This window comes from Microcoleus sp. B4-C2 (assembly GCF_036705265.1).
GTDB lineage: Bacteria > Cyanobacteriota > Cyanobacteriia > Cyanobacteriales > Microcoleaceae > Microcoleus.
On sequence record NZ_JAUBUB010000015.1, the window covers coordinates 1 to 57,671 of the forward strand.

The window sequence follows — 57,671 nt, forward strand, 5'->3', positions numbered from 1 at the left end:
AGACTTATTATTTGTGGAACAGGCATCTTGCCTGTTCCTAATTTTCAATAACAGGCAGGATGCCTGTTCCACAAGAAGACTTATTATTTGTGGAACAGGCATCTTGCCTGTTGCTAATTTTCAATAACAGGCAGGATGCCTGTTCCACAAGAAGACTTATTATTTGTGGAACAGGCATCTTGCCTGTTCCTAATTTTCAATAACAGGCAGGATGCCTGTTCCACAAGAAAATGGATTATTTGTGGAACAGGCATCTTGCCTGTTCCTAACTATTCGGCAACTACAAACTGTTACCTGCTAGCGCCGGACGAGACTCTTTTTTGCGAAATTGCAAAGAGTTATTTTCACAGTCGATCGCAATTGTATCACCCTCCACAAACGCATTTTCCAGAATCTTGTTAGCCAGCGGGTTTTCCAACTCCCGCTGGATAGCGCGTTTCAAGGGACGAGCGCCGTAAACCGGGTCGTAACCGACATCTGTGATATGGTTTTTCGCCGCATCCGACAGTTCCAAAGTGATTTTTTGCTCGGCCAACAAACGCTCGATCCGCTTCACTTGGATACTGACAATTTGCCGCAGTTCGACCTTGCTCAAAGTGTGGAACAAAATTATCTCGTCCACCCGATTGAGAAATTCGGGCCGGAAGTGCGATCGCAGCGCTGCCATCACCCGTTTTAACATCTGTTCGTACTCTTGGTCTGTCTCCCGTTCTTGAGTCAATAAATTTTCATTTTCACTCTTCTCTGCAGTATCGACTCGCTCTGCCGACACCTCAACAGTACCATCGGCCGCCACTTTATAATCTGTCTTTTGACTTGACAAATCTTTCGTTTCCTGCTTCCGATTAGCAGGTTTTTTGACGGTTTTTTCCTTCTTAGTAAACACGTCTAAAATGTGGTCGCTGCCGATATTGCTAGTCATCACAATTACGGTATTTCTAAAGTCAACCACTCGACCTTGAGAATCGGTAATTCTGCCGTCATCCAACACTTGCAGCAAAATGTTAAATACGTCGGGGTGTGCTTTTTCCACTTCGTCAAACAGCACCACCGAATAAGGATGTCTCCGCACTGCTTCGGAAAGTTGTCCCCCTTCATCGTAACCGACATATCCGGGAGGAGCTCCTACCAACCGAGAAACGCTGTGCTTCTCCATGTATTCCGACATATCGATGCGGACGATCGCATCATCGCTGTCAAACAAAAACTCCGCCAACGCCCGCGCTAACTCAGTTTTTCCGACGCCTGTAGGCCCCATAAACAAGAAAGAGCCGATCGGCCTCCCCGGATCTTTCATCCCCGCCCTAGCGCGCCGAATTGCCGCCGCCACGGCTGTTACAGCTTCCTCTTGACCGATGACTTTTTGGTGCAAGTGTTTTTCCAATTGCAGCAATTTTTGGCGTTCGGATTCTAACAACCGGTTAACCGGAATGCCCGTCCATTTAGCGACAATTTCCGCAATATCGCCCTCAGTAACTTTTTCCCGCAGCAGGGAAGAACCTTGAGCTTGCTGTTTCAAAAGTTCCGCTTCTTTCGCTTCGCGATCGCGCACCGCAGTTTCCAACTTGCCATACTTTAACTGTGCGGCCTTATTCAAATCGTAAGCCCTTTCTGCTTGTTCGATTTGGACTCGCAGTTGGTCTTCTTCTGCTTTCAATTTATTGATTGCATCCAACAACTGCTTTTCGCCCAACCACTGAGAGGACAATTTTTCCTGCTTAACTTTTAAGATGTCAATCTCAGATGTGATGCGTTCGACGCGGAAGCCGAGCCCAGGGGCTAGAGTACCTTTTCCTTCCCCTTCGATCGACAATTTTTCCATTTCCAACTGCATCACCCGGCGGTCAATGCCTTCCAATTCCACAGGTTTAGAAGTAATCTCCATTTTCAAGTGGGCGGCTGCTTCATCTACCAGGTCGATCGCCTTGTCCGGCAAAAAGCGATCGGAAATATAGCGAAAAGACAGAGTTGCAGCAGCTACCAGGGCCGAATCAGTAATTTTTACCCCGTGGTGGCGTTCGTAACGGTCTTTCAATCCGCGCAAAATCGAAACAGTATCTTCTACGCTGGGTTCGCCGACAAATACTTGTTGAAAGCGGCGTTCTAGGGCTGGATCTTTTTCAATATTCTTGCGGAATTCGTCAAGAGTTGTGGCGCCGATGCAGCGCAATTCGCCTCTCGCCAACATTGGTTTTAACAAATTTCCCGCATCCATTCCCGAACCGGAACTGCCGCCGCCACCAGTCCCGACAACCGTGTGCAATTCGTCAATAAATAGGACAATTTGCCCGTCGGAATCGATGACTTCCCGCAGGACAGACCGCAATCGTTCTTCAAATTCGCCCCGGAATTTTGCCCCAGCAATTAAACTGCCCATGTCGAGGCTAAATAGCTGGCGATTTTTCAAAGATTCCGGTACGTCACCGTTGACAATTCGCTGGGCTAAACCTTCGGCGATCGCAGTTTTTCCGACTCCGGGATCGCCAATTAACACCGGATTGTTTTTTTGGCGACGGGAAAGAACTTGTACCACGCGGCGGATTTCCTCGTCGCGGCCGATTACTGGGTCGAGTTTGCCGGCTTTGGCGGCTTCTGTCAAATCGCGGCCGTACTTGCTGAGGGCGTCGGAGTTAGCTTCGCCATCTTGATCTTGGGCTTTAGCGTTGCTGCGGCTGCCTTTCCCCGTTTCGGAATTTTTTTCTTGGGTTTTAGCAGTGGCGCGGAAAGATTTGATGGCTTCTTCGAGTTTTGGTCGATCGAGTGTACCGGCTGGGGGTTTGCGATCGTAACCGGGGCGACCAGGCGGGCCGTCGCCTTTTGTCAGCAACCTGCGACCGACTCGTTCGTCTTCTACTAAACCAATTAATAAATGTTCAACGGCGATAAAATTATCTTGCCAAGTCGCCCTGGTGGCCTCGGCAACATCTAACATCACTTCTAAGCCGCGACCGAGGTATAGTTGGTCAGCGTTGGCAACTCTGGGCTGTCGTTTGGCAAAAGCATCTAACTGCTGGGCCAAGCGAGGGGCATCGACTCCAGCTTTGCTGAGAATGCTGTTGGCCTGACCTTGCTGTTCGAGAAGGGCGATGGCTAAATGTTCAACCTCTAGCTGCTGATTGGCAAAGCGGCGGGCTACATCCTGGGATTTGACAATGGCTTCCCAGGCTTGATCTGTAAATTTGCTAGGGTCTGTTGGCTGCACGTTGGTTCCTCGCAATCAAGGGGATTCCTGTTGTTATTCGTTAATACATCGTCTCACAACCATCATAATCTTTAAACAGGATTATGAATTTATGAGTGCGGTTAACTACGGCGCAAGTTATGACCTAATTGACGTGTTGCAAAAGCTTACAGTCCGCAATCCACCCCGAAATTTGGTGCGTTCAGACCGACTCTGGCGATTCCCTTCGGGATAGGTTCGCTGACCGTACTTATAAAAATATTGCCACAAACAAGATTTTTTATCGGCTGAGATTTATGCTATTTCCCACTTACCAATTTTTAGTATTTTTCCTAATTATTTTTAGCGCGATCGTCTCTGTGAAACCCCAAGTCGATTTGTATAAAATTGTCTTGTTAGTTTCGAGTTTATTATTTTATTCCTTTTGGAGTTTCGACTTTCTCTTAATCCTCGTTTTATGTACAGCCTACAATTATATCATTATCCGGGTTATCTGCAACGGTAAATATAAAAAACTTGCTTTAATCTCCGGTCTAATTTTCAACATTGGCAATCTCGGCATCTTTAAATATTCCAACTTCTTTGTAACTTCTTTATTTGAGGTACTGAACCAGCTACAAATTCCAGCCAACTTTCAAGTTTTGCAAATAATCGCCCCCGTCGGTGTGTCGTTCTACACTTTTAGAATGATTTCCCATTTAATCGACTGCTACCAGCAAAAAATCCCCTGTCCGAAATTTGTAGATTACGCCACCTACATTACCTACTTTCCCCAAATTGCCTCCGGGCCAATCTCGCGAGCTCGCGAATTTTACTGGCAGCTAAATTCACCGGAAAAATACGACTATAAAATTGAAGAAGTTATAGTTTTGATTTTGTCGGGACTCTTCAAAAAATATACTTTATCGAGCTTTTTGTTTAACTTCACTGACTTGCCATTCAAAGTCCCCCAGCAGTACAGCAGCATCGATTTAATCCTCGCGGCAATTTCCTATTCCTGTCTAATTTACGTAGATTTCAGCGGCTACTCGGATTTAGCTAACGGCATCTCCTGTTTGCTGGGTTTTAAACCCATTGCCAACTTTAATATGCCATACCGATCGCTCAGCCTGCAAGAATTTTGGAAAAGGTGGCACATCAGTCTTTCCGAGTGGCTGAGGGATTACGTTTACTTTCCCTTTGGCGGCAACAAATACGGCAAGTTGAGGAAGTACGTAAATTTACTGATGACAATGGCGATCGGTGGATTGTGGCACGGGGCAGGTTTAAACTTTGTTTTCTGGGGAGCCATTCACGGTTTAGGATTAATTATCAACCATTTATGTAAAGATATCCCCCAAGCTATCCACTTTAAATTAGACTATGCCTTTCCCAGAGTTGCTAAATTTTGCAGTTGGTTGTTAACATTTACTTTTGTTACTTGTAGCTGGGTATTTTTCGGCACTCCCAACTGGGAAACGGCGGTGAGCTTTTTTGAAGGAATTGTCCATCCTGCAGTCACAACTTTTCAATTTAACTTTTGGCAATTGTATTTAGTAATTGGAGTCATTGGCGCGATCAACTTGTGGGGCGATCGCATCTCCCAACTCTTGCAAACAGTATTGTCATTAAAAAACATTTTCTTTCGGGTTGTCTTAGTTTCGCTGCTCGTGTATACTATCTTGATGTTGGGCCCAAGTACCGTCGCGCCTTTTATTTACTTTAATTTCTAAGAAATATGAAAGACCGGGAATTTTTGCTGATTGTTACTTCTGTAATTCTCACTTTAATATTTTCAAACTTATCATTATTTCTAAAAAGCTTTGCTTCAACTCCTTTCGCCAGTCCAGAAATCAAACAAGCAGCGCGCCTGATCGAAATAGACGGTTTCCGAAAATCCGAACAAGATTTTTGGAGCAAAATTAAAGATATTAACTTCGATAGCCTCCCCGAAGAACCAGAAATTCCTCCTGTCCAAACCGAAACAAAAACCGAAATAAAAGCGGCAGTTGAACCCCCAAAGCCTGCTACTGCTAAAAAACCAACCCCAGCTAAAAAACCAACGCCAGCTAAACCTAAACTGACCAGACCATATCGCAGATTTTTATTTATTGGAGATTCCGTGATGTTCGACTTAGGAATTAAACTCCAGTACACTCTTAAGAAAAAATACAATATCGCCGATACTAAAATTGACTACAAGGTCTCGACAGGATTAAATCGGATAGATTATTATGACTGGTATGCCAGAACTAGACAAATTCTTAATAATTACCAGCCGGATGTAGTGATAGTTTTGTTTGGAGCCAATGACCGTCAAAATATTATAGATTCTCAAGGAAAAGCCCGGGCTGTTATGAGCAAAGAATGGCAAAAAACTTATCAAGAAAGAGTTGAAAAATATGCCAATTTACTGGATTCGTCATCCGTGAGAAAAGTGTATTGGGTCGGTCAATCGATGCCCAACAAATCTTCCTATCTCAAAGCTTTTCCCATCATGAACAATATTTATAAAACTGCTAGTAAATCTTCATCAAAAATCGAATTTATTTCTACTTGGGAGACATTTGGACAAGGCGGAAAATTTGTTCCAGTAGTTGCTAATAAATCGGGTAAGCGAGGCTATGTAAAAAATAATGACGGCTTGCACTTTACCTCCCACGGAGCTCAAATTATCAGCGACTTAATCGTTGACAAAATGGTGAGCGACAAAATCTTAAAAGCTCCGACCAAGAAATGACGAGAGTAGGTTGGTTTTTGTGACTCAACTCAACCAAATTTTTTGACATTTCACCGATTAATGCAAGATAATATATTTAGTTTGGGACGCACATTGGTCTCGATCAACTAGGTTTATAGGGAAAATCTAGGATTGAGTTATAATAAATTTACTCATGAAACCGGGTTTATAACTCCCTATGCGTCCAGGACTAATATTGACAAAAAGCCACAGTAAATGTAATGCTGAATTCAGCATCCAACAACGGCCTCCATATCTAGCAATTGTCATGGCGACAAATTATGACGAGCAATATGTGGAAACTCGATCGCACTAACATCCCTGAGTCAATGGGGTGCAGTGGCACAGCGCTAATCTTCACTCTCACTAAATATACTCAACCTTGGCAAAGAATAAACCTAGTTGAAAAAATCCTGCAACAGTGCGGCATCGAGCCTTTTGCTGAAGTTTTGGGCGTACCCAACAGCGGAATATTCAGAGAAAATATACCGGAATCCGTCAGAAAACCGCATCCGAATTTGCTGTTTCGCGCTTTGGCAATTCAAGCATTGGGGAAGGTGCGAGAGGGGCTGATATCAAGTGAGAGAACGGCTAGAGCAAGTAATTTTAGCAAAAATCTGCTGGCGGCGTTAGAACAGGAAGCACGAGGGGGCTCGACTCCTTTAATTCGGTGGTCTGCGGCTGTTAGTATTAAGTCAATGTGGTTGGATGAAGTAGGGCAACAACAAGGCAAGGAAGGTGCTGTCAATTCCACAATCAATGCAGGGGAAATTGAGCGGCTGGTTGTAGAAGAGCAAATTCAACTATTAGCAAGCAACAAATTTGCTTTGGACGACAGCCGCAGACATGACAGCGGTAAGGAATATGAGAATTGTCTCGATTTTTGGGTGTACGGCCCTAGCTGGCTGCTGCCGAGCCTGCCAATGGATTGCGAGGAATATCTGTTTTGGATCGATCGAGTATTTGCTGCGATCGCACTTAGGGATTCCTACAAATTTAATGCCGAAAACGATGCAGCAGTAACAAACTTTTTGGAAGTTGCGGAAAATAATTTTAATGACTTAGAATTCTCCAAAATACTTGCCAAAATTTTTGATTTCCTGCACCACCCGGAAGCGAAAGTCAAAAATCTAGCTGCCATTATTTTAGCACCCTACAAAGACAAGCTGGAGCAAAAATCGGCGCAGATTCTGACAGCGATCCTATATAAATTTCAGGTAAAATATAAGCCTTTACAATCCCTGACTCTTCCCGAAATTGAGGAGTACAAAGCGTCACTGTATTTCGGTAAAATGGAAATTGACGACTTGTATTGTGAGGCTTTGGCGCTGTGCGGCGATCGGGATGTCGAACTCGCAAGTTTGTTGTCAGCTAAACAAAAGGAATACCAACATACTTTAGAGGAGTATATCAACAATCTCAGCAAGTTAGTTAAGTCGATCGTAGATTGCCAGAGCTTGTTAGATGCAAATAGGGAACTTTTGTATTTGACTATAGAGCGGCTGCAAAAATGGGATTACACCCTAGGTCATAAACTGTCTGTGCACCGCAATAAACTTCAAAATCTCAGTTTTGACAAAAGCACATCCGAGCAGTGCATAAACCTCGACAACGAGCTAAATTCTCTCAGAGATTCTTTGCAATATACTTTGTATGAAGTCACATCCAAAATTAACAGCCTAATTAGAGATTTAGAACTTTCTGTGTCTAAAAATCACAAGACTGCAACAGATATCTTTAAATGGACATGGGTATTGTTCGGGGTGTGGTTTTCAGTAGGGCTGCTCTTGTATTTATCGGATTCAGTGATTAACTCGCTGTTTACCGTCAGCTACACAAGCGAATTTCTAGTTTGTTGGAATATTTTATTTAGTGTAATGCTGGTATTTTTGTTAGTATTAGCTATATTTTTTTCGGCGATCGCTGCTTTAGACAAGCGCCGAGAATCTAAATTAATTCCTAAATTTGATAGCTTAAGCCAAATAGGGAGCAGTTTTTCTGTCTTGTGGCAAAAAATATATTTGCAGCAGTTTGTACCGTCGGTGCGATCGCATTAAAAGTGTTAAAAACCCCCTAAATCCCCTCAGTAGGGTGCGTCAGAGAAAGAGTTTCAACTTAACTCAAAAAAATTGTTTCTGACGCACCCTACCAGGACTAGAGGACGAACTCTAAGATGCGGTTGTTGCTGCTACTTTCTGAGTGTTGCTACCTTGATTTTCCAGTTGAATTAATTCAACTTTATATCCATCTGGGTCTTGCACAAAAGCGATGACTGTTGAACCGTGCTTCATCGGGCCGGGTTCGCGACTAACTTTACCACCACGAGCTTTAATTTCTTGGCAAGTACCGTAAATGTCGTCAACGCCGATCGCAATATGACCGTAAGCATCCCCTAAATTGTACTGTTCGACGCCCCAGTTGTATGTTAATTCCAAAACTGTAGTGTCGGATTCATCGCCGTAGCCCACAAAAGCCAGAGTAAATTTACCGTCTGGATAGTCCTTTTGCCGCAGCAATTTCATGCCCAGAACCTCAGTGTAAAATTTGAGGGACTCTTCCAGGTTGCCGACTCGGAGCATCGTGTGTAGTAGTTGCATTTAGCTCACTCCAAATTTTTTAAGCTTTCATCTATTTTAGCGATTTCTTGCTGAAAAAACTCGCGCCTCAACCGTCGCAATTGCCGCAGGTTGACAACTGTCTATTTGATTTAGCTTTGTACTTCCACCACACCCCGAAACATATTCATGCCGCAAGTAAATAGGTATCGTCCAGGTTTTTGAGGGGTGAATTCAACAGCCGTTACCTGATTTAGAGGCAATTCTCGCACAATGTGAAAATCTGGTAACAACACTTTTTCAAGACAACTGTTGGGGTCGCGCCTCAAGAAATTGAGCCTGACTAATTGACCTGCTTTCACAACTACAGTGGCAGGCTCATAACCCCCGTCTACAGTAATATTCAACTCTTGTATACCCTGAATAGATTCAGCTTGCTGCCCTTTAGATTTACTGAACAAAAACCACCACAATTCTAAACCTATTAATGTCAAACCACCTATTGTGACGCCAACTTTTAAACCTAGTGGCTGTTCAATGCTGCGGAATTGAGTCGTTGAAGTAGAATGCTGGACGGGAATTTCGGAAGCTTGAACTCCCGATGCAATTCCCATCACAAGTCCTAAACTCGCGAGACTTCCCCAAATTTTACGATGGTGTAACATTTTTCTCATTCCTCCAAATTTATGCACTAGATTTGGCTTGAAAATTCCGCAAGCGCAAAGCATTAGTAACTACAGAGACTGAACTGAAAGCCATTGCTGCACCGGCGATAATTGGATTTAGCAGCCAGCCAAAAATGGGGTACAAAATGCCAGCAGCGATCGGTATTCCAGCGATGTTGTAAATAAACGCAAAAAACAGATTTTCGCGGATGTTCCGCATGGTGGCGCGGGAAAGTTTAATTGCTGTAACTATGCCTTGCAAATCGCCTGAAATTAAGGTAATGTCGCTGGCGGCGATCGCCACATCGGTGCCGGTGCCGATCGCAATTCCCACGTCTGCTAAGGCCAAAGCCGGTGCATCGTTAATCCCGTCTCCCACCATCGCGACAATTTTTCCTCCCCGTTGCAGGGCTTGGATTTGAGCTGCTTTTTGGTCGGGTCTAACTTCGGCAAAAACGCGAGTAATGCCCACGGATTGGGCGATCGACTCCGCAGTCGCGCGATTATCCCCCGTCAGCATCGCCACCTCCAAACCGAGTTTTTGAAGTGCTTTCACCGCCTGTGCGGACGACGGTTTGAGAGCATCCGCAATGCCCAGAATTGCCTCTATTTTGCCTTCTACAGCCATCCAAACAACCGTTTTGCTCGCAGCTTCCAAAGCTCTCGCGCGCAGTTCCAGATATTCAGTATCGCAGCCTAGTTCCTGCATCCACCTCACCGTTCCCAGGGCGATCGACTTTCCGCCTACAACCCCGCGCACGCCACTCCCCGCGATCGCCTCAAAATCCTTAACATCCGTCAAATTAACCTCTTGAGATTGAGCGTATCTAACAACAGCTTCGCCCAAAGGATGCTCCGAATTTCGCTCTACAGACGCCGCCAATTGCAGCAACTTTAACTCATTGCTATTCTCCGTTCCTTTAATTGTCACAAAATCAGTAACAGTTGGCTTGCCTTCTGTGAGAGTTCCAGTTTTATCTAATACGATAATTTGGATTTTATGAGCCAATTCTAAACTCTCGGCTCCTTTAATTAAAATCCCATTTTCTGCACCTTTCCCAGTGCCCACCATCACAGCAGTCGGAGTCGCCAAACCCAAAGCGCAGGGACAGGCAATAATCAGCACTTCCACCATTGTTACTGTGGCGAGAGTGAAGTTTCCCGTCGCGTTAAACCAGATAATAAAAGTAGCTAAAGCGACGGCAATTACTACAGGAACAAACCAACCAGTCACTTGGTCTGCTAACTTTTGGATCGGTGCTTTTGACCCCTGTGCGTCCTGCACCATCTTGACAATTTGAGCTAAAAATGTATCTTTGCCAACTCTTGTCGCCCGAAACTTGAAACTGCCAGTTTTATTAATTGTGGCTCCGATAACTTCGTCGCCAAGCTGCTTTTTGACAGCCAAACTTTCTCCCGTAACCATTGCTTCGTCTACCGTCGAAGCCCCCTCAATTACCTCTCCATCTACGGGGATTTGCTCTCCCGGCCGCACCTGCACGATGTCGCCAATTTCCACTTGGGCGATCGGCACTTCCAACTCTTCCCCGTTGCGAATTATTCGAGCAGTTTTTGCTTGCAAACCCATGAGTTTGCGAATGGCTTCGGAAGTCTCTCCCTTCGCCCGATTTTCTATGGTTTTCCCCAACAAAATTAAGGCAATAACGCTGGCGGCAACTTCGTAGTAAACGCCAGAATTTAAACCTTGGGCTGTGAATAAACCTGGGAAAAATGTCACAAATACAGAATAAAAGTAAGCAGCACTTGTACCCAAGGCAATCAGAGTATCCATTGTCGCCACCCGCCGTTTTAGGGATTTCCAAGCTGCCACATAAAACGACTTGCCGCACCAAAATTGTACGGGGGATGTCAGGACTAATTGCAGCCAATAATTGTGCAGCCACGCGGGAATAAATGGCAGGTGCAAGCCGGTCATCGCTGGAATAGCGCCCACAACTAGCAGGATGCTGATGATACCTGCTGTCCAGAGTTTCCGCTGCAAGGTTTGAGATTCAGATTTGCGATCGGCTTGTTCGGAATCATCCTCTGGCGCCGCCATTTCTTGAAGCGGCAAAGCTTCGTATCCCGCATCATCAACAGCAGATTGAATTGTTTCTAAGTCGGTTTGCTTGGAGTCGTATTGGATGGTTGCTTGTTCCATCCCAAAATTGACATGACACTCAATTACGCCGGGAACAGATTGGATTGCTTGTTCGATAGATGAAGCACAAGAAGCACAACTCATGCCCCGCAATTTAAGTGTGAGATTGTCCATAGATGCCCTCCTCAATGAGACATTTACCCTTTGTCTTTAAATAGTTGGATAGCCAGCAGATGCGATCGCTTTCCTAACTTCACTTTCTGACTTAGCGGTGTGAATCGTGACCAATTTTGTCTTGAGATCAGCCTCAACCGTTGAGGCTGAGTCAATGGCTTGGACTGCTTTTGTGATTGTAGTCGCACAAGCAGAACAAGCCATCTTAGGCACTTTTAGCTGTAAAGTCATAATTTGAACCTCAGCAGAAACTACTCTGCTCAATCAATGAATTAACTCCATTATAAAGTCTCCAGTACGCAGGAGAGTCAAGGGGAATTCGGAACTAAATCTTAAGTTTTACTGCTAGAACTTACGCACAGACTCACTTTACTTGTAGGGTGCGCAGTGCGCACCTTACGTGTTTAAATAATGGCACAGCAATAATTCTTTACACGTCCGACTCAAAAATTTCATCCTAATTTCATTTATATGTGAAAAACTGAAAATAAATGGCCATTTTAAGGATATAAGCTCTATGAAACCAATTTCATTAAAAACAGGCTTTGCAGCGCTGATGTTGACCGCCACAGCCGCTTTTACCAGTGGAGTGCTTGCAGCTTGTTCAAATGCCCCTTCCAGTGAAACTCCCGCCCCAAATGTTACGGCTGCAACCGAAGCAAACAACAAGCAAGACGTGGTACAAGGCGGTGGCATGGGTGGCATGAATCATGGCATGAATCATGGCATGAATCACGATATGTCAATGGATTTAGGCCCTGCTGATGCCGACTACGATTTGCGATTTATTGATGGCATGACAGTACACCATCAAGGTGCTGTAAACATGGCTCAAGATGTGCTTAAACAATCCAAACGCCCGGAAATGAAAAAACTTGCCACTGATATAATTGCTGCTCAAAACCGCGAAATCAATCAAATGAAAGAGTGGCGAAAAACTTGGTATCCCAAAGCCAGCAGTACGCCGATGGCTTATCACGCTCCCATGGGTCACATGATGGCAATGACTCCCGAACAAATGCAAAGCATGATGATGAGCATGGATTTAGGGGCCGCTGACGAGCAATTTGACTTGCGATTTATCAATGCGATGATTCCTCACCACGAAGGAGCTTTAGTGATGGCTGAAGATGCTTTGAAGAAGTCAAAACGCCCGGAAATGAAGAAATTAGCTCAAGAAATTCTGACTTCGCAAAAGCAAGAAATTGAGCAAATGAAACAGTGGCGCCAAGGTTGGTATAAACAGTAATTTAGCTACCGTAAACAAAACATGACACAAATCCACAACATGAGTGACATGAATCACGTTAGGTCAAATGTTCAGGAAATACTTGCTTCACAAAAGGAAGAAATTGAGCAAATGAAAAAGTGGCGACAACCTTGGTAGACAAAGTAATGTAGCTCGACTGTGGCTGTCAGCATTTGTCTGACTCCACCTCAGTTTCCTGAGATTACCTACACATACTGTAGATAATTGAGCCTCTCTACCTCTAAAGTAGTAGAAGTTACGTAAGAATACTGTAGACAATTGCTCTGCCCTACCTCTAAAGTAGTAGATAGGTCAGCAAAAAGCTATATAGATAGAGAGGGTAGTTTATGATATTGAATAGCTTGGAATTAAACACCACTTATAAATCAAATGCAGCCGTAGATGAGCTAGTGAGCGCATTGACCAACGAAATTGAAGCGCGAGCAGAGATAAAAAAACCGGAAAAAAATCTACAGCAAAATCGCTTGTCATTAGGCGAAACTTATCTTCGTATTTTAGAAGCTGGTGGGCATCTGGGCTGCTGATGCGAAATTTCATCCTAATTTCATTTGACCGTGAAATACTAGGTTGAGTAGAGCATTTCTAGCTCTTGGTCATTGCTTAGCGGTCGCTTCTTGGAAAATGCTAATAAGTAACTTTACTTAATGGGTATCACTTACTTACCTTGGCAAAATACCAACTGCTAAACCTGTGGCACTCAACCTGATTTCAAGGACAATGCCAACGATGATATTCCACAAATATGCTCAATGTCCGGCAATTATTAGCAGCTTTTCTGGAACGTTGTTCAGCCTAATTTTGCTAAGTTCTCCGGCTGTCGTTTTGGCCCACGCGGGACACGGAGATGAATTTCACCAAAGCGGCGAAACGACTCAAATTCCAGCCACTATTTCTGTTGATGCGGAAACATGGAAGCGGATCGGAATTAAAGTTGAGTCAGTGAAAGCTCAGCGATTGGCTGTGGGCATTAAAACTACCGGACAAATTGAGACTTTACCCAACCAAAAAGTTGAAGTTCGGGCTCCCGTCAGCGGCACAGCGGTTGAGTTGCTAGTCAAACCGGGTGACAAAGTATCAAAAGGTCAACCTGTTGCTGTTTTATCGAGTGCGGAATTAGGGCAATTGCGTGTGGAATCGATCGCGAAACGAGCCGAAGCTGAAGGGGATTTGCAGCAGGCGCAGGCTGACTTTAAGTTAGCTCAAGAAAATTACGATCGCCAAAGTCAAATATCCGCAGCAGAAATCGCCCAAGCCCAAACCCAATTAACAGCGGTAACTAAGCAGTACCAGCAAGAACAAGAATTAGTAAATAATCGTTCCGTAGTGCAAGCCGCTAAAGAAAACTATCAGCGTCAAGTTGAAATAGCGCAAGCAGAAATAGCGCGGGCAGAAACTGAACTGACAGTGGCTAAAGAACAGTTCGATCGCGACAAAGAATTAGTGGCATCTGGGGCGATCGCGCGGCGCACAATGCTGGAATCGCAAGCCCACTTCGCAGAAGCAAAAGCCGCTGTTGCTAAGGCAAAAAGCCGTCCTGAAGTTATCAAAGCCCAAACCGAAATTAAACAAGCCGAAGTAGACCTGCCGATGCGGGAATTGCGGGAATCTCAAGGCAGAGTAGCAGACGCAAAAGCTCAACTTACCAGAGCTCTGAGCCGTCGGGAAGTCCTAGAAGCCGAGAACCAACTCAAACGCGGCAAAACTGCCGTCGAAGTCGCTCAGTCGCGCATTCGCTTGGCTGATGCAGCCTATCAAGCGCGACTGCAACAATTAGGAACTGTTGCCAACGATCGAGGACTCGTTACCGTAGTTGCTCCGATTTCGGGCACGGTAGCCGATCGCGAAATCACCCCCGGAGAATCAGTAAACTCGGCGGAAAAACCGCTGATGAGTATCTTAAACGACAGCAGCGTTTTTGCCACAGCAAATATTTACGAAAAAGACCTGAATCAAATCCAGTCTGGTCAAAAAGTAATGGTAAAAATTGCTAGTTTCCCTAACCGAACTTTCACCGGAATAATTAACTTAATTGGCTCTGTGGTAGAAGGTGAAAACCGGGCTATTCCTGTCAAAGCGGAAATTGATAATAGTGATGGTGTCCTCAAACCGAATATGTTTGCCGAATTAGAAATATTAACCAGTCGAACTACAACACCAGTTCTGGCAATTCCTACCTCAGCCATTGTAGAAGCTAATGGGAAGCAGTTGGTTTACCTGCAAAATGGCAATGCTTTTCAAGCAGTTGAAGTTACTTTAGGTAATACTTCCGCGGATTTAATAGAGGTTAAAAGTGGTTTATTTGAGGGAGATTTAATAGTTACTCAACGCGCTCCTCAACTTTATGCTCAATCTTTGCGAGGTGATAGTAAACATTCAGAATCTGAGGAAAAAACGGCATTAACTCCCAATGGAATAGAGGCTAGTTTTAATAATTTTCCAATGCCTCTATGGTTGGCGGGAGTAGCAGGAGGAACAATCTTATGTACTGTAGCTTTCTTAGTTGGGGTTGTGGCTGGTCGCCGCAAGAGCGATCGGAAAGTGGTGGGAACTAATAAAGTGTGACCATTAGCCTTAACTTTAATAAACATAGTTTCGGCGAATAATCCGCTTTTGATCCTAATTTTATATTCTGATTTCAAAGTAGCTCAAATAATAATTACCACTATTTCACTTCATGCTCAACTCAATCCTCAAATGGTCGATCGCTCAACGTTGGCTAGTTGTAATCGCTGCAATAATAGTCACTTTTTTGGGTAGTTATAATTTAACTATAATGCCCCTTGATGTTTTTCCTAATTTTGCCCCGCCTCAAGTAGAAATTCAAACAGAAGCTTCGGGATTGGCCCCTGAAGAAGTAGAGTCTTTAATCACTTTACCAATTGAGAGCGCAGTCAATGGAACTCCGGGGGTAGAAACCGTGCGATCCTCTTCGGCGGTAGGTATTTCAGTTGTTCGAGTAATTTTCAAAGCCGATACAGATATTTATCAAGCGAGACAATTAGTTGCTGAACGTTTACAGCAAACCCGATCCAAGTTGCCTCAAGGTGTTGAAGAACCACAAATATCTCCTGTATCTTCTCCGATTGCCACAATTTTAATGTATGCCTTCACCCTAAAAGCAGAAGGAAAGGAGCCAAATACTGATTTAATGGAAGTGCGACGGTTAGTCGATCGAGATGTCACTAACAGATTACTTGCTGTGCAGGGAATATCACAAGTCATTGCCTATGGAGGTGATGTTAGAGAGTATCAAGTTTTAGTCGATCCAGTCAAATTAACTGCATTTAATATCTCTTTAGAAGATGTGACCAAAGCGGCACAGCAATCAAATACCAATGCGTCTGGGGGATTTTTGATTACACCCGATCGCGAAGAAATTATTCGTGGCGTAGGTCGGATTGAAACCATTGAAGAATTGGCAGAATCAGTAGTAATATCTAGGGATGGAAAACCCATCAAATTACGCGATGTGGCAGAGGTAAAATTAGGAGCAGCACTAGCTAGAGGAGATGGTAGTGTTAATGGTGAGAGAGGAGTAGTTTTACTGGTAAACAAGCAGCCTCAAATTGATACTCCAACCGTGACCAGAGCAGTTGAACAAGCAATGGAGGAAGTGCAAGCCGGATTACCCCAGGATGTGAAAGTACAAGTAACTTTTCGCCAAGAAAGTTTTATTGATTCTGCTATTGAAAATGTGCGCGATTCCCTACGAGATGGCATCATTATTGTTTCAATAATCATGCTGATGTTTTTGATGAATTGGCGCACAACTCTCATCACTCTCAGCGCCATTCCCTTGTCGGTGCTGATAGGAATGTTGATTTTATCATGGTTTGGGGAAGGCATAAATACTATGACTCTTGGGGGATTGGCAGTAGCAATTGGTTCTGTTGTGGATGACTCAATTGTGGATATGGAAAACTGCTATCGGGGATTGCAGAAAAATCAAGTAGATGGCAAGCCTAAAGATGATTTTGAAATTGTTTATAGCACTTCGGTAGAAGTTCGCACGAGTGTAATTTTCTCTACAGTAATCATTGTTATTGTATTTGCGCCGATTTTTTCTTTAACAGGAGTAGAAGGGCGAATATTTACCCCAATGGGAGTGGCTTATTTAGTTTCTATTATGGCCTCTACTTTTGTAGCAATGACTCTTTCCCCTGCTCTTTGCGCTATCTTATTAGCAAATCGTCAATTGCCATCGGATGATACTTGGGTGTCGGCATTTAGCCAACGGCTTTATCGTCCTGCTTTGAATATGGCAATTAATCGTCCGAAATTCATCTTATTGCCAGCCATCGCTGCTTTTATTGCTTCATTAATTGTGCTTCCCTCACTAGGAAGAGTATTTTTACCAGAATTTCAAGAGCGATCTTTAGTTAATACAATGTTACTTTATCCTGGGAGTTCCCTGTCTGCTACTAATGATATGGGACTTTCAATGCAGAATGCTCTCAAAGATGACCCTCGATTTACAGCAGTACAATTGCGATCGGGACGTGCGCCCGGTGATGCTGATGCCGGAGGGGTAAATTTAGGACATTTGGATGTAGAACTGAGCGATATTGGCATTAAAAAGCGAGAAGAAAGTATTGCCAAAATTCGAGAGGAATTTAATAAATTACCGGGTGTGGCTACCAGCGTGGGAGGCTTTATTTCGCATCGGATGGATGAAGTGCTTTCAGGAGTGAGAAGTGCGATCGCAGTGAAAGTTTTTGGGCCTGATTTGACAGAATTAAGAGCGATTGGGAAGGAAGTGGAAACAGCTATGGGCGAGGTAAAAGGTATTGTTGATTTGCAGTTAGAACAACAAATTCCCATTCGTCAGTTACAGATTAAATTTGAGCGAGCTTCGGCTGCACGTTACGGACTTACCATTGGAAGTCTTACAGAAACTATAGAAACTGCCTTGAATGGGAAAGTAGTATCTCAAGTCCTTAAAGAACAGCAGTTATTTGATTTATTGGTGTGGTTGAAACCGGAAAGTCGCAGTAATCTTGATACTATTCGTAACTTATTAGTTGATACTCCTTCTGGGCAGAAGATCCCACTCGCACAAGTCGCAAAAATTGAATACGGTACTGGCCCTAATACCATCAACCGTGAAAATGTTTCCCGTTTATTGGTTGTGGCTGCGAATGTGTCAGGACGAGATTTACGCTCAGTTGTTAATGAAATTAAGACCAACGTACAACAGCAGGTAATCTTGCCTTCAGGTTATTTTATTCAGTATGGTGGACAATTTGAATCAGAAGAACGAGCTACCCAAAATATAATCCTATTTGGTAGCTTAGGAACAGTCATTATTGCGGTGCTGATGTACTTTGCTGTCCATTCTTTTGCAGGTGCGGTGATGATTATGATTAACTTACCCCTGGCATTAGTAGGAGGAATTTTCTCGATTGCGATCGGTGGTGGCATTATTTCTGTAGCTTCACTTGTGGGTTTTATCACCTTATTTGGTGTAGCGGTTCGTAACGGTTTGCTTTTGGTGGATAATTTCAATCAAAAACTAAGCAAGGGAATGCCTTTCAAGCAAGTAATTAAAGAAGGTGCGATGGAAAGATTGGTGGCGATTTTGATGACAGCTTTTACCTCTGCTTTAGGCATGGTTCCCCTGGTAGTTGGTACAGGCGCAGGCAAAGAAATTTTGCAACCTCTGGCGGTTGTGGTGTTGGGTGGATTGTTTACTTCTACAGCCTTAACTTTGTTAGTTTTGCCAGCTTTGTATGCTCAATTTGGGCATTTTTTACGACCTCAAAAACCTCAGCCCGTTATTGAAGACGGGAAGGTAGCTAATGTGTGATATTTTCTAATTATTGTCAGTCAGCAAGGAGTCAAACAAATGAAATCGCTTAAGTCAAATTTAATTGTTCTAGGTAGTGTCGGATTGCTGTTTTTGGGAGCTTGCAGTAACGATAACCAAGCAAGCGATCCAAATACCACTCCAGCATCCCCTCCTGTCGCCTCTCAACCTGCGTCTTCGCCTCCCGCCACTGCTCCTGGAAAAGCAACTCAAGGGGGGCAAGTTGTGGAGTCTGGAGCTTACCATTTAGAGTTTGTACCTTACAAAGAAGCTACCGGAACTCATTTAGATTTATTTTTGCTAAAAGGGGAGAAAAAGGAACCAGTTCCTAACGCGAAAGTGACGGCTCAAGTGCAGTTGCCGAGTGGAAAGCAGCAAACCCTAGCTCTCAAGTATGATGCTGAGGGCAAACATTACGCTGTGTTGTTTCCCGGCAATGAACCCGGTCAGTATCCAGTGAAAGTGACTGCGGATATTAACGGAGAAAAAGTTGACGGTCGTTTTACCTTCAATCAATAGATGGCTGATTTCCTAATGCGCTCTAACTTATGGGCGCATTAATTATTAGCAACAAACAACTGCCTCTTGCATTTCCGCTAAAAAGCCGATCGCGTTTCGATCACACTTAATTTCCTATTTCGTTACCTGAGTTTTTTTTTAACGGGAAAAACACTCGACCTGCCAGACTTTGGAAGTAGATGCCACCGACGGTAATTAAAAAGACGAAATAGGCGATCGCCTGCACGACATAGAGCTTCTCCGTGTAGCCAAACAACGCACTCAACAGCAAACCGGGAAACTTGTCTTCTGGAACCAGTTTCGAGGTATTCCAGACCATTGGGCCGAGAATGCAAGAGTGGATTTTAGTAAATCTTTCGTAATAGAAACACAGCGCTGCTGACTCGCGATTTGTTTGCGATAAAATATTCACCGCGCTGTCAAAAAGTCCCAATGTAGATACCACTAAACCCGCTACAATAAATAGCAAAAAAATACCCATATATTTGAAAAACAGGCGGATATTAATTTTGATTCCCCATTTAAACAGCAGGACACCCAGTGCGGTGGCTGAGAGAATGCCCGCCAAAGCGCCGATCGCCGGAATAATCCCTTGTTGAAACTTGGCGACGACAAACAAAACAGTTTCAAACCCTTCGCGTAAAACGGCAATCAAAACTAAACTAAATACGCCCCAACCGGCATGAGAATTTTGCGTTAAGGCAGCACTCACAGCACCTTCAACTTCGGCTTTCATAAATCGCGCTTGCTTAGTCATCCAAATCAGCATCCAGCTCAGCATTGCGATCGCTAAAACTCCAAAGGTTGCCTCTAGCAGCGACTCCATAATCGGTGCAAAAGGCTGATTGGATGCGGACAAAATTTGAATTGTCCAGCCGAACATTACACCTATCAAAGCGCTGGCAATAATTCCCACGCCAACTCCGCCGAAAACCCAAGGACTTAAATAACTTTGTCCTGATTTTTTGAGGCAAGCGAGAACGATGCCGACAACTAAGGCGGCTTCGACTCCTTCGCGGAGAGTAATTACAAAGGTGGGCAATGCTTCGCCAAAATTCATTTTTTCATGGTGGGAATGGGACTGGTTAAGGAGCGAGGTAATTGGCAGATTATTTACCAATTACCGCTCTTGATGAGAGTGATATTTTTAAGATGCGGGTTTGAGAACTTTTTGGCTGTCGCTTTCGATCTTTTTAACTAGCTGGTTGACTTGTTCGGTTGTTTTAACTGGGGCGGGGGGTGCGATCGCAGTTGGCCAAGTTGCCTTCAGTTCCGTCATGTTTGCAACAATTGCTTTGTCAATTTCGGGGCTGGTTTTAGCCACTTGCTCGGCGATATCTTTGTACAGCATTTCCGCGTACATGACAAAACCCCGCGAATCTTGGTATTCAATAATTGCGGAAATTTTGCCGTTAGCAACTGCGGCTCCGTATTCGGAATTAGCTGTATCTAGCAAGCCGTTAATCACTTGCAGCACGAATTTCGGATCTTTGCGCTGCGCTTCGGGGAGGGTGGCAATTGCTCCGTCCACTGCTTGCATTGATGTGTCAAATTCCGCATTCACTTGAGCCGGATCTTTTGCACCTGCTTTAACTAAATCCTGCAATTTAATTAAAGTAGTCTTAAATTCGGGAATTTTACGCTCGTTTAGCTGATCTTCCACATCGGCATAAATTTCTTCGACTGGATGGCCGATGTGCGGTTCGGCTTGGTCGGGTTTGCCTTGATCCAAGAGTTCTTTTGCTACGATAAGATGCCCTTTCATCAAGCCGAGTTTAGTCATGTAGTCTACATCTTTTGGTTCCCCTGTCAGCGCCACGTTTTCAATAGTTACCAAGTCTTTGATTTGGTCGAATTGGGCTTGAGTAATGACATTTTTTGAGACTAATTCTTCAACTTTGCCGTAAGGGCGGCTGGCTTGAATCTTGTTAGAAAGTGCCGGTACTCCTAACTTGGCTTCGAGTTTATCTAACTCTGAAAGAATGGCTGTATTGATGTTGATGCCGCCTTTGCCGCCGTGATTCCCGCTGTGACCGCTTGTGGAGGCGGGACTGGCTGTGGCAACGGGTGAGACTGTGCTGTCGGTGTTGCTGGCTGTGGGGGAAGCGCAACCAGCGAGAGCAACGAGGATGGCTGTAGCCGTGGCTGTGGGTAATAAACGATATCTTGCAACATTTGCAACAACCCTGCTACGGGCGGGCGAGACGCCCACCCCACAAGAAAAGTCATTGTTTGTGGAACAGGCATCTTGCCTGTTCTTGGGGACGCCCACCCCACAAGAAAAGTCATTGTTTGTGGAACAGGCACCTTGCCTGTTCTTGGGGACGCCCACCCCACAAGAAAAGTCATTGTTTGTGGAACAGGCATCTTGCCTGTTCTTAAGAATGGTGCAAGATGTGAGTAATAAACGAAATGTTGATAACATGGCTGTTGCTAATTTTTACGTTATGTGCATTTGGACTCACAAGTTATTAAGAAAAATTCTCAATTATTTGCGAGCTATTCATTCTACCTATTTGCGATCGAGCTTGTCAAATAATTTCATACTTTCTTTATTTGAATCGGCGCACCGTGGTAGCAGGATTTGGTTTAAGTGATGACTTCAAATACCCCCATGCAGCCTGCTTCGGCGATATCATCTTGATGGGGATGAAACATAAATTTTCCAGCGTAGCCGTAGGTAAATTCTAAAATATGTCTTTCAGCTACTCCCATTGTAATTACATCGGTTCTTTCACTGGGAGTCAAAGTCATTCCTGTGCGATATACGTCAAAAAAGTTGGCGTGCAGGTGAAAAGTCACTGCCGCTTCGTACTCAATCAGGTTGAGAACGTAAAGCCGGATTAGCTGATTTCGGTAAATAGGAATCGGGTTGTTCATGTAATAATTGGGCAACCCGTTAAAAGCGTATAGTTCGTTGGTTTTGTCGTCGTTTACGTCGTATCCTCCCATGATTAACAAGATTTCATCTGCGGGAGGGCGGGGTTTTGGCGGATCGATAATGAACATTCCATAGAGTCCTTTACCTATATGACGAGTTACAGGCTCAATATGGCAGTGATATAGATGCACTCCGTAGGGATTGGCATCGAATTCATAAATAAATACCGAACCGTGTTTCACTGGTTTAACGCCATCCATTTCGCTGGTATGAACGCCGTGAAAGTGCAGCGAATGAGAATCTGCGGCTTTGTTATAAAAAATGACGCGGATACGATCGCCCTCTGTTGCCCTCAATGTCGGCCCCGGCACGCGATTGTTGACGTTCCAGGTGTTGAAAGCGACGGCGCTGTTAAGTTGGACGACCGAAGTATTAGCTTCTAGGCGAAATTCCCGAACCGTGCGCCCGTTTTCGCGCGTCACCGTGCCGTAATCAAAATCCCGCGCAATTTGCATCGGGTTGATATTGCTGATGGTGAGTGCATCTGCGGGGATGGGCGGTATTCTCGCCAATGCCGATCGTTTTTGGGTCATGTTTTGCAATGCGATCGCGCCGCCCGCTACCCCAGCCCCAGCTATTCCTAGCTGTAGCAGTTGGCGGCGACTCCAGCGCCCCGGCTTTTTCATGGCGGGACGATCGGATAAATCTGTCATAGTTATTGAAAAATATTCTCAAAAATTTGATTGGGTTTGAGTATAAGACATTTCCCGCTTGTTGTCAATAATTGTCAACAGTCATTTTTTTCTGCGAAATTAGAAAATTTCATGCTGATTTCATCTCAGTATGTGATGTTAGATGTTGGGGTAGATGCTGCTGATCGCTAACAATGTATAAAGATTTACCGCTATAAATTAGAGTTATGAGAGTTTTGCTAGTTGAAGATGAGCCCGATTTAGGGAAAGCGATCGAGCGAACCTTAAAGCAGGAAAAATATATAGTTGATTGGGCCCTCGATGGCAGTGAAGCTTGGGAATATTTAGACAGCCAGTGGACGCAATACACCCTCGCTATTTTTGACTGGTTGCTACCAGGATTGTCAGGATTGGAACTGCTGCGGAGATTGCGTGCTAAACATAGCGCCCTGCCCGTATTGATGCTGACAGCAAAAGACCGAATGGAAGATAAAGTTGCGGGACTAGATGCCGGGGCTGACGATTATTTAGTCAAGCCGTTTGGGATGGCGGAACTGTTAGCAAGATTGCGGGCTTTGCAAAGGCGATCGCCCCAAATTCAACCACAACAGAGACAGGTAGGGAATCTCGTTCTCGACTGCGGAAATCGCACTGCTTGTCATGTCGATACCCACGGCAAAAATCAGATAATTTCGCTGACAAACAAAGAATTTCAACTGCTAGAATACTTTATGAAACATCCCAACCAAATTATCACCACTGACCAAATTCGGAATCAGCTATGGGAAGCGAGTGCAGATACCTTTAGCAATGTGGTAGCAGCTCAAGTGCGCTTGCTGCGGCGCAAACTCGAATCAGTTGGCTGTGCGAATTTAATTGAAACTGTACACGGCGTCGGATACCGCATGAGAAATTAAAGTAGTAGGGGCAACGGCGGGGGGAATATACCTCGTTTCCCGTATCTGGCTATAATATAGAAAACTCGATCGGAAAAATGACTGCCATGAAAGATTTAATCCAACAAGAGTTAGAAAAGCTCGATATAGAACAACTAAAACAAGTATTTGAATTTATTGCTTTCCTGAAATTTCGTGCTAAATTAGTTACTATTCCAGCAATCGATGAAACTAACTTAGCTGCACTCTACAGCGAATTTGCCGAAGAAGACCGACAACTTGCGGAACTCGGAATGAGCGAATATGCAGAACTCCTAAAACATGAGGATTTGGCATGACAGTCAAATATAAAAAATGTAGTATTTACCTGGAAACTTTTATTTTAATAGGACTTAAGCAGGGTTTCAGAACCGGATTTCTTAACCTTATTCTCTCTTTTTTCCTCCTCTGCGTTCTCTGCGCCCTCTGCGGTAGATAAAAAAATATCATCTTCAACTAATTACCAATTACCAATTACCAATTACTAGCAAGATATGAAAGGTGAATCAAAATAAACTATTTAACCGAACTCGCTGGCAATTAGCCATTTCCTATGCAGCAGTAATGGGTTTGATTTTAAGCTTGTTGGGATTTGGCGTATACAAGGCGATCGCCCATGCTCACTGGGTAGCCATAGACCGCGAATTAGAATCAGTAGCGGGGACGCTACACGACAGCCTAGAAACAAAATTGCAGCAGCCCGGACGCCTAGAACCAATAGTCAATGATCTTTTGCCCAACCTCCGCGTAATTGGAGTTAACGGCATTAAAGATAAACAACAGTTGCCCGATCGCCATATTTTAAGCGCTATAAACCAAAGCTTTTACTATATCCGTTTATTTGATAATTCAGGAAATTTGATTGCTACAGCAGGCGCTTATCCCGAAGAATTGCCACCGACATTTAACTCACAACATTGGCAAACAATCACTGACAGCCAAGGCAATATTTATCACCAAATTTCTGTATTGCTGCACACCAATAATCAGGAAGATTGGGGATATTTTCAAGTGGGGCGGAGCTTGGAAGACTTCAACGATTATCTCAGTACAGTCAAATTAATTTTAAAGTTGGGATTGCCGACAGCATTAATTTTAGTAGGCTTTTCTAGTTGGTGGCTGGCAGGATTAGCCATGAAACCGATTTATGCTTCCTACCGACAAATTCAACAGTTTACAGCGGATGCTGCTCACGAATTGCGGACGCCTTTAGCGGCTTCGCAGGCGACTGTAGAATCGGCGCTGTTGACGCCTCAATTAGATGAAAAAGAAGCGCAGGAAATTTTGCGGACGATCGATCGCCAAAACCGACGACTGACTCAGTTAGTGGCTGATTTGCTGCTACTGGCTCGCATGGATAATCAAGTGATACGCGATCGCCCTCAATTGTGTTGTTTGAATGACCTTGTTAGCGATTTAGTAGAGGAATTGGCAGCTTTGGCGATCGCTTCTAAGGTAGCGCTAACATCCGAAGTGCGAGTGCAGCAGCAATTAAATGTTGTCGGCAATTCCGACCAACTTTATCGCCTAGTTGCTAATTTAATTGTTAATGCCATTCAATACACTCCGGCGGGCGGGAAAGTAACAGTTATTTTAGATTGCAATCACATCGAGGCGATCGTTCAGGTTCAAGATACCGGTATTGGGATAGCGGCGGCAGATTTAGAGCGAATATTCGATCGATTTTACCGAGTCAACAGCGATCGATCGCGCAATACCGGCGGTTCGGGACTGGGATTGGCGATCGCCCAAACCATCGCCCGCGCACACCGCGGCAGCCTCAGCGCCCGCAGCGAATTGGGTTCCGGCAGCACCTTTCTCCTGCAGTTGCCTTTGTGAGCTACTATTTGACATCTCCCCAGCCCTTTCATAGACGGGGATTCATAAGACTATAATGGAGGTCTTACAGGTGCTGACAAATCACCTCTACACGCTCAAAACAACTACCATTACCAGAGGTATTGCAATTGCGCTTACTTTTGTTTTACTTTCGGAGTCCATCACAACGCCAGATAGGTACGCTCCATGTTCACCATTACTTGTTTACCCAGGCTACGGTCATGCCGAGACGAGATAACGAGCGGGGTTTCTCCTTAATAAAACACTTCTTCACGTAGATGGTTGTTCTTACTTGCAATTTAATTCTAGCATATTGAGGGCGGTTTCAACCGCCGCCGCGTTCCTCCCCATGATGTAAGCCATTGGCTTCTCGCTCAATTATGGTGAGGGAAACCGAATCATCTTTTTAGGGTAATCCCTTTTGCAGAAGAGAGCACGATCGCCGAAAATCATTAAATAGCTATTTCTCAGCAATTAGCAGTCATCACAGAGAAAAATTATGACAGTTTTAGAACAGGGAACAATCTCAATCCATACCGAAAATATTTTCCCGATTATCAAGAAGTCGCTATACACTGACCACGAAGTCTTCTTGCGGGAACTAATTTCTAACGCCGTCGATGCCATTGCCAAACTCAAAATGGTTTCTCGTTCCGGCGAATACAGCGGCGAGGTGGGCGAACCGCAAATCAACATAGCGATCGACAAAGAAAACAAAACCCTCTCAATTTCCGATAACGGCATCGGCATGACCGCCGACGAGGTAAAAAAATACATCAACCAAGTCGCTTTCTCCAGCGCAGAAGAATTTATTGAAAAATACCAAGGCAGCGGCAAAGACGCAATTATCGGTCACTTCGGTCTGGGTTTCTACTCTTCTTTCATGGTGGCGAAGAAAGTAGACATTGATACTCTTTCTTACCAGGAAGGCGCGCAAGCCGTACACTGGTCTTGCGACGGTTCTCCCGCTTTTGAACTATCAGAATCTTCCCGCACCGAACGCGGCACTACTATTACTCTTACCCTCCAAGATGAAGAACAAGAATATGTAGAACCCAGTCGCATTAAGCAGTTAATCAAAACTTACTGCGATTTCATGCCAGTTCCCATCAAATTTGAGGGAGAGGAACTCAACAAGCACAAAGCAATTTGGCGGGAATCAGCCAGCAATTTGCAAAAAGAAGATTACTTAGAACTGTACCGTTACCTTTACCCGTACCAAGACGAGCCTCTGCTGTGGGTACACCTGAATACAGATTATCCTTTTATTGTCAACGGGATTCTTTTCTTTCCCAAATTGCGGCCGGATGTCGATGTTACCCAAGGCAATATCAAGCTATTCTGCAACCAGGTTTTTGTCAGCGACCACTGCGAAGAAATTATCCCGAAATTCTTGATGCCGCTGCGGGGAGTTATTGACAGTACCGACATTCCCCTGAACGTTTCTCGCAGTTCTTTGCAAAGCAATCGCACTGTGCGGAGAATCGCTGATTATATTGCGAAAAAAGTGGGAGATCGCCTGAAAGAACTCTACCGCGACGACCGCAACGAATACATCCGCTGCTGGCAAGATATCGGCACTTTTGTCAAGTTTGGAACTCTCAACGATGACAAGTTCAAAAAGCAAGTCGAAGATATTTTAATCTACCGCAGCACCTACGAACCAACAGCGGACAAGCCAGAAACTGTAACGCCCGAAGTTCAGGTGCAAACTGAGGAAGGAGATTTGTGGCAAGATGTAACTCCGAAGTCGGAAAATTCGGCTTCAACGCAGCCTTACACGACGCTGAAAGAGTATTTGGAACGCAATCAAAAACGCCACGAAAATCGGGTGTTTTATTGTACCGAGCCGGCATCTCAAGCAACTTACGTTGCTATGCACAAAAGCCAAGGTTTAGAAGTGCTGTTTATGGATTCTTTCATCGACACGCACTTTATCAGCTTCTTGGAACGAGAACACTCAGATGTCAAATTCTCGCGGGTTGATTCCGACATCGACGACACGCTAATTGACAAAGAGAAAGAAGCGGAAATTGTCGATCCGGCGACGAATAAAACTCGCAGCGAACAAGTTAAAGAAATGTTCCAAAAAGCTCTCAATAAGCCGAAAGTGAACATTCGCACAGAAGCTTTGAAGTCTGACTCTGCGGAGGCGACGCCACCTGCGATCGTACTTTTGCCGGAAGCTTTGCGCCGGATGCGCGACATGACGGCGCTTTTGCAGCAGCAAGCGGCCGAATTCCCCGAAGAACACGTTTTGCTGGTGAATACGTCTCACCCGCTGATTCAAAATCTGGCGAGTTTGAGTCAGGGTGCGATTATTCAAGGTGGCGGCGAGTCTCCGTCGGCTGAGTTGGCGAGTATGATTTGTCACCACGTTTACGACTTGGCTTTGATGGCCCAGAAGGGTTTCGATGCTGAAGGGATGAAGGATTTTGTCGAGCGATCGAATCAAGTCTTGACAAAATTGACTGAACGTGCCATGTAATTACCCCCCCCAACCCCCCCTTGCTAAAGGGGGGAGCAAGAGTTTATTTCCCTTGCTGAGCCGGCGATCGGGTGTTTTTTGTCCCCCCCTTAACAAGGGGGGCTAGGGGGGTTCTGCGCTGTTGCTATATAATGAAGCGATCGAATCAAGTCTTGACAAAATTGACTGAACGTGCCATGTAATTACCCCCCCAACCCCCCCTTGCTAAAGGGGGGAGCAAGAGTCTATTTCTATGGGTAAAGGGATAAGTCAAGCCTTCTTCCTTCTTTCTTCTTCCTTCTTCCTTGGGCTATAATGAAATGCTGCACGCAAAAAACGGTAATCTGGAGGGAAGTATGTCACGGAAATGTCAGCTAACGGGGAAGAAGGCGAATAACGGTTTTGCAGTTTCTCACTCGCACCACCGCACTCACAAGTTGCAAGAGGCAAATTTGCAGTGGAAGCGGGTTTGGTGGCCGCAGGAGAAGCGCTGGGTAAGATTGCACCTTTCTACAAAAGCGATTAAAACCTTGCAAAACAAGGGTTTGGAAATCATGGCGAAGGAAGCTGGAATTAACCTGTACAAGCTTTAAAAAACTTGGCTAATTGAGAAAAGGGCGATCGCACATTTGAGAGTGCGATCGCCCTTATTTTAGAGAAAAACCTTTACTAAAGCCACTTTCTGCATTTGAGTAAATAAGTAGTCATCTCGCCTTTGCCTTTAACTTCGATCGCGCCGCGACTTTCAAAGGAATACTTTTCTCGCAACTGCTGATAAGTTGTCTCTGTTACCTGAATACACCCCGGCAAGCCGTGAGATTCCATGCGGGAAGCGGTGTTAACGGTGTCTCCCCACAAATCGTAAATAAATTTTTTAATACCGATGACTCCGGCGACAACCGGGCCGCTGTTGATGCCGATTCTGATGCTGAAATCTTGATTGTGGATATTGCTGAAGTCAGTAATTGCCTGCTGCATATCGATGGCCATTTCTGCGATCGCTTCTGCGTGATCCGGGCGAGGAATGGGCAGGCCTCCAACTACCATGTAAGCGTCGCCAATCGTCTTAATTTTTTCCAAACCGTGCCTTTCTGCTAGGTTGTCAAATGTCGAAAAGATGTCATTCAGCAAGGCTACTAATTGCGTTGGAGAAACTCGCGAGCTCAATTGAGTAAAGCCTACTATGTCCGCAAACAAGACAGTAACGTCAGCAAAGGTGTCTGCGATCGTACTGTCTCCTCGCTTCAACCGATTTGCTATTTCTTCAGGCAAAATATTCAACAACAAGCGTTCTGATTGTTCCTGTTGAACTCGCAGTGCACTTAAAGTATCATTCAGAGCATTAGTTCGTTCTTTCACTCGAAATTCTAACTCTTCATTCAGCTTGTAAAGCGCCATTTCAGCCCGCCTGCGGTCTGTGATATCCGTACCGATTGCCAGCATTCCCGCGAACTTTCCTGCCGCGTCAAACAGCGGTTTATTTGCCCAGGATACCCAAACGCGATCGCCGCTGCGCCGGATACTTTCATTTTCATTTCGCGTATATTGTTCTGGGTTTTGCAAAATATCTCTCAACTTTGCTGCCAAATCATTTCCTGTTGTATCTGTCTTGGGAATAATTGTTCCCACGGCGTTTTTGCCAATTATCTCTTTTTCATCGTAACCAAAAAACTTCTGTGCAAATTCGTTAAAAAAAGTAATATTTCCTGCCCTATCTATTTTTAAAATAATGCTGTTAGCATTTTCCACTAATTCCCGATACTTAATTTCGCTTTGCCGCAGCGAATCCTCTGCTGAGGCGCGTTCGGCTACTGTCGCCGCCAACAGCAGCGATGTAACTACAATTACGCTCATAAAAGCCTGCAAAAATAAGATTGCCTGATTGATATTTTCCGCTTTGGCAATAAAAGGCCCGCCTCCCTGAGAACCGCCCCAAATGGCGATACTGGATACAATAAAAGATGCTAAAACCGCCCCTACCTGACCGAATTGAATGGTTGCCCAAATTACTAAGGGAAATGGCAAGTATTCGAGGGGATAACCGGAGAGATTACTTTCACTTTTTGAGTTGTAGATTAGCCAACTGACTGTTACTAATAACAGCAGGCATATTCCGGCACCGATGCGATTGAGAATTGTTTGAGAAGCTGTATTTGGTGAAGGGCGGGGCGCTGGTTTGTGGTTGTATATAATCAACAGCAGGGGAGTAAAAATTAACACTCCTAATGTATCTCCGAGATACCAATTCCATCGAATATGCCAATATTCGCTCCAGTCAACTAAACCCGTTAAACACAGGCGTAACGTGCCGAGAGTGCAGTTAATTTGAGTCGCAACTAGAGCGCCGCCCCAGACTAAATTGACTACATCTATGAGCCGAGATAGTGATGAGCGAAAGTTGAGTTTTCGCAACAAAGCAAATGCAAAAAAAGCTTGCAAGCAAGCACTGAACGCAGCTAACAATGCACTAAAAAATGACATTTTGTTGATAGTCTCGAACAAAAATACGCCTAAAGCTATTCCCGGCCAAACTCGCCGACCCAATAATAAAAGTGCAGCTTGTGCAATTCCTGCCGGCGGCCAGACGCAGCTAGCTAATGTATTGACGCCTGGGATTGAAATTGCTATTTTTCCTCCCAAAGCGTAAGTAAAAGCAATGGCAGCTACTTTTGCTAAGTATTGCGAATTTCTAGATTGAGTAAATCGCAGAAACTGATTTTTGTTGGGGTTCATACTGAGTATTATATGTTTAACTAACTATAGCAACCGCGACCGAATATTAGGACGTTCTTAATTGCTGAAACATGAGTTGTTATATTGCTTCTTCCTTCTTTTTCTGCTGAGCGAAGTCGAAGGGCTTTTTTCCTTACTGCTATAACTTGATGCCTGTAAGAAAGTAAGTGTTCATCTCGCCTTTGCCTTTAACTTCGATCGCGCCGCGACTTTCAAATACATACTTGTCCTGCAATATATCATAAATTGCAGACGTGACTTGAATGCACCCCGGCAAGCCGTGGGATTCCATGCGGGAAGCGGTGTTAACGGTGTCTCCCCACAAATCGTAAATAAATTTTTTAATACCGATTACTCCGGCGACAACCGGGCCGGTGTTAATGCCAATTCTGATGCTAAAATCTTGATTGTGGAGATTGCTGAAGTCAGTAATTGCCTGCTGCATATCGAGGGCCATTTCTGCGATCGCCTCTGCATGATCGCTGCGGGGCATGGGCAGCCCTCCTACTACCATGTAGGCGTCGCCAATCGTCTTAATTTTTTCCAATCCGTGCTTTTCTGCTAGGCGATCGAATGTGGAAAAAATATCGTTAAGCAAGGAAACTAATTCGGGCGGAGAAATTTGGGAACTAATTTGCGTAAAACCGACTATATCTGCAAACAATACTGTTACTTCGGAAAAAGTATCGGCGATGATGCTTTGGTCTTGTTTTAATCTGTCGGCGATCGCTTGCGGTAAAACATTGAGCAGGAGACGGTCAGATTTTTCTTGTTCTAAGCGCAAAGCTGCCTCAGCTTGTTTGCGAGTTGTGATATCTTGAACAGTACCTTCGTAATAAAGCAAATTTCCATGTCTGTCGCAGACAGTATAAGCATTCTCCGCAATCCAAATTATACTGCCATCTTGGCGGTAAACTTGAGACTCAAAATCTGATACTTTGCCGTTTTTTCGCATTAAATTAATGACTTCGGCGCGGCGTTCTGGGCATACATATAGCTGGCGGTTAATATTAGTTAAAGTCCCCTTCAACTCTTCAAAGGAACTATAACCGTAAATACGAATTAAAGCAGGGTTGACGCTGAGATATTCCCCATCTGGAGTAGTTTGAAAGATGCCGACGATCGCATTTTCAAAAATGCTGCGGTATTTTGCCTCAGCTTGTCGCAGCGCTTCTTCAGCGCGCTGGCGTTCTCGCGCTTCCATTGCGAAAGTTACAGAGTCTGCTAGAGAAACAGCGAAACTTTGTTCTTCAATAGTCCAACGGCGGGGCATTCCTACGTGTTCTAAACAGAGAACTCCGGCTGTTTCTCCGCCTATTTGAATCGGCGTATCTAGCATGGAAGTGATGCCGAACGGAAGTAGGTAAGATTCCGCAAATTCTCTAGTTCTAAAATCGTTTTGCGCGTCAAAGGCAGCAATTGCGCGTTCTTCTCGCAGTGCTTGGAAATAGACAGGATAGTCTGCTTCTGCTAATTGCAAACCGTCTGAGTGCTGGTTGACAGCGTGATCGAACAAATCCAGGCACTCGATCTTGGATTTAGTGCGATCGTACAGCCATACGCTCGATCGGGCAACTTCCAGAGTACGGCTAGCAGTTTCAGTTATTTCTTGAAGCGCCTTTGTTAAGTCGCCTTGATTCAGCGCTTTATTTTTGGCTAAATCAATTAAGGCCGATTTCTGTTTCTGTAGCTGAAGTTCGCTTTGTTTCAGGGCATTTGTCCGCTCTTCAACTCGGATTTCCAGCTTTTCATTCAGCCTTTGCAGCGCTATTTCAGCTTTTCGGCGAGCGGTGATATCTGTGCCGATGCAGAGGATGCCCAGGATTTCTCCCGCTGAATTAACCAGCGGTTTATTTGCCCAAGATACCCAAACGCGATCGCCACGGCGTCGGAGGTTTTCATTTTCATAGCTGGTAAAGCGATCGGGATTTTGTAAAATTTCATTATAAACCAACTGTAAGTTATTCCCTTCGATGTCTGTCTGCGGAAGAATTGTTCCCATTGCATTTTTACCAATGACTTCTTCCTGAGTGTAGCCAAAGAATATTTCAGCAAATTCGTTAAAAAAAGTAATATTGCCGTCAGCATCCAATTTCAGAATAATGCTGCTTGCATTTTCCACCAATTCTCGATATTTAATTTCGCTTTCTCGCAGCGAATTTTCTGCCTCGGCGCGTTCAGCTACCGTCGCTGCCAATAACAGCGAGGTAATTGTAACTACAGCCATAAAAGCTTGCAAAAATAAGATAGCCTGAGTGATATTTTCGGCTTTGGCTATGAACGGCCCCCCTCCCTGAGAACTGCCCATAATTGCGATGCTTGAGACAATGAACGATGCTAGGACAGCGGCTCGTTGACCGAATTGGAGCGCCGACCAAATTATGAAAGGAAACGGCAAATATTCCAGGGGATAACTAGAAATAGAAGCTTCTGTTTTCGACACAAAGACCAGCCAGCTCACCCCAATTAATAATAATAACCATACTGCCCGCCAAATTAAATATTTTTGCTGGCTGCCTGTTTGTATTTTTAAACGATCGGCGGTTACTTTAGGGCGAAAAAATATTAGGATTAAGGGAGTTAAAATTAAAACTCCCATTGTGTCTCCCAACCACCAATCCCACCGAAGCGACCAATATTCTGTCCAATCTACTTTGCCCGCTAAATATAGGGAAAACGCGCCAATCGTACAACTGATTTGAGTAGAAATTAGACCGCCAAACAAGATTAAATTAACTACATCTTTCAAGCGATCGAGAGATGGACGAAACCCCATCCAGCGCAGGGCAGTTACTGCAAAAACAGCTTGCAGAATTGCCCCGGCGTTTCCTCCCAGCCAAACCGCAAATATCTGTTCATTTGGGTTAACAAAATTTAGCAGGAATGTACCCAAAACTATGGCAGGCCAGACTTTACTCCCAAACAACAAAAGTCCAGCTTGTGCAATTCCTGCGGGTGGCCACACCGAGGCAGCAAAGGGACTAACACCTTGAATTGAAATTGCTAGCCTCGCCCCCACGGCGTAAGCGACAGCAACGACAGTTACTTGGGCTAAGTACCGCCCAATTCGGGATTGAGGGAATCGCAGAAACTGATTTAGGTTCAGATTCATACCGAGTTTTAAGTTTTAGGGGATTTCACATCAGAAGGAAGAGGGAAGTTCGGCAACGAGCAATGTACGGGATGTAACGGATGTAATATCAATTCCGGTTGTATCGGAATGAGGAAACCGCAGAGGACACAGAGGATACAGAGAAAGGGAAGAGAGAGATGAATAATTCTGATGCCAACGGATTTGATATAACGGATGTAACGGATGTCAGGAAGAGGGAATAAGGAAGAGAAAGAGGGGAGCTAATGTAGGGTGTACACCGGGCACATTGCGAGCCTAAATGTAGGTGCGCGGTGCGCGCACCTTACCAATTATAAAGGCTTAGTTGATGGCGGCTTCAATCCACTGTTTTAAAGTAGAATTTACTTCATCAATGAGAATTTCATGTGATTGGTGATTTGCTCTTTCCACGACTTCAACTTTGCCTGCTTTCAGCGAACGGCCCGGAACAATGCGATAGGGAATGCCGATTAAATCAGCATCTTTGAATTTAACTCCGGCTCGTTCGTCACGGTCATCTAGCAAGGTTTCAATGCCAGATTGGTTGAGTTCTGCGTAGAGTTTTTCGGCGACTTCTACTTGTTGGGCGTCGGAAATATTGGGGATGCTAATGATGGCGTGATACGGCGCGATCGCCACTGGCCAAATTATCCCGTCTTTGTCGTAGGATTGTTCTACGGCCGATTGAGCTAGCCGCGACACGCCGACGCCGTAGCAGCCCATCACAAAGGGCATTTCTTCGCCTTGTTCGCTGGTGTAGGTGGCGCCCATTGCTTGGGAGTATTTGGTTCCTAATTGGAAGATGTGGCCGACTTCGATGCCTCTGGCGCTTTGCAAGGTTTGTTCGGGGTTGTGCACTGCCCGATCGCCCTTTTTGGCTGTTCTGACGCCTACAACCGTTGCTGGTAGCGGAAATTCTTTATCCCAATTAGCACCGACAACGTGGTATCCTGATTCGTTTGAACCAGTGACAAAGTTTGTCAGGTCAACTGCAGTGCGATCGACCAAACGCAAAAACTTAGAGTTTACCTCCTTACTCCCAGCGATATAATCATCAGCAACATCGGGAGCCATATAACCGAGAGGTAAAGATTTAGCCGCCCATTTCCGCTGAGCTTCCGCATCGGGAACAGTCAAAAATAAAACAGTTTTAGCTTGATAATTGCCCGCTAACTTCGTCAACTCATTCAGCAACTTTACCTGATTCACATCTTGGTCGCCGCGAATGCTTACCAATACCAAAACAGTCATGCCATTGTCGTAAACAGCTTGGTAAAGCACATTTTTGACAACTTGCGTCGGAGAACATTTCAAAAATTTGCAAAGTTTATCAATTGTTTCCGTTCCCGGCGTTTCCCGCTTTTCAAACGTTGCAAAGGGCGACGGTTCGGCATCAGCAGGCATCGATACAGCCTTTTCCACATTAGCTGCATACTGACCATCTTCAGTATAAAGAACTTCATCTTCTCCCGCTTCAGCCAACACCATAAACTCTTGAGAACCAGAGCCGCCAATTGCTCCAGAATCAGCATCTACTGCTCGGAATTGCAAGCCCGATCGGCGCAGCATATTGCTATAAGCTTGAGCCATATCCTGATAAGTTTTTTTCAAACTTTCTTCGTTTGTATGGAAAGAATAGCCATCTTTCATAATGAATTCGCGACCGCGCATCAACCCAAAACGCGGGCGAATTTCATCGCGAAACTTAGTTTGAATTTGATAAAGATGTAAAGGCAATTGCCGATAGGAACGAATCATATCTTTAGCAATTGTAGTAATTACTTCTTCGTGAGTTGGGCCCAGTCCCAATTCTCGCTGCTGCCTATCTGTCATGGCAAACATAATACCTTCAGCTTGAGTGTAGGTGTCCCAGCGGCCGGATTCCCGCCACAAATCGGCCGGTTGCAATTGCGGGAGGAGGCATTCTTGAGCGCCGGTAGCGTCCATTTCTTCGCGCACAATTTGAGATACTTTTTTGAGAACTCGCCACATTAAAGGTAGATAAGCGTAAATTCCGCTACCGATGCGCCGGATGTATCCGGCACGGAGTAATAGTTTGTGGCTGGGAATTTCTGCTTCTGCCGGGTCTTCGCGCAGGGTAACAAAAAGCATTTGAGAGAGTCGCATAGCTGATTTCCTTAAAATACCGGATGAGTGTAATTTTAGATCAACTTCTGATATTATCAGAACTAAGCCCGATTTGATTAAATATATGAATAAAATTTGGCAAAACTACGAAAAAGGTATGGCAGTCTTTGATAATTGTCACTCTCCTACGGTGCAATCTCAGTGGCTTGCCTTAAAAGATGAAATAGGAGAATTTGTTCGAGAACCTAATTTAAGTGAAATTTGGGATATTGTTCATGCTGCTGGTCGATTGCTTTACAAAATAATCGGAATTCCCTTATATTTACTGGCCTATCCTACTGTTCGCAAACACAGTCAACGTTTCGAGGAGTACGGATGTATTCGCAGCATTCGCAACTGTGAGGGTAAATGCTGCGGCAAAAAATCGTAGGGTACGCTGCGGCGCACCTGATATCATGTTTGTTGAATGACCCGCAATTACATTCTAATGACCCCACAGATAAATCTGGGAGCTTGAACTAGGGTCTAAAAAGTTTATTTTCCACGACTCCTGTACGTGGCAGCGTATCCGTTTTTGGGCTGGGTCAATGCTTCAATTCTAAAATCTAAAATCTAAAATCTAAAATCGATTGACCTGATTCAAAAAACAATGCAACTTGAGGCAAGTGCCAAACCCCTATCCAGTAACTAATTCCCAATCTAAAATCTAAAATCTAAAATCTAAAATCGCATGACCAGATTTATTCACGACCAATTTGCCAAACAGTATCTGAAAGAACTATTAACCCCTCTCGGTAATGTAGAAACCAGCCGGGATGTCGCTGGAGAAGTAAGGCAGGTTGACGTTTTATTTTCCCCGAAAGCAGAACCGGAAGTTGAAGCAACAGCCCTCGGCATTCTGGGTCAAATCGCAGCAAAACCCGCTGTATTTGAACCCTTCCGCAGCCCAGTCCAAATCGGAGAAATTCGCAGTTGTCTGGGCAAACTCTTCGATATCCACGGCGAATTTGAACGCGCCGCAGTTAGAGAAAATACCCGGATTGCAGAGGCAGACTTGCCCCAACTCTGGATACTGTCGCCGACTGTTTCCGACACGATATTAGCTGGATTTCGAGCCCTTCCCGAACCGGAAAATTGGGTAAATGGAGTTTATTTTCTGGGCCCATCTCTGAAAGCAGCGATTATTGCCATTCACCAACTGCCCCGCACTCCTGAAACGCTGTGGCTGAGAGTTTTGGGGAAGGGAAACGTGCAGAAACAAGCGGTTGCCGAATTGAGAGAATTACCCTCAGATAATGTCTTTCGGTTGAATGCGTTAGAATTGTTGTACAACTTGCGAACTATTTTAGAAGTCCGCCAAGACATAGATCGAGAAGATCGGGAGTTAATTATGGAACTGTCACCCCTCTACTTGCAACGGCTGGAAGATGCAACTCAGCGCGGTATCCAGCAAGGTATTCAGCAAGGTATGCAGCGCGCTCAACGCCTGATGGTTGAGAATCTGCTACAAGTAAAATTTAGTGAGATTGATGAAGAATTAGCCCAAATAATCGAGCCTTTGATTCAACTAGATCCCCTCGATCGCACGCGGCTGATTATGCTGCTCGATCGCTCTGAATTGCTAGCTCATTTTGAACAAAAAAATCAACCGGAATCCTGAGTCAGCAGCGCACTCTACAATCGGTAGGGTGCGCTAAATATCACTTTACTATTTATTATCGAGAAAATCGGGAGTTAATTATGGAACTATCACCCCTCTATTTACAACGGCTTGAAGAAGCAACTCAGCGAGGTATCGAGCAAGGTATTCCGCTAGGTATTCAGCAAGGTATTCAGCAAGGTATCGAGCAAGGTATTCAGCAAAGTAAACGCGAGATTGTTGAGAGTATGTTACAAGTGTATTTTGGCGAGATTGATGAAGAATTATCCCAACTAATCGAGCCTTTGATTCAACTAGAACCCATCGAGATCGCGCGACTGATTATGCAGCTCGATCGATCGCAATTACTCGCTCGTTTTGAGCCTGAAAATCCAACGGAATCCTAACTCGCTAGCGCACTCTACGATATGTAGACTGCATCACATCGCCCTTTACTACTATTGATAATTGGTGGGGATCGCCCCAGCCTCAAACTTGCTATTTTTATGCGAACTCTGCTGCTACCAATCGCTTAAAAAGTAATTTCTGACTTTAGACGGATTTATTTTTTAGCTTCCAGAGCCATAATAAGCAGTAAGGATGAGATCACTATAGAACTGATTTACCACTCATCCCAATTTCACTAATAAGGGCTTCCGTAAGATAAAGCCGAACCCAAACAAAACCTCATCTAAAGATTACAAACACCCCTAGAAAAAAGTTGGGGGCAATTTTCGCTATGCCGAGTTAGGCATAAAAATTAAGGAGGTAAATTATGTTTCAAAGCGAGTTATTAATGTCGCTGTACACTCCAAAACTCGATAGGGGCCAAATGCCAGTAGAAATGCCAGTACAAATGCCAGTACAAATGCCAGTAGAAATAGATGTGCCATTTGACCACCCCGATATCGGAGGGCTGATGTTTTTAAGCCCTCAGTTTTTCGTAGCATTAATCGCCGGAGTCATTATGGCTTTCGGCTTCCAATTCCTGTTAACAAATTTCTCGATCGCCGCCAAAATCTCAAATTGGGACGAGGCTTTACCCGACGATGACGATGATGAATCTGAAAGTTTGGGGAGTAAAGTTCGCAAGACTGAAGGTTTAGTCGGGGGTTGGATTTTAGTCACCGTTAACCTGGCTTTATTTTTGGCTTGTTTTCTGGCAGTCAAACTAACTTCAATTGCCAGCGTAGACGGAGCGGCAATTATTGGTGTAGTCATTTGGTCGGCGTACTTTTTAACGCTGGTGTGGCTCGGTTCTAGCGCCGTCGGTTCTATGATCGGTTCCTTGATAAAAACTGCTTTTTCAGGCGTTCAAGGTGTCATGGGTACTGCGGGTGCAGCGATCGGCGGCAAGATGGCTAGCGACCAAATGGTCAATACTGTAGAGGCATCTGTGGCCGCTGTCCGCCGCGAGTTGAGTTCGGCGGTAGACCCGGATAGCATTCGCGAAACACTGCAAGATTATGTGGGTTCTTTGCAGTTACCGAAACTAGATGTTAAGGAAATTCGCGGTCAATTTGAAAAGTTACTGGGCGATGCAGATATCAAATCTTTTGCGGGAAGCGACGTTCTGAAGAATGTTAACCGCCAGACTTTTGTGGATTTAGTTAAGAGTCGCACCGACTTTTCTCAAGAGGAAATAAATCAAATTGCTGACCAGCTCGAAGGCGTTTGGAAGCAAACTTTCGGCAAGCAGCAAGAGCAGAAAGACCCGAATTTAGAGTTGGTTGATTTTCTCAAGTTTGCGGCTCCCGATTTGCTGAAGTCTGACGAACTCAACGCCAAGCTGTCTCAAATTCTGGAAAGTAGGGAAAACAAATCGGAATCCAGCAGCGGCATGAAGCGAGCGATGCAGTTGGGAGTGGGATCTCTTGTGAACACTGTTTTGTCGCGGACGGATTTGTCTGATTTGGATGTTGAAAAAATCTCTGGTCAGTTGCAACAACTGACAGCACAAGGAAGTCAAAAAGCTAAATCTTTTGCTTCTCAGGTGGGCGATAAAGTGCCTGCGCTGCCTTTCAATACAGCTAAGGCTGATGTGGAAAACTACTTGATGAATGCCCAACCGTGGCATCTCAACCGGGAGACAATCAAGCAGGAATTTAGGGATGTGATTTACGACCCGGAAGCCTCTCCTGGGGCCGTGTTGCGTCAGTTAGAAATGTTGAATCCCGATTATTTTGTAAGGATTCTGGGCCGCCGCGAGGGGTTTGCTCCTGAACAGGTGACGGAAATTGCCGAACAGCTTGAAGGTGTCCGACAAGAAGTGTTGGAAATTGTGCAAGCTGCTGCTGGTGAAGAACAGTCTCAAGATTTGCGGAGCCGGATTGAGAATTATTTGCGATCGACCGGCAAGGAGGAATTGAATCCTGAAGGTATCGAGCGGGATTTCCAAGCGCTTTTGGAAGATCGAGATGCTGGTTTTGAGGCTTTGCGTGATCGCCTGTCTCAGTTTAACCGCGATACTTTGGTGCAGTTGCTGGGTCAGCGGGAAGATTTCAGTCCAGAGGAAGCCGATCAGTTAATCGGGCGGCTCGAAAGTTCGCGCGATCGCGTAATTTCAAGAGCTCAAGAATTGCAAGAGCAAGCGAAATCGAAAGCGCAAGAATTGCGGCACAAGGTAGAAGACTATCTCCGCAATACTAATAAGGAAGAACTCAATCCTGAAGCGATCGAGCGCGAGTTTCAAACGCTGTTAAGTGACCCCGAAGCCGGATTTAAAGCGCTGAGAGAACGCTTATCTCAATTCGACCGCGATACGCTGGTGCAGTTGCTGTCACAGCGCCAAGACCTCAGCGAAGAACAGATCAATCAGACGATCGACCGGATCGAATCTGTGCGCGACAACATTATCCACGCGCCGCAAATAGTTGCAGATAGAGCTAAGCAACAGTACGAGGAAGTTACTGCAAAAATTGGTGAGTACCTGCGGAATACAAACCTGGAAGAACTCGATCCAGAAGCCATCAATCGGGATTTGACCAAATTGTTTGAAAATCCGAAAGAGGGTGCTTTGGCACTTCGGGAAAGACTTTCTCACGTTGATCGCGAAACTTTAGTCAAGCTGCTTTCGCAACGGGAAGATTTGAGCGAAGAACAGATCAATCGGACGATCGATCGCGTGCAAGATTCGATTCGCAGCATCGTGAAATCGCCCCGTCGCTTGGCTTCTCGCGCTCAAAAAACAGTCCGGGATTTCCAAGGAAGTTTGGAAAATTACTTGCGGAATACGGACAAGGAAGAACTCAATCCTGAAGGCATCAAACGCGATTTGCAGTTGCTGTTTAGCGAGCCGGGAATGGGGATGCAAAGTTTGGGCGATCGCCTGAAGCACTTCGATCGATCGACTCTGGTAGCATTGCTGTCGCAGCGGGAAGATATTTCGGAAGAGGAAGCTAACAGAATTGCCGACCAAATTGAATCTGTCCGCAACCAAATTGTCGAACAAGTTCAAATGGTTCAGGATAAGTTTCAGTCAGCAATGGATGGTATTTTCGGGAAAATCCGGGATTACCTCAATTCCCTGGAGCGACCCGAACTCAACTACGAAGGCATCAAGCGGGACTTACGCAAAGTGTTTGATGACCCGCAGGCCGGATTTGACGCCATTAAAGAGCGTTTAGGTGAGTTCGATCGCGGTACTTTAGTTGCCCTGCTGAGTTCTCGTTCCGATATTTCCGAGACTGACGCTCACCGAATTGTTGATCAAATGGAAGGAGCCAGGGACAGCGTTTTATTGCGTTCAGAACGCCTGCAAAATGAAGCCAAAAAACGCATCAAACAGCTCAAGAAAAAGACCAAGCAGCAAGCAGAAGATGCGCGCGAAGCGGCAGCAGCGGCAGCTTGGTGGCTGTTCGGTACGGCTCTGACTTCTGTGGTTGTTTCCGCTTTGGCTGGAGCAATAGCAGTCAACGGGATTTCGGGTTTGTTTAGCTAGATTTTCAACGAGTTTGAAATAAAGTTCTCCTGATTCTAGGCTGGCTGTTTGCCAGCCTATTTTCTTGGGAATAATATCAGAGTCCTTCAGGATTCTATAGTTGGCGGAAACACTCTCGATAAATCGAGCGCCAAGTCGTGAAAATAAGGCAGATTAACAGACTCGTTGGGCAGAAAAATCAGCGTCCTGCGATAACCAAATTGGCCAGGGGCATTCTGATACGGCTCGCTGTAACATTCCAAGCAAGTTTGTGATAAATTAAATATCCAATAGTTAGAGATTCCGGCTTCAGCATAAAGGGGGAGCTTAACCTGTTTGTCGTAACTCAAAGAAGAATCTGCAATCTCAATCAGCAACAGTATATCCCCTGGACAGGGGTGAGAGGATAGATAGTCGTCAGGGCGATTTTGTACGATCGCACGATCGGGTTCTGGTTCGCTGTCATCAGGCAGAATAATAGGTTGTTGTCCCCGCAGTGTCGCCCTTTCTCCCAGCAGCTTAAATAACTCGCGTTCCAAGCGTGTCTCGCAAACCGAGTGAGCGGTACCTTTAGCTGCCATTTTCACAAGTTCTCCCTTGATTAACTCAACTCGATCGTCCTCACCAAAGAACCCCAGTTCTGTGAGGCGATGATATTCCGCTATGGTGAAGCGTTTTGCAGTTGCGATCGACATAACAGCCACCTCAATACAGGTCTGTTGCGATTATAGGCGATCGTCGATCGGCTAAACAATGCTAATCATGAGCTTCGCTAACAACAATCTTGTCAAAATTTCCTCATCCTTTGGTTGCAAATTTTCCCAATTTTGGTTAATTTACTCGCCGAACTTATGTCCGGGATCATATCTGCCTTAAGCAAGATTCTAGCATCACTATTTATTAGGTACTTTAACTTAAGTAGCAAACAAAAGTTTTCTCACAAATAAGAAAACTGAGCAATACATATTATTTTGGAGGCTTGAATGACATTTACTACTGCCGGTGCTTACGACCAAGGAAAAGCAGATATTCAGAGCTTGAGTGTAGACGACCAATTAGGTTTGCTGTGGTTTGTTTATACCGAAATGGGCAAGTCAATAACACCAGCGGCTCCCGGTGCTTCCGGTTCCGAAATCGCTCAGGGTTTGTTCGATCAAGTCAAACCGCTGCCCCACGAAGAACAACTACAAGTAATGCGCGACATTGCCTCAAAAGCCAATACTGAAATCAGCCGGATGTACGGCTCAATGAGTCCTGAAACCAAGCTGGCTTTTTGGTATTTCCTAGCAGTAGGAATGGACGAAGGAACTATTATTCCTATGCCTCCCGACTATCAACTTCCCGAAGCAGGAAAAGCTTTATTAGGAAAGGTTCAGGGCATGGACTTCCAACAGCAAATTGATTTCCTTCGCGGTACAATTTTAGAAATGGGTGCTGAAGCCGCTCCGGGGGCTGGCATTTAAAAATAGGACTTACGAAAAAAAACCCGGTTTCTCGGAGAATATTGGGTGTGGCAACGACGCATTTAGGAAGAAACCCGGTTTTTAGCCGTTTGATGCGTAAGTCCTCAAAAAGATTAGTAAGTAGCTCAAACTAATACGCCACGCCAGAAACCCGGCTTCTTCAAGAAACCGGGTTTCTGGCTGTTGTGTTTTTTTAGGTTTACGGCGAAGATCCGCACTTTACAGCTAATAACTGAATTCAACGGCTCTGTTTCCCACAACTTCCGGCGCAGCGACTTTTAAACGCATATCTTCGCAGGCCACTGTTAGCAAGGGCTGACCTAAGTTTAAACTGGCAAAAGGACTTTCTTCTGCCACTTCTAATTCGCCTTTAATCAAACCGATGTGAGACTGTAATCCTCCTTTAAACAACAGCAAATTGCTGCTGTCAGCGCTGAATACATTTCCACTAAAAGGCAGCGGTAAGACTAAGCTTTGCTGGCTGTAATTGAGGCTGCACAGTTGACGGTTTTCTTGGCGAACTGTGACGCGGTAGCCTAGCGGTGCTGCTTTTACCGAAGGGCTACCTTCCCAACTAAATTGAGCTAATTCTTTAGGAAGTCCCCAAATTTCGCGCCCGCCCGCTACCGAGTTAGGATTGTCTACGTAAATATGGGAAATCCAAGCGCCCCATTTTCCTGCATAATTGGCGATCGCGCTAACTACAATTAACTCATTGTACTCCATCACCGAACCCAATCCGTAGGAGGATATATAAATGCCACCTAGGGTTTTTCCTGGCAATAAAGAGACAATTTCTAACTCAGAGGGAACCAAGGGGCGCACTCGTGCCACATCTACTAATTGTAAAGTCTCAACAGCATAACCTTGCAGATGCCAAGGTGCAGGTGGATATACCATTTTCAGTGATTAAATTTATGAGATTTTATCTTTATTTTAGCTTGGCGCTTCAAAAAGCAACAATTTTTGGTATTTATTCACAAGTTGTTAGTAACTGAAATGTTGCACCATTCTCAATAAGCTTTTTATGAACAGGCTTTCCGGCCTGTTCCACAAGAAAATTCACTCTTTGTGGAACACGCATCTTGCCTGTTCTGGAGAATGGGGCAAGATGTGAGTAGTAATTTACTTTATTTAAAAAAATATAATATGTGACGATAAATTTGATGAATAGTTGACTTGGGTTATCTGTTGTATGGGGCGGGTTTAGTAATATTGTTAGTAGGAATTAGATATTATTCGTAAAACCCGCCCCTACAGATTTTATCAGCGTTAATCCGCGTTAATCCGCTTTAATCTGCGGTTAAAAACCTCCAAATCTACTTACTAGCATAGCCCGTACTCACCAAAAACTCCCGCAACTTCCCGAAGAATTGAGTGCGATCGCGTCCTTGATAAACCCTCTCCAACAATTGCCAACCTTCCGCCTCCTGCCCCATGACATACTTGTTCGCCATGAAGGCCGCCAAAACCCCCTTCACCTCCCCATCTTCACTCAAACGCTTGTTAGATTCCAGCCAAAGCTCAGCAGAATTCGTGTATATTTCCACCGGATACTGTTTGCTAACATCTTGCATTTTACCTTGGCGGTACTGCCAAATTTGCAGCGGGAAACGAGAATCAGCGTAATTGGTAAAAGCCTCGGAAAATCTGCCGTCCTGACTCTTAAACTCTGGGATATCATTTTTGCCAAAATCGACAATTTCGTAACTCACATTGCCCCAGAAATGCTTGATATGACTGTATTTGTTAGCTGCCGAGTCGTAGCGGTAAATAAACGAATAATTGCAGCAGCGGGCGCCACTTTTGATTGACACTAAATCTGCCAACACTTCCGGTTCCTTGTCGCCGTCCAAATCACGGATTCGTAGCGATAAAAAACGTCCTTCTGATATTTCTTCGCTGGCTCTTTTGTCGGGATTATCTACTAGAGAGCGAGTCGGAATCAGCACTGGTTCTTCTAATAAAGTTTTACCGTCGCGGATAATTCTGATGCGGAGGTCTTTAGCATTTTCTGCTTCTTTTACGAAAGAAACTTCCGCCCGAACTTTCCCCGCTTCCGAGGTTTCTGTTGTTCTCGGCGGGCCGATATTCGGCGGAACTTGGGCGATATATTCCGAAGGAATTAAGGCAGTTTGGCCGGGTTTGGCGATCGCCTGACAGAAAAAACTTGCTACTTCGGCGCGAGTAGCATTCCGAGTAGGTTCTAGCTGTTTAACAGCCGGATAATTGACTACAAGTTGTTTTTCTGTGGCGGCGGCGATCGCACTTCTAGCCAGTTCGGGAATGTCCCGCGCATCTTCAAAAGTCGCATCCAAAATCTCAGCCGCCGGCCCTGCAGGTGTATATTTTAAGCCGCTGGTTAAAGCTACCAAAACCTGCCAGCGGGTAACATTCAATGTCGGGTTAAAAATACTGCCGCTGTAACCGGACATAAAACCCGTCTGATAAGCTTCTCGAATTGCTTTAAAACCCCAGTAATTTGTGGGAATATCTGCAAAGCTGATCGGAGATCGGACGGTTTGGGCATCTGGAAAAGCCATGCGAACCATGGCCGCAAACTCAGCGCGGCTGACGGGGCGATTCGGGCGAAAAGTGCCGTCTTCGTAATAGCCACTGATAATTTTTTTCTGTGCTAACTCCTCAATGCAAGCTTGCGCCCAATGGTTGTTAACATCCGTAAATTTGGCTTGAGCAAATGCCGGTGCTACATTCATACCGGGAAACACTAAATTCCCGATGATTATCCCCAGGGCTACCAGTAAACCGATGATAGCTTGCCATCTGTGCGATCGAATCATAGAACAGACTCCTCTACTTACAAATTGGCGATCGAAACTTTCGTAAAATTTATATAATATCAGGTATATTAACCCGATTTAATACCAGTTCTTAAAATTTTACCGACAACTAAGGACACGGCAATGCCATGCCCCTAATTTTTCGAGTTGTATAATAAAGCTTACTTCGACTCGAAAGTCATCTCCACGGCCATTGTTGTTGTGATTGTTAATTCTTCAGAACTGCCAGCATTTTTAGCACTCATTTCGCTATTTGAACTAACAGACGCAGTAGACCGAAAAGGGTTTAATCTATCCAAGCGCATTGTGATTGCTCCCCCACCCTCAGAAGTAAAAGATTTTAGGGTTAAGGTAGTTCCCGGAGGCAGTTGGGGAGAGGTAATATTTTGAGGGTTTGCTTGCTGCTCTATACTTACATTCAGAGAGGCAACTCCATCTTGCCAGCTAGCCAATTCATAGGTAGAAATGACATTCATATTGATGCCACTGAAATCAGAGGAAGAAGAAACGCGCCATTTGGCTCCTTTTCCGACTGCTTCGGCAGGCAGCGGCGAGGCAAGTTGCTCTAGAGATTTAGACGTTTGTCTAACCATTTGTTTGAGGTTGTTGTCAGCTCCTTCGGGCAAAATAAAGTTACCTCCTTTATTAAAACCGCGATTGTCCATGATGAAAGAGCCTTTCATTCCGACCATGCTTTTGAGTGCGGAACGCATGGCATCTAGGGCTGCTGGCGGGGTATTTCCAGTATCGCCGATGATATCTGCGTTAGTATAAGCAAACTCGTAGTGAATATCACCGTTGGGATCAATTTTAGTGACTTTTGTCTCGAAAGTCATCACCGATACTGGACTTTTAGCCGCAGGCGAAGAGCGACCCAATGCGGATATTTTCATATCCATTTTTAGGGTCATAACTGTCGTTTCTTTGACATCGATAGCTGGTTTTAAACGCAGTTGCTGTCGGGGTTCCACTCCCGGATTTAGCAGTTCCACTTGCGGGGTTTTTGAGTTGGTGGCAGGCGCGGATACGCCAGGGGATGGCTGCTGAACTAGAAGTGGAGTTTCAGCACTTAGGGAAGCAGGAGAAAGCTCGATCGCCCATCCGGCACTTACCAAGCAAAGAGATGCAATAAACTGTCTTTTTTTCATTAACTTAATTTCCTGTTACTTGAATGTTTGCCTGTTGCCACAGTCGATCGACTGTCACGAATTTGTAACCTTTATACAAAAGCAATGGAATTATTTTATCAGCAGAAGCTGCAACATCTTCACCGCCACAATAGCCGTCGTGCAGTACAATAATTGATCCGTTTTCAGTTTGCTGCACAATGCGACTAATAACTTTCCTCACCCCCGGTCGCACCCAATCTTCTGGGACGACACTCCACATTACAGGACGATATTCCCACTGTTGCAATAACTCTAATGTTCGCGGCGTAAAAATGCCATTGGGCGGGCGCACGTCCAGGATTAAGTTTGGGTCTAAATCGCAAGCTTTGGCAATTGCTTTTTGCGTGTCTTCTAAACTTTGTTTTAGTTCGTGAGTTTTTAGTTTGGGAAACGATATATGCTGATAGCCGTGGAGACCGATCCAGTGTCCGCGCTCGCACACTTCTTTAGCCGTTTCTGGATGCCTGTCCACGCAAAAACCTAGCCAGAAAAAACTAGCTTTGATGTTGTATTTATCTAAAATTTTTAACAGTTGAGGTGTGTGCTGACGGTGCGGCCCGTCGTCAAATGTGAGGGCAATTTCTCGGCTGTTGATATCTCCCGTCCACAGACATCCGGGAAAAGCCGATTTGAGAATGGGATGAACGACAGGAAACAGGGGTGCTAATGGCATTGGTTAATGTTGTTTATTGCGATCGGGTAGAAATGAAGCTGCGTTACAATAGAATAAAGTTAACTCAATCGAGGTAAATATGACAACTGCCGTTGAGATTGGAACGCTAATTGTCCGCACGCCCGGAACTTGCGGCGGCCGCCCGCGAATTGCAGGAACTAGAATTACGGTAGAGAACATTGCTATTGATTTTAATGCGGGATGGACTCCTGAAGTAATTGTTCAAAAGAGAACGCACTTGAATTTAGCACAGGTTTATGCAGCCTTAGCTTACTATTATGCGAACAAAAAGCAAATTGACGCGGAAATAGCAGCAGAAAATGCTGAGTGGGAACGCTTGGAAGCAGACTCTATGGCAGGTAAGCTATCGTGAGTAAGATTCGTTTATATCTGGATGAGGATATTCAGGAACAAGCTCTAATCTTAGCTATGCGAAATTCGGGTGTAGATGTGATAACAACCTCGGAGGCTAACAGGCTGAGTTTTTCAGATGAAGAACAGCTCATTTGGGCAACCGAGCAAGGGCGAGTCGTTTACAGTTTTAATAGGAGAGATTTCAGCCGTTTACACAATATCTGTATTGCAGAAGAGAGAAGTCATACTGGAATCATTCTTGCACAACAGCAGCGGTACTCTGTGGGCGCACAGTTGCGGGGACTTTTGAATTTGATTGCTGCTAAGTCAGCAGAGGAAATGATCGACCAACTGGAGTATCTTGGAACTTATATAAGAGATGAATAAAAATATGAAATAACTTGAGTGAGTGCCGAATACTTAATGGTTTAACTCTTTTGATATAGACTAAATCTAGCCACAGTCGATCGACCTCTATCTCGCGGTTGATGCGATCGCCCTACAGTGTCTTCCTATACTAAAAACTAGCACAAGTAATCTACCTACCATCAAGGAGGAACAATGACCGAGGAATATTTAGCCGAACGAACAGTTTCAGCCGTATTTAAGGAAGAAGAACAATTAGACGGCGTAATTCGGCGGTTGCTCGATCGCGGAGTTTCCCGCGACCACATCTCAGTAATGGGAAAAAACTTTCAATCTAAAACTAAAATTGCCGGCTTTATTACTAAAAAAGATGTGATATTAGGCGGTCTGCGAAGCGGGGCGATTTTTGGTTCATTATTCGGTTCTTTTTTGGGTTTGCTAACAGGCGTCGGTGTCCTGTTTATTCCCTTTGTCGGTGCAGTAGTCTCGGCGGGCCCGCTGGGTGCGGTACTGTTGGGTGCAGCTAGCGGCGCGATCGCAGGTTCGGCCGGTGCGGGTCTAGTTTCCGCTTTAGTCGCTTTGGGAATGCCCGAAGACAAAGCAACTATCTATCAAACCCGCGTTGAAGCAGGCGAATTTCTGGTGATGGCAGAAGTCGCCGCCGACCGTTCGGGCGAATTTCAACTCTTGCTAGAAAGTGCAGGTGGCGAAGAAGTTTCAGTTAGCGAAAAGACGCTGCCGCGCGCCGTCAAAGGTCGCTGCAATAGTCCGGCAGACTTATCTCCAGAAGTGCGATCGCACCTGTCGGAAGCAGCTCAAAAAACCTTTATGGAATCCTACAACGCCGCATTTGATGAAAGCAACGACTCGATACAAGCGGAACACACTGCTTGGGACGCCATTCACCAGCAATACGAAGAAGATGAAAACGGCGTTTGGACTAAGCCTTTAGCGAAAGTCTAGTCTTCCAATCGCAGTAAACTAATAAATAATACAATCAAGCCTCTAGAACTGTGATTCTAGAGGCTTTGACGATTTTAGATTTTAGATTTTAGATTTAAAAATTGTGCAAAACTTAATTCGTAAAGACTTGGAAATTAGCGAAAGTTTCATTACTTTTTGAAAGTGATATACCAATCCTCGCATCATTTGTGAATTTCTTACTCCCTCCCCTTGGTAAGGGGAGGGTTGGGGTGGGGTAAAAAAATTACGACTAATTTAGGATTGCTATATTGCACTAGGTTGCGTTGTCAAGTACAATCTATAAGCTTGCAATATAAAATTGAGTTAAGCAAATGCAAAAATACCTTTGTACAGTTTGCAATTACGTCTACGATCCAGAACTAGGCGACCCCGACGGAGGCATAGCTCCCGGTACACCCTTTGAAGATATCCCCGACGATTGGGTTTGTCCCACTTGCGGGGCGGTAAAATCGGATTTTGAACCAGAATAAGCGAGAAAAAATTTGTCCGATCGAATGCTCAAAATTACAATCATCGGTGGCGGTGCTGCTGGTTTTTTTAGTGCAATTACCTGTGCCAAAACCTACCCGCAGGCCCGCGTCACTTTACTAGAAGCTGGCCGGCAACTCCTGGCAAAAGTTCGCATCTCTGGCGGCGGGCGCTGCAATGTGACTCACGCTTGTTTTGACCCCGGTGTTTTAGTGCAGAATTACCCCAGAGGAGGGAAAGCTCTGCGCGGTGCTTTTACTCGATTTCAACCCCGCGATACTGTAGAATGGTTTGCAGGTCACGGTGTGAAGTTGAAAACAGAAGAAGACGGGCGAATGTTTCCGATCACAGACGATTCGGCGACAATTGTTAACTGTTTGATTCGGGCTGCTGAGGATGCAGGCGTGAAAATTCGCACGGGTGATGCAGTCGTTTCTGTAAAGAAATTAACATTGGAGGGCGGGCACGGGGGCACCGCCCCTACATTTGAAATTGAGTTGAAATCTGGGGAGAAATTGAAGTGCGATCGCATTCTTCTCGCTACAGGCAGCAATCCTTCCGGTTATAAGTGGGCAAAAGAGTTAGGTAATACTGTAGAACTGCCCGTTCCTTCTCTATTTACTTTTAATATTTCCGACAGCAGAATCAAAGATTTAGCCGGAATTTCTGTTCCTAATGCTAAGGTGAAATTGCCGGGAGCTAAATTAGAACAAAGCGGGCCTTTGCTAATTACTCACTGGGGTTTAAGCGGGCCTGCTGTACTCAAACTTTCGGCTTGGGGTGCGAGATTTTTGCACGATCGCCATTATAAAACATCTGTCCTGATTAATTGGCTTCCCCAGTACAATGCGGAAGTTTTGCGACAGCAACTGCTAGCGGTTAAGTCGCAGTTGTCGCACCGATTGATTGTTTCTAGCTGTCCGTTTCCGGTGCCGCGCCGCCTCTGGGAACGCTTGACAAGTTCGATCGGCATTGATGAACAAAAACGCTGGGCCGACTTATCTAACAAAATCCTCGATCGCCTCCTGCAAGAACTCGTTCAAGGCGAATATCAGATTGCAGGAAAAGGCGCATTTAAAGAAGAATTCGTCACCTGCGGCGGTGTCAACCTCAAAGAAGTCGATTTTAAGACAATGGAAAGCCGCCGCTGTCCCGGACTTTTCTTTGCGGGCGAAATCTTGGATATCGACGGCGTGACGGGCGGTTTCAACTTCCAAAGTGCCTGGACTACAGCGTGGTTGGCCGGAAACGCGATCGGCAAACCATCCGATTGTAGATTGTAGATTTTAGATTGGGGAATATTTGCTGTGTAAAGGTTTGGGAGTTGCGATCGCGCGATCGGCTTGCCAATATTAAGTTTTGTGTTATTTTTGAAGGAAGGCGCACCAAATGTGTGTCCACTTCAGCTTGTAGACACAATTCGCAGTTTTGCGTCCTTCAACATCGGGTGAGATACATGAAAAACTTGAATCTAAAAACCCTAAAGTTCGATCGCAACCTTGAGGGCCATCTTGACTCACCTTTCATCGAAAAAAATGGCTTGCTGGAATTCAACCCCAAATTTATCAGTCCCGAATTTTTAACAACCTGGACGTTTGAAACACACCTGTACGACGAACAAGTTGCGATCGACCACTTTGTCATCACATTTCCTAGCCGCACCGAACTAGAAAACTACGCCAAATCTTTTTACCCCTTCGGTGCCAAAACAGTTGAAGGCCCCGACTTGTTCCCGATTAACTTTTGTGCGGAAAACATTAACGTTCCCTCCGACTTGTGGCTGCATTTAATGACTTTATTAATGCCAGCGGGCGGCTTAGTAGTATTAGATGCGCCCCACGCAGCCGGCGACCAAAAAAACCGCTTTCAGCAAGAAAGAGGATTAGAAGCAGTTCACCACGTCGCGATTCGAGTCGAAAACGTGCAGAATGCTGCTAAAATATGGCAAAATAAAAACTTTAAACCGCTATCAGAGCGTCCTCTAGACTACGGCTCATTAACTCAGTGGTTTCTGCAAAACCCCGCCGGACAAATCATCGAATTAATCGATCGCCACCCCGGCAACAACGCCACCTTTGACTGCCAAAATATATCTGGTTTGCGCCTTAGTGAAGTCGCCAGTCAATAGGGCAGGCAAGATGCCTGTCCCACAATTCCAAATTATCTCGTTCCCAGTCTCTGACTGGGAATGCCGATTCGGAGGCTCTGCCTCCTGTCTTTTCACTAATAAAATATATGGTTGCAATAAAAATCCCTAAAGTCACCATTCAACCCCCAACATTCAACTCAGTTGAAGAAGAACGCCGCCACCGAAAACAGCGTTTAGCCGCCGCATTCCGATTATTTGCCCGCTTCGGATTCAGCGAAGGAATTGCCGGACACATCACCGTCCGCGACCCCGAACACCTCGACCATTTCTGGGTCAATTCTTTTGGAATGCACTTTAGTTTAATTCGAGTCAGCGACCTAATTTTAGTCAACCACAAAGGCGAAGTTGTTGAAGGAAATAAACCCGTCAACGAAGCAGCATTTGCCATTCATTCCCAAGTGCACAGCGCCCGCCCCGACGTAATCGCAGCAGCCCACGCTCATTCTCCTTACGGCAAAAGTTGGTCGAGTTTGGGCCGCCTGCTTGACCCGCTGACGCAAGATGCTTGTACATTTTATGAAGACCAAGCTTTATTTGACGATTACACCGGAGTTGTTTTGGAAATCGAAGAAGCTAAACGCATAGCCAAAACTTTAGGTGAGAAAAAAGCCATTATCTTACAAAATCACGGACTGTTAACAGTAGGTCAAACAGTAGATGAAGCGGCTTGGTGGTTTATTACAATGGAACGTTCTTGTCAAGCGCAGTTAATGGCCGAAGCTGCGGGAAAACCCATTCTCATCAAGCCAGAATGTGCGCGTTTAACACAGCAGCAAGTAGGGTCTCACCGCATGGGATGGTTTAGCTTTCAACCGCTTTATGACATGATTGTGCGTCGGGAACCTGACTTATTAGATTAGGAACTAGGCGGTTGAAACCGACTACACAAACACAGTCGGCCTGCGGCGAATCAAGAATGAAGGGGTATTAAAGCCGGATTTAGTATCAGAAGTGAAAAATTTATAAATTCATGCTGACACGGATTCCAGCCAAGCTATCAAATCCTCTTGACTGGTAAAATCTAACAAGATTTCTCCTAAATCATCTAATTGTTCGAGAGATAACTGCTGGATGCGAGTTTGAACTTCTGGTGGGATTTCGCCAGTGCGCCGCGCGATTTGACGCAGAATTAATGCTGTTTGCCCCTCAATTAGACCTTCTTGGCGACCTTCTTGGCGACCTTCTTGCATCCCCTTAATAACAGCACCGCGTTGGTCTTCAAAGAACATTTCCCGCTTTTCTAATGATGCTAACTCGTCAAGGTTTAAGGTAGACCTGTTAGCAATGTTAAAAGCTGTTTGAATTTCGGGTACTGAGGCCAATTTATCCGGTATTTCCTCCAGTTCAGGAGCATTTTTTATAAAATAAATCCAGCTTTGAATCAGATTTTCCACTTGTTCTAATTTTTTGTTAAACTTTGGTAGTTCAACAAAAACTAACTCTATTTCTCTATAATACTCGAAGTTTTCTTCGACTTCTTTAAATACAAAATGTGAGAGAAACTTTTCGGTATTTTCAAACAGGATAAAATCCGTAATTGTGAGAGCGATGAGAGGATTTAATTTTGAGTAGCCTTCTCTGCGTTTGAGTTGAGTGGCGTAGGTTTTGGCTGCATTATATATGACGCGCTTAGTAAAAGCTTCTACATTGATGACCTGCATTTCGATAATTACAGTTTTGTTGCCCGTAATTTTTGCTTTGACATCCAGGTAAGTGTCTTTTAACCCAGTAATGCTCGGTGCGGCGTAGGGATCGATGATTTCTAAGTCTGTAATTGTCGGCTCTGCGTTGTAGATCATAGCATTGAGGAAGCTAATCAAAACTTCTTTGCTCTGGGGCGAAGCAAAGATTTTTTTGAAACCAAAATCTGTCTTAGGGTTGATGAAATTCATAATTGATAATTAGTAAATGGTGTTTTAATGTGATAATTATATCACAAAATTCCTTCCATTTCTAAATCTTCAATTATCTGCAATCCGCGCGGGTCGCCGACTCGCAAAAGTGAAGATTTAGCATCTTCCCTCACGCCCATATCTTCATCTTCTTCTAAAGCTTCAATCAAACCGTCGATCGCCCCAGCGTACACTATATTATTCGGCAATTCTCGCGCCAGTTGCCCGATCGCCCAAGCGCAGTTGCTCCGCACAGCAGATACAGAATCTCCCCGCAGCGTTTGAATCAACGGCGGAATCGCCGCAATCACCACATAGTAACCAACTTTTGCCATTTGACCCAGAGAACTCGCCGCCCACAAACGCACCGCCGAAATATCAGTTCTCAGAGCATCAATTAAAGATGGCAAAGCGCGGTGATCCCTGCAATTTCCCAAGGCCCAAACTACCCCTTTGCGAACGTAACCGTTCCAGTCGCGGTTAAGTTGAAGAATCAGTGGTTCCACAGCATCGGGACTCGGATTTCGCCCCAAAGCATAAGCCGCGCTTACCCGCACCAAGGGGCAACCGTCTCTCAATAAATTAATTAAATGCGAAATTGCTCGATCGTCCTGCAGTTCGCAAAAAGCCCGCGCCGCAATCATCCGGTGCTGAGGTTCCGGGGATGCAAGCATTGGCAGCATTTCATCGGGATCTGGCAGCGGGGGTTCGGATTCGTCAAAATGATCCAAAGGGCTTTCCAGTTCCGTGTCAGTATCAAGGGCGTTGGGGTAGTCGTTATTGTTCATAAAAAAACTTTACCGCACAGAGGATGCTCCTAAGCAACTCAGTCAGCAGTCAGCACTCAGCAGTCAATAATTGTAGGGGGCGCTTGTCAGCAACAGGCTTTCCGGCCTGTTCCACAACAGATAAATTTTCTTGTGGAACAGGCCGGAAAGCCTGTTCCTAAAAGGCTAATTGAGAATGGTGCAACATATGACTTACTACAAACAAATTCCTCTGCTGTCACCTAAGTTTGTAGTGAGGACTTCAGTCCTCATAATTTGGATGAATCAGGACTAAAATCCTTACTACAAACGAATATCTCTGCTGTTACTTAAGTTGGTAGTGAGGACTGAAGTCCTCATAATTGGGATGAATCAGGACTTTAGCCCTGATTCCAAACCAGTAGAAGTCATATTTCAAAGGGATTTGAGCATCGAGACGGAATGACTTTGATAGCCTAATTTTTGATAGAGATTCACCGCAGGCTGATTGCTCAGAAATACTTGCAAACCAATTTGCCGATCGCCCCTTTCCCGCGCCCATTTTTCAGCATGAATAACTAAAGCTGCACCCACTCCGAGACGGCGATGTTCCGGTGCTACGTACAGCAAAAAAATGTGAGCGTAGCGTTCTCCGGTGGTTTGGTCGATCGCATTTCCCAACCACAAACATCCGACAACCGATTGGAGATTTTGGGCTTGAGATTGGGGATTGAGATACTGCGAGGGAAGCGCCGGCAAAATTTCTGCCTCTTCCTGGGTGTTTTTCTGGCACTCTACCCACCAAACCGGCGTCTGGTTAGAAAAATACTGCTCGACAGTTTGAGCCAAATGTCCCAATTCCCCATCCGGGTAAAGCTCTTGGTAAGTCCGGTGCATAAACTTTACCAGTTTTGCCCGATCGAGTCCCGATCCTGAGCGCAGCCGGTAGCCCGGTATTAGTTGAGCAGACATCAGCTCAGCGGACACGGAAAGCTGAATAATTTAGCCCCAAGAAAATTGGATTCACTACTGCCGCTTGCTTTTGGGGGATCGCTTCCTCAATCGGTGCCGGGGCAGCCATGTCACCAGGCAAAAAGATGCGAGCACTGACTGCTACCAGAGCCGCGAAAAATACTAATACCGCTATTAATGGAGCAATGTATTGACGAATGATACCCATAACCGCAAAAACTTAATTCTTGAGTTGATATTATCAAGTGTACCATACAAATCTGGTCAGCTATAATGGCTGCCATTGGACAATTAGCTCAAGAAGAGAGCGATCGCAAATACCAACAAACAGAAAATCTAATATTATGAGTGCCTCGCCTGCTGTTTATGAAGCTCTAGCTAAATCAATTGTTTTTTTGAATCAAAAGCCGAGCGCGCAAAATGAAGTTTCGCGTTTCCTGGATACTAATGGCTACTATATCGATCGCATATTCGACGACCCAGAAACAAACTTTTATGCGATCGGGTTCGGTTCATCCGATCCCGAAAACCCGCCCGCCCTGGTATTTAAAGGTACAGACTTCATCGACGGCGACGCTATCTTTTCCGACTCGCGGGACATTGGTTTACCTGAATTTGAAAAGAACAAAGATAATATCCAAAATTGGCTCACAGAAATCGGTCAAAATACTGGTAAAAACCCCAACAAATTATTGCCCGATGTCATCGGACACAGTTGGGGCGGAGCAATCGCTCAACTTGTAGCAACCGAATACACAACTCTGACCGGCGATATCTTTACTTTCAACTCTCCGGGAGTGTCAGCGAGTACCTTCACCAGTTTTCGGAGAAATCTCAGCAGGGCAGGCAACAAAAATGTCACTCACTACATTGTCAGCGGAGATGTAGTCAGCTTGTTTGGGGAAGCATTTATCCCGGGTAAAGTATTTATCCAAAGTTTTACCGATCCGAGTATTAATCCTTTAACTGTTTTGGCAAAACATCGAACTGAAAATTTGTTAACTACTCCGCCTGTGGGTTTTTTGCAGAGGCAAATTTCCGTAGAACAATTAAACAGTCCTGAGTTTACTTATAACAACGATTCAGATTTTAACGAGTTTATCGGTGCGATGAATTTTGCCCTGCCCAATGTGTCAGTCGCCATCAGAACCAGAGGCGGTGCAGAGAGTGTGAGAACAGCACCACAATTTTCTTTTGTGCAGTTAATCAGAGAAATGCAATACGGTTTAGCTCCCTTACAACCGAATTATTTATTAGGGGACGCTCGCAACAATACTGCTACGGGGGGCCCTGGAGAGGATACAGTTATCGGCAATCGCGGTAACGATACTCTCAGAGGCAATCGAGGTAATGACAGCATCATCGGTGGTGATGGCGACGATTTCTTGTACGGCGGCAGAGATAACGATTATTTGGAGGGTGGCGACGGAAATGATTTGGTTTCCGGCGAGTTTGGCAACGATTTTTTAATTGGTGGTGCGGGGCGCGATCGCTTTGTATTAGAACCCGGTGGCGGAGCAGATGTTATTTTAGATTTTCAAGATGGTGAAGATTTAATTACACTGTCGAGGGGTCTAACTTTTCCTCAAGTTACAGTAACCCAAGGTGTTGACGGAGCTTTAATTAGTATCCCGATTACTGGGGAAATTCTTGCTACTCTCAGAGGCGTAGTTGCCAGCGATATTACGCGGGTAGATTTTGTATAGCTTTAGGGCAAGCAAAATTTGTATTTTTGGTGGCGCGAAACCCGCATGGGTTTGGTAGCGAAATTGTTTTTTTTCATTAAAAAAGGTCAATCACTTTGCCCCTAAAAAGCCCCTAAAAATGACGCATTAATATGGTCAATAAACGAAGTTTATAGTAAACTGAGTTAAGTAGCTTAAAAACTAATTCCCCATCAAACGACAGGAAATAAAAAAATATGCCCTCCTCCCCCGCCGCTTACGAAACTATAGCCAAGCAACTTGTTTACATAGATGACCAGCCCGAGTTTCAAACGTTAGTTCAAACAGGCTTGAGTGCTGCTGGCTACCAAATCGATCGCACCTTTGACGATCCCGGAACTGGATTTCACGCGATCGGCTTAATTTCCACCACCCCAGACAAACCGCCTGTTTTGGTATTTCGTGGCACTGACACGCCCGTAGACGATATTGCCAACGCAGACCCGCGTGGCACCGGTTTCAACCAATTTGAAGCCAACAAACAAGCATTAGGAAATTGGTTGACAGAAATCAGTCAAGATACAGCCAAAAACCCCAGCCGCTTGCCACCAGACATTCTCGGACACAGCTTAGGCGGCGCCATAACGCAACTAGCCGCCACCGAATTTACATCTA

The 57,671-nt window shown here is 45.0% G+C and carries 46 protein-coding genes and 1 pseudogene (1 of these 47 running past the window's edge); 27 read left to right on the top strand and 20 right to left on the bottom strand.

What is annotated here, in order from left to right; all coding sequences use genetic code 11:
* Positions 1-113 precede the first annotated feature (113 nt).
* Both QUB20_RS07465 and QUB20_RS07470 read right to left on the bottom strand, forming a co-directional pair.
* Positions 114-254, bottom strand: a complete 141-nt coding sequence (locus tag QUB20_RS07465) for a hypothetical protein (RefSeq protein ID WP_333291277.1) — start codon at positions 252-254, stop codon at positions 114-116.
* Positions 255-280: 26 nt separating this feature from the next.
* Positions 281-3,202 carry an AAA family ATPase gene (locus tag QUB20_RS07470; protein WP_333245152.1) on the bottom strand — a complete coding sequence of 974 codons (2,922 nt, stop codon included), beginning with the start codon at positions 3,200-3,202 and terminating at the stop codon, positions 281-283.
* Between the two features lie 275 nt (positions 3,203-3,477).
* Between QUB20_RS07470 and QUB20_RS07475 the strand changes: the two genes are divergently transcribed.
* The 3 genes from QUB20_RS07475 to QUB20_RS07485 all read left to right on the top strand — a co-directional run bounded on the left by QUB20_RS07475 (position 3,478) and on the right by QUB20_RS07485 (position 7,957).
* Positions 3,478-4,893, top strand: a complete 1,416-nt coding sequence (locus QUB20_RS07475; protein WP_333245155.1) for an MBOAT family O-acyltransferase — start codon at positions 3,478-3,480, stop codon at positions 4,891-4,893.
* A 5-nt stretch (positions 4,894-4,898) separates the two neighbouring features.
* A complete protein-coding gene (locus QUB20_RS07480; protein WP_333245158.1) occupies positions 4,899-5,900 on the top strand; it encodes a DUF459 domain-containing protein in 1,002 nt (333 codons plus the stop codon).
* Between the two features lie 281 nt (positions 5,901-6,181).
* Positions 6,182-7,957 (top strand): hypothetical protein, encoded by a 1,776-nt coding sequence (locus QUB20_RS07485; RefSeq protein ID WP_333245161.1) that lies wholly within the window; start codon positions 6,182-6,184, stop codon positions 7,955-7,957.
* Between the two features lie 111 nt (positions 7,958-8,068).
* Here QUB20_RS07485 and gloA read toward each other — a convergent pair whose 3' ends face one another.
* The 4 genes from gloA to QUB20_RS07505 all read right to left on the bottom strand — a co-directional run bounded on the left by gloA (position 8,069) and on the right by QUB20_RS07505 (position 11,626).
* Positions 8,069-8,497, bottom strand: coding sequence for a lactoylglutathione lyase (gloA, locus tag QUB20_RS07490; RefSeq protein WP_333245164.1), 429 nt, complete (start codon positions 8,495-8,497; stop codon positions 8,069-8,071).
* 110 nt (positions 8,498-8,607) lie between these two features.
* Positions 8,608-9,120 (bottom strand): cupredoxin domain-containing protein, encoded by a 513-nt coding sequence (locus QUB20_RS07495; protein WP_333245167.1) that lies wholly within the window; start codon positions 9,118-9,120, stop codon positions 8,608-8,610.
* A gap of 19 nt (positions 9,121-9,139) precedes the next feature.
* Complete coding sequence (locus tag QUB20_RS07500; protein ID WP_333245170.1) at positions 9,140-11,395, bottom strand: heavy metal translocating P-type ATPase; 2,256 nt, start codon at positions 11,393-11,395, stop codon at positions 9,140-9,142.
* A 36-nt stretch (positions 11,396-11,431) separates the two neighbouring features.
* On the bottom strand, positions 11,432-11,626 hold the full coding sequence (locus tag QUB20_RS07505; protein WP_333052874.1) for a heavy-metal-associated domain-containing protein: 195 nt from the start codon (positions 11,624-11,626) through the stop codon (positions 11,432-11,434).
* A gap of 286 nt (positions 11,627-11,912) precedes the next feature.
* Here QUB20_RS07505 and QUB20_RS07510 point away from each other — a divergent pair, with 286 nt between their 5' ends.
* The 5 genes from QUB20_RS07510 (at position 11,913) to QUB20_RS07530 (ending at position 18,990) form a co-directional block, all read left to right on the top strand.
* Entirely contained in the window at positions 11,913-12,644 is a 732-nt protein-coding gene (locus QUB20_RS07510) for a DUF305 domain-containing protein (protein ID WP_333245174.1), read from the top strand.
* Positions 12,645-12,991: 347 nt separating this feature from the next.
* A complete protein-coding gene (locus QUB20_RS07515; RefSeq protein WP_333245177.1) occupies positions 12,992-13,189 on the top strand; it encodes a hypothetical protein in 198 nt (65 codons plus the stop codon).
* Positions 13,190-13,391: 202 nt separating this feature from the next.
* Positions 13,392-15,227 carry an efflux RND transporter periplasmic adaptor subunit gene (locus QUB20_RS07520; RefSeq protein ID WP_333291279.1) on the top strand — a complete coding sequence of 612 codons (1,836 nt, stop codon included), beginning with the start codon at positions 13,392-13,394 and terminating at the stop codon, positions 15,225-15,227.
* Positions 15,228-15,339: 112 nt separating this feature from the next.
* A complete protein-coding gene (locus tag QUB20_RS07525; RefSeq protein ID WP_333245184.1) occupies positions 15,340-18,471 on the top strand; it encodes an efflux RND transporter permease subunit in 3,132 nt (1,043 codons plus the stop codon).
* Positions 18,472-18,510: 39 nt separating this feature from the next.
* The gene (locus tag QUB20_RS07530; RefSeq protein ID WP_333245186.1) at positions 18,511-18,990 is read left to right on the top strand and encodes a hypothetical protein; all 480 of its coding nucleotides are present in this window, start codon (positions 18,511-18,513) and stop codon (positions 18,988-18,990) included.
* Positions 18,991-19,096: 106 nt separating this feature from the next.
* Here QUB20_RS07530 and QUB20_RS07535 read toward each other — a convergent pair whose 3' ends face one another.
* The 3 genes from QUB20_RS07535 to QUB20_RS07545 form a co-directional block, all read right to left on the bottom strand.
* On the bottom strand, positions 19,097-20,050 hold the full coding sequence (locus QUB20_RS07535) for an FTR1 family protein (RefSeq protein WP_333245191.1): 954 nt from the start codon (positions 20,048-20,050) through the stop codon (positions 19,097-19,099).
* Positions 20,051-20,137: 87 nt separating this feature from the next.
* Positions 20,138-21,415 (bottom strand): helix-hairpin-helix domain-containing protein, encoded by a 1,278-nt coding sequence (locus QUB20_RS07540; protein ID WP_333245194.1) that lies wholly within the window; start codon positions 21,413-21,415, stop codon positions 20,138-20,140.
* A 164-nt stretch (positions 21,416-21,579) separates the two neighbouring features.
* Complete coding sequence (locus QUB20_RS07545) at positions 21,580-22,584, bottom strand: multicopper oxidase domain-containing protein (protein ID WP_333245197.1); 1,005 nt, start codon at positions 22,582-22,584, stop codon at positions 21,580-21,582.
* Positions 22,585-22,790: 206 nt separating this feature from the next.
* Here QUB20_RS07545 and rppA point away from each other — a divergent pair, with 206 nt between their 5' ends.
* From rppA to rpmB, 5 genes are all read left to right on the top strand, one after another.
* A complete protein-coding gene (gene rppA, locus QUB20_RS07550; protein WP_333245200.1) occupies positions 22,791-23,480 on the top strand; it encodes a two-component system response regulator RppA in 690 nt (229 codons plus the stop codon).
* An 86-nt stretch (positions 23,481-23,566) separates the two neighbouring features.
* Entirely contained in the window at positions 23,567-23,797 is a 231-nt protein-coding gene (locus QUB20_RS07555) for a hypothetical protein (protein ID WP_333103822.1), read from the top strand.
* Positions 23,798-23,999: 202 nt separating this feature from the next.
* On the top strand, positions 24,000-25,337 hold the full coding sequence (rppB, locus tag QUB20_RS07560; protein WP_333245203.1) for a two-component system sensor histidine kinase RppB: 1,338 nt from the start codon (positions 24,000-24,002) through the stop codon (positions 25,335-25,337).
* A 499-nt stretch (positions 25,338-25,836) separates the two neighbouring features.
* The gene (gene htpG, locus QUB20_RS07565) at positions 25,837-27,825 is read left to right on the top strand and encodes a molecular chaperone HtpG (RefSeq protein WP_333245206.1); all 1,989 of its coding nucleotides are present in this window, start codon (positions 25,837-25,839) and stop codon (positions 27,823-27,825) included.
* 335 nt (positions 27,826-28,160) lie between these two features.
* The gene (gene rpmB, locus QUB20_RS07570; protein ID WP_333065932.1) at positions 28,161-28,397 is read left to right on the top strand and encodes a 50S ribosomal protein L28; all 237 of its coding nucleotides are present in this window, start codon (positions 28,161-28,163) and stop codon (positions 28,395-28,397) included.
* Positions 28,398-28,473: 76 nt separating this feature from the next.
* Here the strand turns inward: rpmB and QUB20_RS07575 are convergent, their stop codons facing one another.
* The 3 genes from QUB20_RS07575 to proS form a co-directional block, all read right to left on the bottom strand.
* The gene (locus tag QUB20_RS07575; protein ID WP_333239849.1) at positions 28,474-30,537 is read right to left on the bottom strand and encodes an adenylate/guanylate cyclase domain-containing protein; all 2,064 of its coding nucleotides are present in this window, start codon (positions 30,535-30,537) and stop codon (positions 28,474-28,476) included.
* A gap of 139 nt (positions 30,538-30,676) precedes the next feature.
* A complete protein-coding gene (locus tag QUB20_RS07580; RefSeq protein WP_333245209.1) occupies positions 30,677-33,649 on the bottom strand; it encodes an adenylate/guanylate cyclase domain-containing protein in 2,973 nt (990 codons plus the stop codon).
* A gap of 321 nt (positions 33,650-33,970) precedes the next feature.
* Entirely contained in the window at positions 33,971-35,776 is a 1,806-nt protein-coding gene (proS, locus tag QUB20_RS07585; RefSeq protein WP_333245212.1) for a proline--tRNA ligase, read from the bottom strand.
* Positions 35,777-35,861: 85 nt separating this feature from the next.
* Here proS and QUB20_RS07590 point away from each other — a divergent pair, with 85 nt between their 5' ends.
* The 4 genes and pseudogenes from QUB20_RS07590 to QUB20_RS07605 all read left to right on the top strand — a co-directional run bounded on the left by QUB20_RS07590 (position 35,862) and on the right by QUB20_RS07605 (position 41,316).
* Complete coding sequence (locus tag QUB20_RS07590; protein ID WP_333239843.1) at positions 35,862-36,167, top strand: hypothetical protein; 306 nt, start codon at positions 35,862-35,864, stop codon at positions 36,165-36,167.
* A 300-nt stretch (positions 36,168-36,467) separates the two neighbouring features.
* Positions 36,468-37,397, top strand: coding sequence for a hypothetical protein (locus QUB20_RS07595; RefSeq protein WP_333239841.1), 930 nt, complete (start codon positions 36,468-36,470; stop codon positions 37,395-37,397).
* Between the two features lie 59 nt (positions 37,398-37,456).
* Positions 37,457-37,783, top strand: a pseudogene (locus QUB20_RS07600) (hypothetical protein); the annotation flags it as partial.
* A 368-nt stretch (positions 37,784-38,151) separates the two neighbouring features.
* Positions 38,152-41,316, top strand: coding sequence for an MFS transporter (locus tag QUB20_RS07605; RefSeq protein WP_333245216.1), 3,165 nt, complete (start codon positions 38,152-38,154; stop codon positions 41,314-41,316).
* An 86-nt stretch (positions 41,317-41,402) separates the two neighbouring features.
* On the opposite strand, the gene QUB20_RS07610 is transcribed toward QUB20_RS07605, so the two are convergent.
* Complete coding sequence (locus QUB20_RS07610; protein WP_333245220.1) at positions 41,403-41,990, bottom strand: Uma2 family endonuclease; 588 nt, start codon at positions 41,988-41,990, stop codon at positions 41,403-41,405.
* 288 nt (positions 41,991-42,278) lie between these two features.
* On the opposite strand from QUB20_RS07610, the gene QUB20_RS07615 reads away from it, so the two are divergent.
* Entirely contained in the window at positions 42,279-42,758 is a 480-nt protein-coding gene (locus QUB20_RS07615; protein WP_333245223.1) for an orange carotenoid protein N-terminal domain-containing protein, read from the top strand.
* 225 nt (positions 42,759-42,983) lie between these two features.
* On the opposite strand, the gene QUB20_RS07620 is transcribed toward QUB20_RS07615, so the two are convergent.
* The 4 genes from QUB20_RS07620 to QUB20_RS07635 form a co-directional block, all read right to left on the bottom strand.
* On the bottom strand, positions 42,984-43,658 hold the full coding sequence (locus QUB20_RS07620) for an acetoacetate decarboxylase family protein (protein WP_333245226.1): 675 nt from the start codon (positions 43,656-43,658) through the stop codon (positions 42,984-42,986).
* Positions 43,659-44,077: 419 nt separating this feature from the next.
* Positions 44,078-45,559, bottom strand: coding sequence for an S-layer homology domain-containing protein (locus tag QUB20_RS07625; RefSeq protein ID WP_333245229.1), 1,482 nt, complete (start codon positions 45,557-45,559; stop codon positions 44,078-44,080).
* A gap of 161 nt (positions 45,560-45,720) precedes the next feature.
* Positions 45,721-46,707 (bottom strand): DUF6263 family protein, encoded by a 987-nt coding sequence (locus QUB20_RS07630; protein WP_333245233.1) that lies wholly within the window; start codon positions 46,705-46,707, stop codon positions 45,721-45,723.
* Positions 46,708-46,711: 4 nt separating this feature from the next.
* A complete protein-coding gene (locus QUB20_RS07635; protein ID WP_333245236.1) occupies positions 46,712-47,401 on the bottom strand; it encodes a polysaccharide deacetylase family protein in 690 nt (229 codons plus the stop codon).
* Positions 47,402-47,480: 79 nt separating this feature from the next.
* Here QUB20_RS07635 and QUB20_RS07640 point away from each other — a divergent pair, with 79 nt between their 5' ends.
* From QUB20_RS07640 to QUB20_RS07670, 7 genes are all read left to right on the top strand, one after another.
* On the top strand, positions 47,481-47,774 hold the full coding sequence (locus QUB20_RS07640; protein ID WP_333245239.1) for a DUF433 domain-containing protein: 294 nt from the start codon (positions 47,481-47,483) through the stop codon (positions 47,772-47,774).
* On the top strand, positions 47,771-48,142 hold the full coding sequence (locus QUB20_RS07645; RefSeq protein WP_333245242.1) for a DUF5615 family PIN-like protein: 372 nt from the start codon (positions 47,771-47,773) through the stop codon (positions 48,140-48,142). Before QUB20_RS07640 ends, QUB20_RS07645 begins: the two co-directional genes overlap by 4 nt.
* A gap of 174 nt (positions 48,143-48,316) precedes the next feature.
* Positions 48,317-49,084 (top strand): ChaB family protein, encoded by a 768-nt coding sequence (locus QUB20_RS07650; RefSeq protein WP_333245245.1) that lies wholly within the window; start codon positions 48,317-48,319, stop codon positions 49,082-49,084.
* Positions 49,085-49,416: 332 nt separating this feature from the next.
* Positions 49,417-49,575: a rubredoxin gene (gene rd, locus QUB20_RS07655; protein ID WP_333208640.1), complete on the top strand. Its 159-nt coding sequence runs from the start codon at positions 49,417-49,419 to the stop codon at positions 49,573-49,575.
* A gap of 24 nt (positions 49,576-49,599) precedes the next feature.
* Positions 49,600-50,856: an NAD(P)/FAD-dependent oxidoreductase gene (locus QUB20_RS07660; RefSeq protein WP_333245250.1), complete on the top strand. Its 1,257-nt coding sequence runs from the start codon at positions 49,600-49,602 to the stop codon at positions 50,854-50,856.
* Between the two features lie 173 nt (positions 50,857-51,029).
* The gene (locus tag QUB20_RS07665) at positions 51,030-51,701 is read left to right on the top strand and encodes a hypothetical protein (RefSeq protein WP_333245252.1); all 672 of its coding nucleotides are present in this window, start codon (positions 51,030-51,032) and stop codon (positions 51,699-51,701) included.
* 107 nt (positions 51,702-51,808) lie between these two features.
* The gene (locus tag QUB20_RS07670; RefSeq protein ID WP_333245255.1) at positions 51,809-52,582 is read left to right on the top strand and encodes a class II aldolase/adducin family protein; all 774 of its coding nucleotides are present in this window, start codon (positions 51,809-51,811) and stop codon (positions 52,580-52,582) included.
* A gap of 108 nt (positions 52,583-52,690) precedes the next feature.
* Here QUB20_RS07670 and QUB20_RS07675 read toward each other — a convergent pair whose 3' ends face one another.
* The 3 genes from QUB20_RS07675 to QUB20_RS07685 all read right to left on the bottom strand — a co-directional run bounded on the left by QUB20_RS07675 (position 52,691) and on the right by QUB20_RS07685 (position 55,332).
* Positions 52,691-53,614 carry an Rpn family recombination-promoting nuclease/putative transposase gene (locus QUB20_RS07675; protein WP_333245259.1) on the bottom strand — a complete coding sequence of 308 codons (924 nt, stop codon included), beginning with the start codon at positions 53,612-53,614 and terminating at the stop codon, positions 52,691-52,693.
* A gap of 41 nt (positions 53,615-53,655) precedes the next feature.
* A complete protein-coding gene (locus QUB20_RS07680; protein WP_333239815.1) occupies positions 53,656-54,402 on the bottom strand; it encodes a HEAT repeat domain-containing protein in 747 nt (248 codons plus the stop codon).
* Between the two features lie 393 nt (positions 54,403-54,795).
* The gene (locus QUB20_RS07685; RefSeq protein ID WP_333245262.1) at positions 54,796-55,332 is read right to left on the bottom strand and encodes a GNAT family N-acetyltransferase; all 537 of its coding nucleotides are present in this window, start codon (positions 55,330-55,332) and stop codon (positions 54,796-54,798) included.
* Positions 55,333-55,676: 344 nt separating this feature from the next.
* Between QUB20_RS07685 and QUB20_RS07695 the strand changes: the two genes are divergently transcribed.
* Together QUB20_RS07695 and QUB20_RS07700 are read left to right on the top strand one after the other, a co-directional pair.
* Entirely contained in the window at positions 55,677-57,038 is a 1,362-nt protein-coding gene (locus QUB20_RS07695) for a calcium-binding protein (protein WP_333245265.1), read from the top strand.
* Positions 57,039-57,253: 215 nt separating this feature from the next.
* Positions 57,254-57,671 carry the beginning of a lipase family protein gene (locus QUB20_RS07700; RefSeq protein ID WP_333245268.1) on the top strand. It continues 941 nt past the right edge of the window, so only the first 418 of its 1,359 coding nucleotides appear in the window; its start codon is at positions 57,254-57,256; its stop codon lies beyond the right edge, outside the window.

Bases quoted from the DNA above. Each gene is read 5' to 3' on its own strand.
- QUB20_RS07685 (WP_333245262.1), bottom strand. From the start codon at position 55,332: ATGTCTGCTCAACTAATACCGGGCTACCGGCTGCGCTCAGGATCGGGA.
- QUB20_RS07650 (WP_333245245.1), top strand. From the start codon at position 48,317: ATGACCGAGGAATATTTAGCCGAACGAACAGTTTCAGCCGTATTTAAG.
- QUB20_RS07465 (WP_333291277.1), bottom strand. From the start codon at position 254: ATGCCTGTTCCACAAATAATCCATTTTCTTGTGGAACAGGCATCCTGC.
- QUB20_RS07695 (WP_333245265.1), top strand. From the start codon at position 55,677: ATGAGTGCCTCGCCTGCTGTTTATGAAGCTCTAGCTAAATCAATTGTT.
- QUB20_RS07575 (WP_333239849.1), bottom strand. From the start codon at position 30,537: ATGAACCCCAACAAAAATCAGTTTCTGCGATTTACTCAATCTAGAAAT.
- QUB20_RS07580 (WP_333245209.1), bottom strand. From the start codon at position 33,649: ATGAATCTGAACCTAAATCAGTTTCTGCGATTCCCTCAATCCCGAATT.
- QUB20_RS07680 (WP_333239815.1), bottom strand. From the start codon at position 54,402: ATGAACAATAACGACTACCCCAACGCCCTTGATACTGACACGGAACTG.
- gloA (WP_333245164.1), bottom strand. From the start codon at position 8,497: ATGCAACTACTACACACGATGCTCCGAGTCGGCAACCTGGAAGAGTCC.
- QUB20_RS07530 (WP_333245186.1), top strand. From the start codon at position 18,511: ATGAAATCGCTTAAGTCAAATTTAATTGTTCTAGGTAGTGTCGGATTG.
- QUB20_RS07510 (WP_333245174.1), top strand. From the start codon at position 11,913: ATGAAACCAATTTCATTAAAAACAGGCTTTGCAGCGCTGATGTTGACC.
- QUB20_RS07515 (WP_333245177.1), top strand. From the start codon at position 12,992: ATGATATTGAATAGCTTGGAATTAAACACCACTTATAAATCAAATGCA.
- QUB20_RS07675 (WP_333245259.1), bottom strand. From the start codon at position 53,614: ATGAATTTCATCAACCCTAAGACAGATTTTGGTTTCAAAAAAATCTTT.
- QUB20_RS07620 (WP_333245226.1), bottom strand. From the start codon at position 43,658: ATGGTATATCCACCTGCACCTTGGCATCTGCAAGGTTATGCTGTTGAG.
- QUB20_RS07485 (WP_333245161.1), top strand. From the start codon at position 6,182: ATGACGAGCAATATGTGGAAACTCGATCGCACTAACATCCCTGAGTCA.
- QUB20_RS07520 (WP_333291279.1), top strand. From the start codon at position 13,392: ATGATATTCCACAAATATGCTCAATGTCCGGCAATTATTAGCAGCTTT.
- QUB20_RS07590 (WP_333239843.1), top strand. From the start codon at position 35,862: ATGAATAAAATTTGGCAAAACTACGAAAAAGGTATGGCAGTCTTTGAT.
- QUB20_RS07610 (WP_333245220.1), bottom strand. From the start codon at position 41,990: ATGTCGATCGCAACTGCAAAACGCTTCACCATAGCGGAATATCATCGC.
- QUB20_RS07635 (WP_333245236.1), bottom strand. From the start codon at position 47,401: ATGCCATTAGCACCCCTGTTTCCTGTCGTTCATCCCATTCTCAAATCG.
- QUB20_RS07595 (WP_333239841.1), top strand. From the start codon at position 36,468: ATGACCAGATTTATTCACGACCAATTTGCCAAACAGTATCTGAAAGAA.
- QUB20_RS07665 (WP_333245252.1), top strand. From the start codon at position 51,030: ATGAAAAACTTGAATCTAAAAACCCTAAAGTTCGATCGCAACCTTGAG.
- QUB20_RS07615 (WP_333245223.1), top strand. From the start codon at position 42,279: ATGACATTTACTACTGCCGGTGCTTACGACCAAGGAAAAGCAGATATT.
- QUB20_RS07605 (WP_333245216.1), top strand. From the start codon at position 38,152: ATGTTTCAAAGCGAGTTATTAATGTCGCTGTACACTCCAAAACTCGAT.
- QUB20_RS07555 (WP_333103822.1), top strand. From the start codon at position 23,567: ATGAAAGATTTAATCCAACAAGAGTTAGAAAAGCTCGATATAGAACAA.
- htpG (WP_333245206.1), top strand. From the start codon at position 25,837: ATGACAGTTTTAGAACAGGGAACAATCTCAATCCATACCGAAAATATT.
- QUB20_RS07495 (WP_333245167.1), bottom strand. From the start codon at position 9,120: ATGTTACACCATCGTAAAATTTGGGGAAGTCTCGCGAGTTTAGGACTT.
- rppA (WP_333245200.1), top strand. From the start codon at position 22,791: ATGAGAGTTTTGCTAGTTGAAGATGAGCCCGATTTAGGGAAAGCGATC.
- QUB20_RS07640 (WP_333245239.1), top strand. From the start codon at position 47,481: ATGACAACTGCCGTTGAGATTGGAACGCTAATTGTCCGCACGCCCGGA.
- rd (WP_333208640.1), top strand. From the start codon at position 49,417: ATGCAAAAATACCTTTGTACAGTTTGCAATTACGTCTACGATCCAGAA.
- QUB20_RS07480 (WP_333245158.1), top strand. From the start codon at position 4,899: ATGAAAGACCGGGAATTTTTGCTGATTGTTACTTCTGTAATTCTCACT.
- QUB20_RS07670 (WP_333245255.1), top strand. From the start codon at position 51,809: ATGGTTGCAATAAAAATCCCTAAAGTCACCATTCAACCCCCAACATTC.
- QUB20_RS07505 (WP_333052874.1), bottom strand. From the start codon at position 11,626: ATGACTTTACAGCTAAAAGTGCCTAAGATGGCTTGTTCTGCTTGTGCG.
- rpmB (WP_333065932.1), top strand. From the start codon at position 28,161: ATGTCACGGAAATGTCAGCTAACGGGGAAGAAGGCGAATAACGGTTTT.
- QUB20_RS07500 (WP_333245170.1), bottom strand. From the start codon at position 11,395: ATGGACAATCTCACACTTAAATTGCGGGGCATGAGTTGTGCTTCTTGT.
- QUB20_RS07625 (WP_333245229.1), bottom strand. From the start codon at position 45,559: ATGATTCGATCGCACAGATGGCAAGCTATCATCGGTTTACTGGTAGCC.
- QUB20_RS07540 (WP_333245194.1), bottom strand. From the start codon at position 21,415: ATGTTATCAACATTTCGTTTATTACTCACATCTTGCACCATTCTTAAG.
- QUB20_RS07535 (WP_333245191.1), bottom strand. From the start codon at position 20,050: ATGAATTTTGGCGAAGCATTGCCCACCTTTGTAATTACTCTCCGCGAA.
- proS (WP_333245212.1), bottom strand. From the start codon at position 35,776: ATGCGACTCTCTCAAATGCTTTTTGTTACCCTGCGCGAAGACCCGGCA.
- QUB20_RS07545 (WP_333245197.1), bottom strand. From the start codon at position 22,584: ATGACAGATTTATCCGATCGTCCCGCCATGAAAAAGCCGGGGCGCTGG.
- QUB20_RS07475 (WP_333245155.1), top strand. From the start codon at position 3,478: ATGCTATTTCCCACTTACCAATTTTTAGTATTTTTCCTAATTATTTTT.
- QUB20_RS07660 (WP_333245250.1), top strand. From the start codon at position 49,600: ATGCTCAAAATTACAATCATCGGTGGCGGTGCTGCTGGTTTTTTTAGT.
- QUB20_RS07630 (WP_333245233.1), bottom strand. From the start codon at position 46,707: ATGAAAAAAAGACAGTTTATTGCATCTCTTTGCTTGGTAAGTGCCGGA.
- QUB20_RS07525 (WP_333245184.1), top strand. From the start codon at position 15,340: ATGCTCAACTCAATCCTCAAATGGTCGATCGCTCAACGTTGGCTAGTT.